Origin of the sequence: Shewanella phaeophyticola, from assembly GCF_025398315.1 — a bacterium.
Taxonomy (GTDB): domain Bacteria; phylum Pseudomonadota; class Gammaproteobacteria; order Enterobacterales; family Shewanellaceae; genus Shewanella; species Shewanella phaeophyticola.
Window position 1 is genome coordinate 3,402,612 of sequence record NZ_JAODOQ010000001.1, and the last position, 57,671, is coordinate 3,460,282.

Below are 57,671 nucleotides of genomic sequence, written 5' to 3' on the forward strand. Positions count from 1 at the left end.
AATGCCAATCTGCATCAGTGATTGCAGGCGATTTGTTCACTCAAACAGCAAATAGTTAAAAACCCTTGTTGTTGCCTTGCGCTTTTAAATTCAGCCCTATATAGTTCGCGAACTGACTAAGGGATCTGAGGCGACATTATGAGTAACAGTGCTGTTGAAATTACCCTTTTGGGACGCACCTACTCTATCGCATGTCCAAAAGGACGAGAAGATGCCCTACGGACTGTGGCCAGAGAAGTTGAAAGCCAACTGACCACTTTAAAGTCGCGTACTAACAATTTAAGCCGTGAAGAATTAGCCATTATGGCGGCACTGAACATTGGCAATGAATTGTTTGAAGAAAAACAAAAAAATAAGCAATATATGGCGCAAATGGACGAGCGTATTTCGTTATTACAAGCAACATTAGAAACATCGTTGGTTGAACGAAGCCGCAAGGATGACTAAACTAAGAATTCAGGATTAAGTTAAACATGACTTAATTCTACCCTGTTTTGCTCCCTGGGATATGCGCGAGTTGGCTATGTCCCTGTGCCGATACTTACAAACCCAGGGTGAATGCTTTTGTTGACATTGTGCATGCTCGGCTCGTACCGAGAAGCCTTAGGAAATGAACGTTTACCCGCCTTGAACCTACGGTTCAAGGGCTACGCCGGCAGCGGTATTTTGGGGAGCATCCTAATTTTATGACCATCACACGTTTTATGACTAACACAGACAACCGTCCGGTTACGTCAACCTCTTCGGCAAGTATTAGCTATTTTGCCAGCCCTTCTGAGTTACAAGAGCCGCTGTTTGATAGTACCAACATGAGCCGCGATAATATTCGCCGCCATGTTAGGCAAGAGCGCAACAGTTTATCCACTGAAGAACAAAGCCAATTATCATTAATCGCTAGTAGGCATATGCTGGCTGAAATCCAGACACAATCAGCACAACATGTGGCAGTGTATTTAACCCATGACGGCGAATTAGCCACGCAAAAATTGATTGATGCGCTGTGGGAATTAAACATCAATGTTTATTTGCCGCTTATCCATCCATTTTGTAAAGGCCATTTGTTGTTTGTGCGTTATACACGTGACTCGGTGATGGTTAAAAACCAATACGGTATTAGCGAACCTAAACTCAATGTGCAGCATGTGATCACCGTTGAGCAACTCGATATGATTATCACGCCTATGGTGGCATTTGATGCACATGGAAACCGGATGGGAATGGGCGGTGGCTACTACGACCGCACTTTGTCGCAAGTGGTAAACAACAAACCGTTAGCCGTTGGTTTTGCCCACGACTGTCAAGAAGTGAGTCAGGTGCCTACCGACTTTTGGGATGTGCCATTGCCAGTGATTATTACCCCAACGAGACGATTAGCTATTTAAAATAGCTACCTATTCGTAATAAAAAGCCCCATCAATAAACGCTATTGATGGGGCTTTTTAGTTAAAAATGGGCTTACACAATTGCCTTATCAAGTGCCTGGCTGACATCAGCAATAATATCGTCGATATGCTCAATACCTACAGAAATACGCACGAGATCTTCTGATACACCGGCTTTGGCAAGCTCTGCACCACTGAGTTGGCGATGAGTGGTACTGGCAGGGTGACAAGCTAGCGATTTAGCGTCACCAATGTTAACTAAACGCAGCACCATTTGCAGGGCATCAATAAACTTACCGCCGGCAATTTTGCCCGCTTCTGCATTAGCAGATTTAATCCCAAAGCTGATAATACCAGACGCTTTACCGCCGGTGATTTTTTGGCATGTGGCATTGTATGGGCTGTCTGGCAGAGCTGCGTAATTGACCCAGCTAACACTTGGGTGTTTTTGTAAAAACTCAGCAAGCGCAAGGGCATTACTGCAATGGCGTTCCATACGCAGGCTAAGCGTTTCGAGCCCTTGTAGTAGCAAAAATGCACTTTGTGGCGACAAGGCTGCACCGGTATTACGCAGTGGCACGACACGACAACGGCCAATGTAAGCTGCTGGACCAAAGGCGTCGGTGTACACCACGCCGTGATAAGATGGGTCGGGCTCATTGAGGATTGCAAAGCGTTCTTTATTAGCAACCCAATCAAACTTACCTGAGTCAATAATCACCCCACCAATGGTGGTGCCGTGACCGCCAATGTATTTGGTCAATGAATGGATAACAATATCGGCGCCGTGATCAAACGCGCGGCACAATACCGGTGTCGCCACAGTATTATCAACAATCAGTGGTACCCCATGTTTATGGGCAATATCAGCCAAACGCTGTAAATCGACGATGTTACCAGCAGGGTTACCAATCGATTCACAAAATAGCGCTTTAGTTTTATCGTCAATTAATGCATCTAAACCGTCAAAGTCATCAAACGCTGCCATACGCACTTCAACGCCCTGGCGCGGCAGCGTATGGGCAAATAAGTTATAGGTGCCGCCATACAATTGGCTAGTGCTAACAATGTTGTCGCCTACTTGGGTGAGAGCTTGAATCGCATAGGTGATCGCAGCCATACCCGATGCCACTGCAAGTGCCCCAATACCGCCTTCGATAGCCGCTAAGCGTTGCTCTAACACACTGGTGGTTGGGTTCATAATACGGGTATAAATATTACCAGCGACTTTGAGGTCGAATAGATCTGCGCCATGCTGGGTATCGTCAAAGGTGTACGAGGTGGTTTGGTAAATCGGCACTGCCGCAGCTTTAGTCGTAGCTTCTGACTCGTAGCCATAATGTAATGCCAGTGATTCCAGTTTCATGTTTTCTGCAGACATAGCGACTTTCCTTGGGGGTAATTAACTGTGGTGATATTGATTAATATCCACACTAGCAACTAGCCATCTAGAAGTCTATAACAAGTTGCAGCGAAATGATGATTTACATATCGCAGCAACTTGTTTCTTACTCTTTTTATGGATGAGTAAAACTTATTTTAACTGCCTGCCACCATCTACAGCATAACTGCGGCCAGTCACATAATGGCTGCTTTGTAGATAATCGATAAGGCTGATAATTTCATTGTTGCCAGCTTCTTTAGGCAAAATCGCTTTCGCTAATGCTTTGACTTTATAAGCATCATCGTCGTGCTCATTAAATAGAATCATCGCGGGTGCAATCGAGTTCACTTTAACGTGTGGCGCGAGTAAGCTGGCAAAAGACAAGGTCATATTATGCAATGCCGCTTTACTGGCCGCATAAGCAATGTGTTTTTTACTGCCCTTCTCGGCGACATAATCTGTCATATGAATAATATTGCTGGCACCTATGCTGTCGTCATTGGTTTTAGCGGCAGCAACCAACAATGGCGCTAATGCAAGGTTGATTTGATAAGGCGCAGACACATGAATTTGCATCATTCTTGCCATGGTGTCACTTGAGCTTAAACCGTTATTGTCTGGCAGCCAGTCTGAGGCGTTGTGGATAATGGTATCAAGACGGTCATGATGTTCATTGATCTGGGCAATTAATGCCTCAATTGCTGTAGGGTCAGTTAAGTCGCACGAATGTAAGCTTGCGCCTAGTTTACCTAACTGCTCAATGCTGTCGTAATGAGTACGATAAGTGCCAATAACATGATGACCCTGAGCCAAATAATACTTAGCCAGCGCATAACCAATGCGCTTACCTACACCGGTGATCAGTATTGTGCGTTCCATAATGCTCTCTTTATGTTTGGTTAATGACTTAGCCTAAAACTTATCATAAGCAAATTAAGTGCTTATGATAAGCATTTATCATAAGTGTTAAGGATTAAACTTTTAATACAGCGCTTGCAGCCTAAAAAAATGACCTCAACTCGGAAGCGTGTTGAGGCCACTAACTAAATTGAAGTAAACCGTATAACATTACGCTAAAAATTCAGCACGACTCGCTGGATTCGCTTTAAAACAACCGCCAAGCGCCGTGGTTTGGGTGCTTGATGAGGTGTCCATAATGCCGCGGGATTTAACGCAGTAATGGGTGGCATTAATGCTTACCGCAACATCGTCGGTTTCAAGTAAAGTTTGCAACGCCACTAATATTTGCTGGGTGAGACGTTCTTGCACCTGCGGACGTTGGGCAAAAAAGCGCACAATACGGTTAATTTTAGATAAGCCAATAATGTTGCCTTTAGGAATATAAGCCACCTTAGCCAAGCCATCGATGGTAATAAAGTGATGCTCGCATGTACTCACCACACTGATATTGCTAATTTTCACCATTTCTTCGACACCCATTTTATTGTCAATTTGGGTGATTTTAGGAAAGTTAGCATAATCAAGGCCGGAGAAAATCTCGTTGACGTACATTTTAGCAATACGATGTGGGGTTTCAGCTAAGCTATCGTTGCTTAAATCAAGCCCAAGCGTTGAGACGACTTCTGTCATTAAGCCTTTAATGCGTTGATATTTTTGCTCGCTGGTCATCTCACTTGGGATAAGAGGCGTTTCAAGACCATGGGCAAGCAACGCTTGTTGAACTTTTAGTGCCTCGGCAGACAATTCTGCGCGAGTTATGTCATTAATGGTGGTCATAATAACATCCTTAATAATAGATTAGGATTGATACTCTAAAGACAAAGAAACAGAGTCGGCAAAACGCAATGCATGGGGTTTATCGATAGTCACTCGGGCTAAGGTTACGCTTGGATGCTCACGACAAATGTCGAGCACATCAGCCACCAGTTTTTCGAGTAATAAGAAACGGCCTTCTTCGACATGCTGAATCACTTTTTTGGTGATCACTTTGTAGTTTAGCGCATCGGCGACATCGTCGGTTTGAAACGATCGATCTGCTGGGTAGTGGATCTCTATGTTGATCACCACATCTTGCTGCTTTTCGCGCTCTTCTTGATTAAACCCAATAAAGGTGCGTAAACGTAAGTTGGTGACGTTAATAATAGCTTGGCTTAATGGCATTATTTAGCCCTAGTGGATTGTTTTTAAGCTATACGCCTGGATGAAATAAAAAGATCATAAATCTAAAACGATCATGCTGATCGCTAAATCCCATTCACAAAAGGTAAACTAGTTTGCACTTTAATGCGTAGAATAGTCACAGCAACGCTATTGGCACGAGGTAAATAATGGAACTAACAATATTTTACGATGGCACTTGCCCGCTGTGCCTCAATGAAATGCAACAATTAAAGCGCTACGACCAGTTAAATCGTATCGCTCTTGAAGACATTAATGCCGCAGACATCAAGCAACGATTTCCTGATTTAGATGTAGAGCAAGCCAATACCATACTGCATGGCCTGCAAGCCGATGGCACCTGGCTTTATGGTTTAGATGTTACCGCCAAAGCGTGGGGGTTAACAGGCAAACATTGCTGGATAAAAATGCTGCGCCTGCCAGTGATTAAACCCGTTGCCGATAAAGCTTACCTAACATTTGCCCGCAATCGCTACCGGATATCGTATTTACTCACCGGGCAAAAGCGCTGCGACACAGGCAGTTGTAAGGTTAAATAAAGGGGGTTGTATGAGTGAACCCACTTCAGCCCAGACCTTTATTGTAATTGGCGCGTCATCCTTTATTGCCAAAGCATTTATAGAGCAAGCCTGTCATCAACACGCTGGGCAACAGCAGCAAAACTTAACTGTCGCAGAGCCGTTGCAAATCATTACGATTAGCCGTCAGGCCAGCATTAAATTGCCTGAACTAATGGGCATTGAACTAACTGACTGTGAACTAACAGGCAATATTAATCACCAGCATTTTAATTGTGATTATCAACAAGCCTCAATAGAACAATGTGTTACCGACATTGCGGCCATTGCAGGTAACGTGACACGCATAGTGATGTGTAATGGTATTTTGCACAGTAAAAACCAGCACATCAGCACAAATGAGCCTGGCTTAATGCCAGAAAAACGCATTGAAGATATTGATGCACATTCATTAGAGCAGCTGTTTTATACCAACAGTATTGTGCCGATGTTATGGCTCAGCGCCCTCACCCCATTGTTATCGCAACCGCGCCACAAAGTCAGCGGTGAGCAAAAATGTGTTATCAGCATATTGAGTGCCAGAGTCGGCAGTATTTCAGATAATCGCCTCGGCGGTTGGTATGGTTATCGCGCCTCAAAAGCAGCATTAAACATGCTCATTAAAACCACTGCAGTGGAATATGCTAGACGCCTTAAACGCGTCAAACTCATTGCGTTTCACCCAGGCACTACTGACACACCATTATCAAAACCGTTTCAAGCCAACGTACCTCAAGGCAAGCTTTTTACCCCAGCCTTTGTCGCCAACCAATTGCACCAGATTATGGATAGCATTGAGCCCGATGGCGAAGCCAGCTACCTCGACTGGCAAGGCGAGCCGATCAACTGGTAACCACTCATTGATAAAATGGCTCAATACATACTCATTGACTGATGTTATATGGTACTAAGGTGCCAATTAAATTGTGCCTAAATTACTTTACCCTGAAAGTACTAAATTGGATTGAGGAACCGATACTATGTCGACGTTAAACACGGGACTAAAAGGGAAAGTAGCACTGATCACCGGCTCAACAAGCGGTATAGGCTTGGCCACTGCACATGTACTGGCTGAACAAGGTTGCCATATCGTATTACATGGTTTGATGACCCAAGATGAAGGAACGACATTAGCCGCTGAATTTGCGACTAAATACCAAATAAATACCTGTTTTAGCAATGCCGATTTAAGAGACCCTGGCTGTATACATGAGTTTATGGATGTGGCCGTGGGTACAATTAGGCACTATTGATATTTTAGTCAATAACGCAGGCATTCAACACACTCAAGATGTGGCCAACTTTCCGATTGAAAAGTGGAACGACATCATTGCAATTAACCTATCTTCTGCATTTCATACCATCCAAAAAGTCGTGCCTGCAATGGCCAATAAACAGTGGGGACGAATTATTAATATTGCCTCTGTACATGGCTTAGTGGGTTCGGCAAATAAAGTGGCATATTGCGCGGCAAAACACGGCATTGTGGGTTTAACCAAAGTGGTGGCCATTGAGTGTGCAGAGCAAGGCATTACGGTTAATGCGATATGCCCAGGCTGGGTTGATACACCGCTTATCGGCAAACAAATTGACGGTATAGCAAGTGATAAAAATCTGAGTTATGACGAGGCTAAATATCAACTGGTTACCGCAAAACAACCCTTACCAGAAATGCTAGCACCAAGACAAATTGGCGAGTTTGTATTGTTTCTTTGTGGCGGTGCGGCAAAAGGCATTACCGGCGCAGCATTACCCATGGATGGCGCTTGGACTGCCCAATAAGCTTGGGGTTATTGATTTATAGCAGGTAATCTCATATTAAATGTTAGTCCTTATTTATACACATAAGGGCTTTTTAATGCCTAAACAAATAGACTGTGGGTAATGCGGTTAAACCTTAGCCATAAACTCAGCGATGTGTTGATAGGTTGCCATGCATTCATCTTTCACTACATCGTGCAGCAACATATAAGCGTGGATCATACCGTCGAACGAATGATGCTCTACCTCAACGCCGGCTGCAGTTAACGCATTAGCATAAGCGATACCCTCATCCCGAAGTGGATCGCAGCCTGCAGTAAAAATAAGGGTTTTAGGTAACTGCGCAGTGATGACCCCAAACAAAGGTGAAGCCTGTTTAATGATATCGGCATCAGTCGATTGAAAATACTGATCGAAATACCACTTTATGCGAGTTGTTTCGAGTAAGAACCCTGTGCCATTACTGTCTAATGATGGGCTAATTAATGTGTAATCTACGCTCGGATAAATGAGAATTTGTTGGTCGATGTTAATCCGTTTATCGGTCAAACTTTTCATGCTTAAACTAGTGCAAATTGCGCCACCAGCACTGTCACCAATAATCGTAATCTCGGGCAAATACTTAACATCATCGAGTAACTCTGCGTAATGAATTAATGCATATTCGCAATCATCGATGCCCGCTGGATAAGGATATTCTGGTGCCAATCTATACTCTACCGATATCACTACGCACTGAGCAATACTGGCAAGATGACGGCAAATAGGGTCATAAAGATCAACACTGCCACACATATGCCCACCACCATGAAAATGCAATAACACGGGCAAAGCGTTCTTTGGGGCTGGGCTATAGACTCTAACAGGAATACTTCGGTCGGCTAAGGTAAGGGTTTTATCTGTAATGTAGCTTAGAGCAGGCGCATCACTCATTAGTGCGCCCAGTTTATTTAGATTTTCGCGCAATATTGTTGGAGTAAATTGAATATTATTTTGCTTAGCCAAAGCAATGTTGCTGTTAGCTAAGGCGAGAAAATCAGTGAGTTTAGGGGAAACGGTGCCGCGCATTAGGTTAACTCCTTTGTTTTTCCTGTTTCAGGTAAAAAATAGCTGCCCACAAACACAGTAGCGGTGAGTCCCGTAATCATCAAAAATGAACTGGTGTAACTGCCGTTATTCATATCCACTAACTTGCCAAATATCCACAAAACAATGGTCGACACGAGATAACTAATCGACCAGAACAAACTAAACACCACAGTAATTTTTTGTCCTGTCATCTTTGGTAACTCATGAGGAATAGACACTAATGCAGTTATGGGGAAAAAGATAAAAAAGCCTAAGACTATCGCACACAAAATTTGTAATACCGGATGAGAACTAAAAGATAAACCCAGCACGGTGACAAAAATGATCAGCCCACTTAAGCGAATAATAGGTAGACGTAATGGATGTTTGCGGCTGTATAACATCCCTGCGATGGTGCCTATAATGCCAAAACCAATTACCCACTTACTTTGACTAATACCCGCTTGCGGGTAAAACGTAAATAAACAAATATAAAAAGACAACAAACCAGAATAAGTAAACGCATAGGCCCAATTAAATTTATCTTTTAGTCCATCAATGTAACCATATTCTGTGGGTTCAGATCCCGCGGCGTGATTAACCTCAGCCGGAGAGTCAAACTTTACTAGCATCCACAGGATGGCAAGCACCAAACTGGCAAGCGAAAACAACACTAGGCTGCTTTTCCAGCCGCCGGTGATGTCATTAATGCTGGTCATGCCCCAGAGTACAATCGCAGTGCCAACGTTAAAAGCCACCGCATTTAAGCCATTTATCAACGGGCGTTCGGTGGGGGCAAACCATTGCATCACAATCGGGTTAAAGTAAACAATCATAAAGGCGCCACCTAAACCCATTAAAAATCGACTCGCCAATAGCAGTTCGTAATGAGTTGCGTAAGGGGTGACAATGCCAACAACGATTAATAATGAGGCGAATAAAAAAGCATATTTAACCCCCACTTTCACCGCTAAATAAGCTGCGCCAAATGTACCAACAATTTTGGCTAACGTTACCGCGCCACTAATAAAACTGGCAGAGGCTAAGCTATCAATGTGCATTGAAGCCATGATGTTGCTCATGCTGGCTGTTCCGCCAACCCATGCCATAGCAAAGAGCACATAACTGGTAAAAACCAAACCTTCAACCAAATATCTATGGGTTATATTCATAGGCGTAAGATGTACCTTCAATGACAGTCTCGTATGCCAATCATGTTATCTGATGGGTATTGATAAATAAGTACTACCTTAGTTCACCGCATGACTAAAAATCTTTATCAAACAGGGCGTCTAGTGTAGTTTCGCAAGGATAAACAATAAAAATAATTGGGGAATAACTTGCAGGCTTGGTTATCTATTGACACATGGTTGATCAGTTCTATTTCGATTGCTTATCTGGCAATGCTGTTTGTGGTTGCCCAATGGGGGCAAAATCAGGCGGTAAAAAAAGTCAGCCAAAAACCGTGGGTCTATAGCTTATCGCTAGGCGTTTGCTGCACCTCTTGGGCGTTTTATGGCACCGTTGGACAAGCGGCGACAACTGGCGCATGGCTTGCCCCCATATACATCGGCTCGATTATTTGCTTAGTATTGGCCTGGCCGATGCTCATGCGCACATTGCACATCATTAAAAGCCAAAATCTCACCTCCATTGCCGACTTTATTGCGTGCCGCTTTGACCGCTCACCTAAACTGGCGGCGAGTATAGCCATAGTGTCATTGCTGGGAACAATCCCATACATTGCCTTGCAATTACGGGCCATTAGCACCAGTTTCGATTTACTCACGGGCACGTTTCAATCAGGCATTAGTACGGCATTTATCGTCACCATTGTGTTGATTATTTTCAGTGTGTTGTTTGGCGCGCGCCAACTCTCAGCCAGCAAACATAACCATGGTTTAGTGTTAGCGATTGCATTTAGCTCTATCGTTAAATTATTTGCGCTAACGGCGGTGGGTATATTTGCCACGTTTTATCTATTTGATGGCTTTGGCGACCTACTCACCCAAAGCCAAAGCCTTGAACAAACCACTCATTCAGATTCGATTTATCTTGTTGTGTCGCAGGTTATTTTGGGCGCGATTACCATCTATGCATTACCGCAACAATTTCACATGATGATGATTGAAAACAATCATGATGAAGAGCTTAAATCTGCACGTTGGATGGTACCGTTATACCTGTTATTAATTAATATTTTTGTATTACCGATTGCATTAGCCGGGCAGCTTAGCTTCCCTGGCGGCAGTGTCGGCGCAGATAGCTATGTACTGACATTACCTCTGTTTTATCAACAAGCATGGCTAGGCATATTGGTTTATGTTGGTGGACTCGCGGCGGCAACCGCTATGGTGATTGTGGCAGCAATTGTATTAAGCACCATGATTTCGACTGAAATTTTAACGCCATTACTATTACGACTACCAAAATTTAGCTCGCAACAAACCCCGCAATTATCAGGTATTTTATTAAATTTACGCCGTATTGCTATCGCGGTAATTTTACTGTTTGCCTTTGCATTTGAACGCTTTATTGATCAACAAAACCACTTAGCCAGCATCGGCTTATTGTCGTTTGTGCTGTTATCTCAATTTGCGCCCGCTGCAATTGGCGCCTTATATTGGCGAAATGCCACTACTCAAGGCGCCTTTGTAGGGCTAATAATGGGCAGTATTGTGTGGCTTTATACCTTACTGTTACCGGTGACATTTCCAGATGCGCATTGGGTTAAATTTGGTTTGTTTGATATTACATGGTTAACCCCAACAGCCTTATTTGGCTTAACCAGCCTAGACAATATCAGCCACGGAGTATTTTACAGTTTAGCGGCAAACATCGGCTGCTTTGTGATCATCTCACTGCTTAAAGAGCAAAGTGTTGGCGAGGTATTACAAGCCGATTTATTTGTAAACAGAAAGCCGGTACAACCAGAAAGGCACTTGTCGGTCGATGACTTAGCCAGTTTATTAAACCGTTTTATTAATAAAGACGAAGCTGATGCATTATTAGTTAAAGCGAAACAACTCAATAGAAAACACCAGCAACAACAACTGGTTGACTATACTCGCTTAAAATTATCTGGGGTACTTGGTTCAGCATCGACGCGTATGGTAATGAATGCCGCGTCTCGAGTGCAGCACGTGCCACTCGAAGATGTGGTGAGTATTGTTGACGAAGCGAACCAAATTTTTGAGTTTAACCGTGAGTTGCTGCAATCTGGGGTGGAGAATATTGAACAAGGCATCAGTGTTGTCGATGCCGACATGCGTTTAGTGGCCTGGAACCAACGTTATATTGAACTGCTCGATTACCCGAACGATTTTGTCAAAGCCGGATTGCATATTGAACAATTAATTCGCTTTAATATCGACAGAGGGATTATTGTCGGCGATGAAGCCCATGAGTTAGTGGAAAAACGTTTAGCGCATATGCGCGGTGGCAGCCCTCATCATTTTCAGCGCACCATGTTAGATGGAAAAGTGCTCGAAATTAGAGGTCAAGCCATGCCTGGTGGCGGCTTTGTCAGTACATTTGCTGATATTACCGCCCACATTGAAGCTGAAAAAGCATTGCAATTGGCCAATGAAACACTCGAAAAGCGTGTAGAAAGCCGCACCCAAGAGCTTGAAAAAGCCAAAGCCGAGGCCGAAGCAGCTAACAGCAGCAAAACCCGCTTTTTAGCCGCCGCCAGCCATGACTTAATGCAGCCCTTTAATGCCTTAACCCTATTTACCGATATGCTAAAGCAACGGGTAAAATCAACAGAGTTGCAAGATTTAGCCAGCCACATTGAAGAGTCATTAACCGTTGTTGAAAGCTTGTTATCAGACCTTGTGGAAATATCACGCTTAGACAGCAAATCGCTCACAACCGAGCAAAGCCAATTTGCGATTGATGACTTACTGTCAACGTTAGTGAATGAGTTTAACGCCTTGTCTATTCAGCAAGATATTGATTTTAAATACCAAGTGTCGTCGTGTTTTGTTCAAAGCGACCAAAGGTTGTTGAGGCGAATTATTCAGAATTTTTTATCTAATGCTTTTCATTATTCACCTTCGGGGAAGACAAATGAGCAAACAACACCTCAGGGTAAAACAACAGTGTTTATGCCGAAGGTGTTATTAGGCGTGAGACGGCTTGAGCATTCATTACTGATACAAGTTTGGGATAATGGCCCGGGATCCCGCTTAATAAACAACAAGCCATTTTTACTGAGTTTGAACGCTTAGAATTAACCCGTGAGATCCCTGGACTAGGTCTAGGATTAGCCATTTGCGATCGTATCGCTAAATTACTCAATGTAAAAATAGCACTGCATTCTGAGGTTGGAAAAGGCACCTGTTTTAGTGTCGAAATACCCCGAGTATTACAACAACGAAAACCACTTAGGGCTCCTGAGATAACATCGGAAGACGAGATTAACAGCGATAGTATCAACGTTACCGTGTTGGTTATCGATAATGACGATCTGATGCTTAAAGCCATCTCATCTTTGCTCAATGGTTGGGGATGCCAGGTGATTACGGCTAAAGATCACTCCAGCGCGATACAACAATTAATAGTACATCCACAACCCAAACTGATCATTGCTGATTATCATTTAGAGGATGATAAAAATGGTGTAGACCTGGTGCAATACTTACTGGAAAATCATTTTAATGACAACAACAAACCCACTTGTGTTATCTGCTCTGCAGACCCTTCTGAAGCCGTTAGACAACACACCAGCAGTGCCCAGTTTAGTTTTGTGCGTAAACCGCTTAAAGCGATAGCGTTAAAGCGGATTATAAGGGGCTGTTGATCTTTCAAGGTTATTTTTGCAGCGAATTGTTGGCCATTACTCACATTTACAACTACGCGGCAGAGACTTTTTGTGTAGCTATTCTACACAAAAAGTCGATAACGCAGTAAAAATGTCCAACAAACGCTGCCCGAGGGTTCGGCTAAAAACGTTTTACTCTTTGTTGAATGGATTTTGCTTAGATGACTAGGCATCAATCCATTCGCCTCGATTAAAACGTTTTTAACTCGAACAAAATTCAACCAACAAAGATCAACAGCCCCTAAACAATTACCCCCTGAATAATTCATACATCCAATAGATTAATGACCACAAAAAATGCCTCACAGGGAGGCATTTAGGCTTAGCATTGACTCGTACTTAACCGCATTCATTGCGTCTTATCAATTATGCTTGCGCCTCCACCTGCTGGTTTTCAGTTGAAGTAATCATTAATTGCTGGAACACCAGCCCTGCTTGAGTGCGATTGTTAATTTCGAGTTTGAGCAAAATCGCAGAGACATGTTTTTTTACTGTGGTTTCTTTAATGTTTAAGTCATACGCAATTTGTTTGTTTAATCGACCATTGGCAATGTTAGCCAGCACAGTATATTGCTGTGGTGTCAGTTGGGCTAATTGCTTTGCCAAACGCTGATGCTCAGCGGCAGTGTGTTGGTCGGCGCTAATATTGGTGTGCTCTGGTAGCCAAACATCTCCTTCGAGCACAGTATCTATCGCGGCAGAGATTTGGGTTAAGTTGGCCGATTTAGGGATAAATGCACTGGCGCCGAAATTGATTGCTTTACGAATAATTTCTGGCTGATCGTCAGATGACACCATGATAACCACAATGTCTGGGAAGTGATTTTGTAATAACGTGAGCCCAGTAAAACCATCGTTTCCAGGCATGTGTAAATCAATAAAGATAAGTTCAATATCGGGGTGCAGCTCCACTAAGGCAATTAACTCTTGAAAGTTTTCCGCCTCTAGCACGTGTGCATCGTTGACACTTTTTTGCACTGCTTGGGTGAGTGCTGCACGAAATAGTGGATGGTCATCTGCAATAGCAACTTTAATTTGAGACATCATGATTCCCTTACATTCGTTAATATTGTTGTTATTGTTTGGGTATATGAGCGATAAAAAGAATAACCGGTTCTGATGAGACCGGCTATTCTTATCTGACCTGATGTGATGGTCTCCTTAATAAGTGACCACAACGATTAGAACGTATAGCCAACCGTTAATGAAATAGTCTCTGGGTCGCCATAGTAACCAATTAAGGTATTATCGCCGCCTAAACCAGGGGTAAAATCACCATCGCCTGTTGGTGTGACAAAGGCGTAGTTACCGACCAAGTACTCTTCATCTGTGACGTTTTTCCAATGTAATCCAGCATTCCAATGACCATCATTGCTATACCAATTTAGGCCAAAGTTAAGCAAACCATAGCCGTCCTGACTCAATAGGTTATCCACTACCGCTAAATCGTAATCGCTGCGGTAATAGTAATTACCGTTAAAGATAAAGCTGCCAATATCTGATTCCATATTATAGCTAAAGCCTAGATTGGCTGTGGTATCTGGGGTGTTAGTAATAGTGTAGGTATCACTAATATCAATTTTAGTACCCTCGTCGTCGTAAGAGATCACTTCATCAAATGACGCATCAATTAAGCCAACATTAGCAAACAAATTCAGTGACTCAGTAGCCGCAAATTCAACTTCAAGCTCTAAGCCTGTTGCGGTTGATTTACCGATATTGCCTAAACGTTGATTAAGATCAGAATTATCATCGCCCGGTAACACTGTCACAAACTGTCTGTCTTTATGGTCGAGGTAAAATGCGGTGGCATTTACACGAAGATTATCGTTCCACTCACTTTTAAAACCAATTTCGTATGAGTTGACCGTTTCAGGATCAACCGCAGGCTCGGCTCCCGTTGCCCTTGGGTTAAACGTGCCCGATTTAAAGCCTTGTGAGTAGCTGGTAAAGACCATCAAGTCATCATTCACTTGATACTCTAGACCCACTCGTGGATTGAATTTAGACCATGTTTCTTCATCGTCGAGCACTTTAGGGATCTGTGATTCAATTAAGGCGTCATCGCGTACAAAACCAGGATACCAGCCGGTTTCAGGATATATGCTATCGAATATCACTCCGTTATATACCGTGGCTTCTTTAGACTCGCGAGTATAGCGACCGCCTAATGTCATCGACAATTTCTCGGTAAAGCTGTATGACCCTTGCACATATGCCGCGTAGCTTTCGCTATTATTACAACCGCTAACCTCGCGAGTTAACCCACCAAATGCTTTAAAGGCTTCTTCTAAAATCGCATCAAAAACGCCACAGGAGTCACCATCAAAATAGTAAATGCCAGAGACTAAATTGAGATTGTCACCAACATAGTTAACTTGAAACTCTTGGCTAAATTGCTCATCTTCATAAATGGCGGGCACATCAAAAATACGTAAGCTGGTATTATCAAAGTCGATATTGGTGAGTGACTCGCCTTCACGCTTAGCTGTCACCGATTTAGCGCTCCAATTCTCATTGAAATTATATTCAACCGTCGCACTCCAGCCTTCGGTTTCGACCTTATTCCATGTCGGCATACTGGTGTAAGAGTCGTATTTACTGTTTGGCACTGGGGCATCGGTTAACAAACTAGGAAGCAGTCGATAACCCCCTTTTGAATTAGAATCATCTTGGGTTTTATCATACGTAAAACGCATAAACAGATCGTCGTTAGGTGTGTATTCAACACTTAACCGACCCGCCATAACATCTTTATTATAGTTTTCGGTATCTTGGCCATCTAATGCCGAGGTTTTAAATTCCCCAAAACCGTCACGGTTTAAACTCGCAAAGGCAAAACCGACATAGAGTTTGTCGTCAACAATGGGTAATTGGCCTGCAATTTTGGCATCCTTTTGGCCATAACTGCCAACGGTACCTTTAAGGCTTAACTCCCCATCGCCAGACATTTTTTTGGTCACATACTTAACTGCGCCACCAATAGTATTTTTGCCATATAACGTGCCCTGTGAGTGCACGAAGAACCTCAATACGTTGCACATCAAGAATATCTAACACCGCACCTTGCGGACGGGCAATATAGACATCATCAATATAAATTCCGACACCTGGCTCGTATCCCCATAATGGATCTTCTTGGCCAACACCGCGGATAAAGGCTGTTAGTGTAGAGTTAGTGCCTCGGCTTGATTGCAATGTGGTGTTGGGGGAAAACTGCTGAATTTCTGTCATCACGCTGATGCCATTTTCGGCTAACTCTGTGGCACTAACCGATGTCACCGCCACTGGCACATTTTGCAAACTTTCCACGGTTTTACGTGCGGTCACTTCAATGCGTTCTAGTACAGGTTGTTTAGCGCCGCTGTTATTTTCTTCTTCTGCGGCAACAACATATTGCGCACTCAACACCGATGAAATGGCTAAGGCGATACAGCTCATTTTAATAGTATTCTGTTTCATACAGATCCCCGTTGTAATATTTATTATTAATGGTTTTACTTACTACTAATTCTGGTTTACGACTTATTTTGATTTACTATTATCTGTTCACATATGGACTCTATAGCATTTTTAACAACATTGAATCGGTACTATAGTAGTATGTGTTTTGGTCTAGGCATTAAAAAGACAAACAGTTAATTAATAACAAAAACAAAATGTTATATTTTTTACTTTGATTAAAGCCCCCAAAGCTTAATCACTTCTATCACACTGCTTATTGGTGCCCTAAGCAGATAGTCACTTTCTTCTCCTCCATGTTTTATGTCTGGATTAACGGCAATGCCGTGGCCAAAATCTTTAATAGTAACGAGTTCGATTGACTGCTTATTCTGAGGATCTTTCCAGCGCGAAATACTGTATCCAGATTCATTTGTCACCGTTGGCTTAGCGTTAGATTGAGTTAACACTTTCCATTGAGATGCGAGCATTTTCGCATTGTTAGCATTGACCACATTGTCGCTGTCACCTGTCCAAATACTTAATGAAGGCCAGTGTGTTTGCTGAGGGTGTATTGCTTTAGCAAATTGGATCAATTCTTCAATTGACTGCGCAGGCTCTTGTTTCATACAAGAGATGGCTTTGATCAAATTGTCGGCACAGGGATAGGGTAAGCCAGCGATGACAGCACCGCTTTGAAATAGATTGGGGTAATTGACAATAGCAGCGCTGGCCATAGCGCCACCCGCAGATAACCCGATGACATAAACATGCTTTGCGCCTAGTTTTTCTTGAGTGGTGATTATCATGTTTTTTATCGATAACATTTCACCACTGTCTATTTGCGTATCTTGACTTGCAAACCAGTTGAAACAACCCTTTACGTTATTGTCATAACTCTGCTGTGGTACTAAGACCGCAAATTGATTCGCTATCGCTAATGACGTTAGGCCGCTTTTGTTCGCCAACTCAACACTATCTTGAATACAACCATGCAGTAACACCACCAAAGAGGTCTCCTCTGGATGAGAAACATTTGAGCCATCAGTCGCTGGAAGATAAAAGCCTGTCAGCGCACCGGGATTATCACCAAAATCGGTGAGCGGGATATAAGGCGTGTCGGTTGCTTGAGCAAGCTTGATTGAAAAAAACAACCCAGTAAAAGCAGCGGCAGGGTTAAGCTGTATTTTTTATTCATCATTTCAGCGGTTTCCAAATTTAACATATTAGTAACTTGCAGAATTTTGCGCCAAACAGCAATGGCACTTTAGATCCACATGAAAAATAATGTCGGTATGTTGATGAAAGGTTGAGCAATAAACTTTAGGAGTTGAAGCTTTGAAAGATTGTGGCTATAGATAGAGTGAATGATGAAATGGGAATAAATTGATAGACGAGCTATTCGGTGCTAGTTGCTAGTTGCTAGTTGCTAGGCATTTTAAGCAAAAAAAACGCGAAACCATTAGCTTCGCGTTTTTTAGACCATCGATTTGTTAATTACTTAACAAATTCAACGCCTAATTTGATGTCGCCTTTAAGGGTGTCTAGCATTGCATCGCGAGCGTTAGCTTCAAATGCGCTGATGTCACCGTAAGGTAATACTTTTTCTACGCCGTTTTTGCCAAGTACAACTGGCTGTGCGAAGAATTCAGCGTGCTCACTGCCGCCGTCAACGTAGGCACATTCAACCACGTTGGCTTCGCCTTGTAGACCACGAACCAATGATAAACCAAAGCGACATGCTGCTTGACCCATTGATAATGTTGCGCTGCCGCCACCGGCTTTAGCTTCAACAACTTCAGTACCTGCGTTTTGAATGCGAGTGGTCATTGCGGCAACTTCTTCATCAGTGAAAGTCACGCCTTCAACTTGAGAAAGTAGTGGCAGAATGGTCACACCGCTGTGGCCGCCGATGACGTTCACTTTAACGTCAGCAACGTTTAAGCCTTTAAGTTCAGCAATAAAGGTTTCGCTGCGAATAACGTCAAGTGTTGTGATACCGAATAAACGGTTTTTGTCGTAAACACCGGCATTTTTCAATACTTCAGCAGCAATCGCTACAGTGGTGTTAACTGGGTTAGTAATAATACCCACTAATGCTTTAGGGCAAGTGGCAGCTACTTTTTCCATTAGGTTACGCACAATACCAGCGTTGATGTTGAATAGATCAGAGCGATCCATACCAGGCTTACGCGCTACACCAGCAGACATTAATACGACGTCAGCATCAACTAATGCAGCCGTTGGATCTTCACCAGCAAAACCTTTTACTTCTACGTCTGTTGGGATGTGACTTAAGTCAACCGCAACACCCGGAGTAACAGGAGCGATGTCATATAGAGACAACTTTGAGCCCGCAGGCAGTTGAGTTTTTAACAGTAAAGCTAGAGCCTGGCCGATACCACCAGCAGCACCTAATACAGCAACTTTCATAATTATCTCCATCAATTTATGCAGTTTGTGACATTGATCTAAATTGTCGTGGCGTCACATTACTGCATAGTCACAATAATTTCAATTATACGTTAGTGGACAGTGGTAAATAAGTGAGCACTAATAAGGTTTACGCTAAAGCGTGTGCATGAATAATACTCAAGATTATCCTCACGCCAGAGTGAAATCGCTTATCGACATAACCTATTTTTATTTGCTACAACCAGTCAGTTTACGTGTATAAATATGCACCAGCTGTTCGATTTAGCCTTTAAACAAAGGCACTGCAAGCCATTGTTGCCCGTGCAGTGTTTACTTACTCAAGCCATCACCCCCAATAACGCCGATTTTATCCATGTGTTTGCTCATATGCTCTTATACCATTTCCATTAATTATGTGACCAATCAGAGTCGCTCAGACTGTTCAGTTTGAGGCGCATTGTTGAAATAATGGTTATCCCTTCTAAGGCAATGTAACAAAGAAATGGACTGTCTGAGCGTCTCCTGCAAGGCGGGTTTCTGTACCTTCTATGCTGCTTAATAGTATTTTGACGTACGACTGCATGGATGCAGGAGGTAGAGCAACGCAGGAGCAGTTGCCGAGAGCAACTATGCCTACAATCCTATTACTTGCCTAGAAGGTACAGAATTCCCGCTGAATGACCAGATAATTAGTGGAATTGGTATTACTAAGCGGTGTGATATTGGCGTACACTAAAACTGCCGCAAACGAATAAATAAAAATTCATTAACAATCGCGGCATTCCTCAATATCCAATTATTTGCGAGAGTTTCATGATAATAAGAGCTGGCCAACACGCCGATTTACACGCCCTAGTTAATTTTAATCAAGCCATGGCAATGGAAACCGAAAACCTCACCCTAGACGCAGACAAGCTCACTCAAGGCGTTGAAGGTTTACTAACTCATCCTGAACGGGGCGTTTATTTAGTCGCTGAAGTGAATGACGAAATTGTCGGTTCGCTGATGGTCACTTATGAGTGGAGTGACTGGCGCGCCAGTAATTATTACTGGATTCAAAGTGTGTATGTTCGTCCGCAAAATCGTCGTCAGGGTATTTATGGCAAGCTTTACCAGGCAGTGAAAGACTTTGCCGCGGCCAATGGTGGTACAGCAAGCTTTAGATTATATGTTGAACATGACAACGCCGTTGCTCAAAAAACCTATGAGTCTCTTGGCATGCAGCAAAGTCATTATTTGATGTACGAAGAAAACATCAAATAGGCGTGATTAAGCCAAGAACCCACAATATCGCACCTGCAAAAATAACATCAGTAAAGCCAATGCTTTGCTGATGTTTATTAAGGCTAAAATTATCTAGACTTAGGTTCTGACGCTAAAGCGCATCATCACTGGTGCGTGGTCAGTACTGTCACTGTCGCGTTCATAATCGGGTCGAACAAGGTGCCTGTCGAAGGTTTGATAACCAATAACATGCGCCAAATTTTGCTGTTGAGTGGGATTAAACTCACTCGACACTAAAATATAATCAAGTACAGATCCTGTGTTGCCATAATAGTGTGTAGCTTGTCGTGCAGCATGTGGTTCATCATCTATTATCGACGCCGATTCAAACTCATCTTGTGCCAATGTTGCGTTACATTTTGTTGCGGCTATAAACAATTCATAACTGTCGTACAAACTGCTTTGATGCAACTCTGCCATTAACGCGGTCTCGCTAAGCTTGGCTAATTGCGGGTCTTCAATATCACTGCGAAACACCCGCAGTTGATTATTAAAGGCCGCTAGCAACTCGCTGCCTAAAGTGTCATTAAAGTCGCCCATGAGCATAAACGGTTGCTGGCTTTGTTGGCGGCGCATTAACATTTGATGGCACAGCAATGCAGATTCACTGCCGCGTTGTAAACTCGATGCCCAACGTCCAAGTACCTGCCGTGCCACAAAATCTGGCTCGCCTTGCAAACCACTTTCGCTAATATCTTCACGGCTTACGCCGCTGCGCTTTGATTTAAGATGAATAACATAACAATCGCATGGATCAAATACCGGTAATTGAATCGTGGCCGTAAAGGTTTACGGCTAAAGGCAAAGGAGTCAGCTAAGCCTAATTGAGCAATCCATTGCGGATCGGGACTGACATTAACTGATTCCACAATCGGATATTTTGACGCAATAGCCACCACAGGGCTGCGGTATACGTAATCGCTCACCACTTCAGGCTCATCTAAGGCAATAAAATAGTCATACCCCAATGATTGGGTCAATTTAGCTAAGGCATCTGGGCTAAACACTTCTTGAAAACCGATAATGTCTGGCTGACTTTGTTCAATAAAATCACTTAACCAAGCACACTTTTTTTGCCATTGTTTGTCGCTGTAAATGTTTTCAAAATCATAAAACGCATAAGGCGGTTCAATAAAGTTAAATAAGTTAATGCTCACCACATTAAAGCTAAGATCTTGGGTTGCAGGTGATGCTCCATCGTTTACGTTTAACATATGTTAATCCTAATAAAACCTCATACTAGGATACTGATTTGTGTGATAGAACGCCATGAATAACAAGACTCAGTTTTAGCTCATTAAGCGCTTATATTGAGGTCTGTTGAGTAAATCTAAAATAAATTGAACCGAATCCCAATGACTCACGTAAAACTTACTAATGAATGAATTAGCGTTATTGATGATCCACCAGTGGTTAACCACCAGAACATCCATTGCCATTAAACCAGACCCGATTTAACCTTATGCATGAAAGTGTAACCAACCTCCGTAAGACCCTTTGGCTTATCCCTCACCCTGATAAGCCATTTTTTTACGGCGAAATTTACCGAACCAAAACGAAACGATACTGATAGGGGATCAATGATGTTAGCCTTTAACACTGATAAACTGATTAAAAACACCTTGACCAATAGCGCTGTTGTCGCGGTATTGTTAATCAATTCGGCTTACGCAGCGAGTGAGGATAATATGTTATTTCGTTTTGCAGATGAGGATCATTTTGAACGCTGGCAGATCAATAATGACACCGTGATGGGCGGTGTATCACAAAGCCAAATCAAACAGAATCAACAGCAAGAACTGTTGTTTACCGGTAATGTGTCGTTAGACAATAACGGTGGATTCGCATCGACAGAGTCTCGGTTTAAGCATCAAATATCTGCTGCATCAGCACTCACTATTGCAGTTAAAAGTGATGGTAAGGTTTATCAACTGCGTTTAAAAACACGCCAATTATCTTATGGTGAAGCGTACGTTGCTAACTTTACAACCCAAGCGGATACCGTTACTGAGCACACTTTTACCGCAACAGATTTCACTGTCAGCTTTAGAGGGCGAGTGATAAAAAATGCACCGACATTAAACCTGCTGGAAATTGAGCGTATTGGTTTTCTTGTTGCGCAAAAACAGCAAGTGCCGTTTGCAATTGAGTTAACATCTATTGCGTTTGAGTAATAACTACACATAGTCATTTATCAAATAAAAATGATCAAAATAAATCAACTTTAAGGCTAAACATTGAAATTACCTGTGCAAATTAAAGGCATTATTTTCGACTTAGACGGTACTCTAGTTGAGTCGAGTTTAGACTTTGATTTAATTCGCCAACAAATCGGCTGCCCAGAAGGTATCGACCTACTTAAATACGTTGATGAATTGAACTGTCAAACCAGCCAAAGTCGTGCCAATGACATTATTATTGAGCATGAATACCAAGACGCAATAGCCGCTAAGCCCATCAAAGGCATGGCCGAATTAATTAGTGCCATTGAAGCGGCAAAAATGCCTACAGCCATTGTCACCCGCAACAGTCTTGCGGCCAGCACCATGAAGGTGAAGCAAAATGCCATCGCGATTGATCATGTGATAACTCGTGAAGACTACCCAGCCAAACCGGCTCCAGATGCATTATTAGCCATCGCTAATCAATGGCAAGTAGCACCTGGGCAGATTATGTATGTTGGTGATTATTTATATGACATTCAAGCCGCCAATAATGCTGGGATGGTAGCCTGTTTAATTACTCACGGTGTTGAAAAGCGTTATCAAGACCTTGCAGACATTGTTATCGATGAGCTCAACCAATTACTGCCATTTATCCAGCCATCTGGCGCTAACTAACGTCGTAGGCAAATAGAGAACCACATGAATCGAATTCACCCTAAGAAATTACTTCACAGCAAATGGACCAAAGTCGAGGTGGCTAATAAGCTTAAGCACTTTAGCGTAATAAAAGTGGAATATGACGAACAACAAAATGTCATTGAATGCATTATTCGCGCAGAAATGAACGCCGCAGAATTTGCTATCGAATGGCGCGATTTAAAAGATCCGCAGCAGTGGAAAATAGGCTGGCAATAAAAAAGTGACTCACATTGAGTCACTTTTTGGGTTAAGCCTAAAGGTTACTTGGCTTTTTTAACATTCTTTTATCTAATATTGAATACCGAACCTTCAATTCTAAATTGAAGAGTCTCTAAGCCCCAGTCAGAAAGCATAACATCACCTATGCGCAAGCTATCACCTTCACTGCTACAGCCCCACATTTTAGCGCATGTTTGCCCTGGGATATTTGAGCCAGTGCCTTTTGATGTGTCTGGGATCATATGATTTAATTGAGCAATGTGAGAGTCAAACATATCCTCAAACGTATCCATTGTCACATCCAGCGTTTCCATTTCGCCTTCAGGGAAAACAACCGCCGCCGTTTGGTCTTCTGAAGTGTTTTGCTCTTGCTTTAAAGTCACAACATCTTGCGCAACCAAGCCATACAATGCCGTCAGTGGTAAGTCTTTTGTGCTCTCGTGTAAATAGAGTGTCTGACCATAATGTCTTGCGGCATAATTGTTTTGCTCGTAGGCAAGAGTTAGGTATTTGTCAGCTTTTGCCAAGTCTTCATCTACCATACCGCCGCCTAAATACAACTTACCAAGTAGATATGATGATTGAGAATGACCCATTCTTGAGGCGAACCCCAAATAGTCAAGGCCTTCTTCAACATCTTTTAAATGGGTATCTTGTAAATACAATACCCCTGCTTTGTATTTAGCATCTAATACGTATTTACCTGCACGGCGATACCACTTTAACGCCTTGTCTATGTTTTTATCTGTGCCATATCCAGCATAATAAAACTCACCTAACATTGCCATTGCAGATGAGTGACCTCGTTTGGTCAAAATGCGGTAGGCTTTAAAGTATTCAACACATTGTGCCGTTTGACATTCAGGCAACTGGCTGGCCTCAGTTTTGTATGGCGTAAAAATGAGCAGGCTAGCGATTAAGCTAAAAATAATTTTTTTATAGTGCATCATTGCTAATTCCATTTAGTGAACAATTTTATACTATTAGCGCCAAAGCTTATGTTGTCCATAGTATAAAAGGGTTACAAAACAACCTGAGCAGAGTAAAATGCAACAATAAATTAACACGACCCTAGTGTTTATCTGGGTTTGCTTATATTGCGTTAAATTTAAAAAATGTTAAAAATTTACACATTGAATCACTTCAAACTGGTTTACCCATCAAACGCGCAGTCAATTTGACACCACAGTGTCATAGAGACAATCATCAAAATTGTCTATATGACACTAACTATCAACCACTTATTACAACACTTGCAAATAAATCAATACCTTAATAAGAAAAAGCAAGTTGGCACGGCTTGTGTAATGTCAGGTCATCTGTATCTAAATGACTTTGCGCTAAGAGGACTTATGAGCAAAAACAAACTCACCGGCATTGCACTGCTAATCGTGCTAGTGGCTTCTTTTACTGTGTTACTCAGTTTAGGAAGTGGTATCTATCGAGAGAAACCGCCTATTCCAACGGCGTTTACTGACACCAGTGGTCAGCCTGTATTTACCCAAAATGATATTGAGCAAGGTCAACTTGTTTGGCGATCAATGGGTGGGCATCAGTTAGGCTCAATTTGGGGTCATGGCTCTTATGTGGCACCCGACTGGACGGCAGACTGGTTACATCGTGAAGCACAAGCCTGGCTGTCTATTACGGCAAAACAACGATTTAACCGCGATTTTGCTGATCTTGATACTGAGCAACAAGCGGGGTTAGAAAAAGCCCTTAGAAATGATATTCGTCATAATACTGTGATTGAAGGGGCTGAAGACAAGACCTATGTTGCACTGTCAAATACGCGTATTGCAGCTATTAACCAAGTGATGCAACATTATTTGTCATTATTTGGTGACGACCCAGAATTAAGCTCACTGCGTGAACAATACGCCATGAAAGAAGGCACAATAACCGATGCTGAACATCGTGAGTTATTAAATGCTTTCCTCTTTTGGGGGGCATGAGCCGCAGTCACTGAGCGCCCAGGTTATGATTACACCTACACCAATAACTGGCCGTACGACCCACAAATCGGCAACTTACCCACCTCAGACAATATCGTGTGGTCAATATTAAGTGTTATCACCCTGATTTTAGGTGTCGGGATGTTGATTTGGCATCACGCCAGCTGTAAAGAAGAGTCGTTACCTGAACCGGCGAAAGAAGATCCGTTATTTCACACTAAACCGACTGCATCGCAAAAAGCAGTAGGCAAATACTTTATTACCGCTATTGGTCTGTTTTTACTGCAAATATTATTGGGAGGCGTGACCGCGCATTACGCAGTAGAAGGCCAGGAGTTTTACGGCATCACCATCTCTGAAATCTTACCTTATTCGGTTACGCGTACCTGGCATACGCAACTGGCCGTATTTTGGATTGCCACTGCATGGCTAGGTACTGGTCTTTATATCGCACCAGCATTATCTGGTTATGAGCCGAAATATCAACGCCTTGGCGTTAATGTATTGTGGGTTGCTTTAGTGGTCGTGGTATTAGGCTCAATGGCGGGTGAATGGTTAGGTGTACAACAATATTTTGATCTCGACATGAACTTCTTATTTGGTCATCAAGGCTATGAATACATTGATTTAGGCCGTGTATGGCAAATCCTATTACTGGGTGGTTTATTGATTTGGTTGGCACTGGTTACGGCATCTATGCGCCCTGCATTAAAAGTGAGTAACGACATGCAACCGGTTATTTGGGTGCTGTATGCCTCATGTGTTGCTATTGGTTTGTTTTATGGTGCAGGCCTATTTATGGGCAAACACTCAAACCTTGCAATTGCAGAGTATTGGCGCTGGTGGGTTGTGCATTTGTGGGTAGAAGGCTTCTTTGAAACCTTTGCCACCTCGGTTATTGCATTAATGCTAGTTCGCTTAGGCTTAATCCGTGCACGCAGTGCCAACGGTGCAGTATTGTTTTCTACGGTTATCTTTTTAACCGGTGGCTTAATCGGCACCTTGCACCACTTGTACTTTACTGGCACTCAAACCTCAGTCATTGCATGGGGCGCGATATTCTCGGCTCTTGAAGTGGTGCCTTTAGCTCTCATAGGCTTTGAAGCAATGGAGACTTATCGATTACGTAAAGCCAGCCCTTGGATGGAGCGTTATCACTGGAGCCATTATGTTTTTTGTTGCCACCTCATTTTGGAATTTAGTGGGTGCTGGGGTATTGGGGTTCTTAATCAACCCGCCTATTTCGCTGTACTTTATTCAAGGCTTAAACACGACGGCTACTCATGCTCACGCAGCATTTATGGGTGTATACGGCATGTTAGGAATGGGGTTAATGCTGTTCTGCTTACGTGGATTAACAGGCAATATGCAATGGAACCATAAATACCTTAAAGGCGCATTTTGGACATTGAACATCGGCTTGGCTGCGATGGTCTTTATGTCGCTATTGCCTGTAGGTATTGTACAATTCTTTGCCGCTATCGACCACGGTTACTGGTATGCCCGCTCACCTGCGGTTATTCACAGTGAGTTAGTTGAAAACCTCGTATGGATGAGAATGTTCGGCGACATTATCTTTAGTGTTGGTGGATTATTGATGGCAGCGTTTCTATTTGACCTGATCAAAAAAGCCATTAGTAGTAAGAGTGCTAAAGCGAAGCAAACCGTCGCATTGGCATAACACTAGAACCGAGTAATTAACTCACAAAAGCGCCCTTTTATGAACATAGCGGCTCTTTTGTAATCCTAGTGACGCCTAACACTTGCTGTTATATTCACATTTGTCATAATGACAGTACAGCAACATCATCGGAGTTTGCCATGGCATTGAGTCAAACCGACTTAACCCGTATTGCACTTGATATCACCGCAAATTTATCAACTCGCGATCGTTTTTCACGTTTACTCACCACGCTCAGAGACACCCTAGACTGTGATGCCGCAGCGTTATTGTCGTTTCAGGGCCATCAATTTACCCCATTAGCCATTGATGGTTTAAGCGCTGATGTATTGGGCAGGCGCTTTATTGTTAATGAGCACCCAAGGCTTGAGGCCATCGCGCGAGCCGGTGATGTAGTGCGCTTTCCTGCCGACAGTATATTGCCTGATCCCTATGATGGTTTAATTCCTAATGTAGACGGTGATTTAAAAGTGCATGCCTGTGTTGGATTACCCTTGTTTGCCAACGATCAACTGATTGGGGCATTAACCATCGACGCACTCGACCCCAATAAATTTGACCAGTTCAGTAATAATGAATTACGCAGCATTAGCGCCATTACTGCCGCTTCGCTCAATAATGCCTTGCTGATTGATAAACTCGAAAAACAAGCGAGTAACTTTACCATTAGTAGCAGTAAACCCACTGGGCAGCTCGATACTGCAACTGAGATCATTGGCCAAGACGACAGCTTTATGGCCTTGCTCAATGAAGTGAATGTGGTTGCCGCGACCGAGTTAAACGTGCTGATTTTAGGCGAAACCGGAACAGGTAAAGAACTCATCGCCAAAACCGTACATCAGCACTCTCCCCGCGCCGATAAACCGCTAGTGTATTTAAACTGTGCCGCATTAGCTGAGTCGGTTGCTGAAAGTGAACTATTTGGCCATGTAAAAGGGGCTTTTACCGGCGCTATTAGCCACCGTAGTGGTAAATTTGAAGTGGCAGATAAAGGCACATTATTTTTAGATGAAATTGGTGAGTTACCGCTTAATTTACAAGCAAAATTACTGCGGGTGTTGCAGTACGGTGATTTGCAAAAAGTGGGCGATGACCGCAGTTTAAAAGTGGATGTGCGGATTATTGCTGCCACCAATAAAGACTTAAAAAGTGAAGTGCTGGCGGGGCGTTTTAGAGCCGATTTATATCATCGTTTAAGTGTGTTCCCCATTGTGGTGCCAGCGCTTAGAGAGCGACCAAGAGACATCCATTTATTGGCCGGTTTTTTTATTGAGCGTTATCGCCAACAATTGCTGTTGCCTCATTTAGGGTTAAGTCACGATGCGCTAGCGTTACTCAACCATTACGATTGGCCAGGTAACATTCGCGAACTTGAACATGCCATTCATCGCGCGGCAGTATTAGCCAAATCCGCTGGGGTTCACGATGGCATGTGCACCATACAACCGCATCATTTTGAGTTTGCTACCTCTACAGAGCATGTCGCAACAGCCCCAAAAAAAGTAGCCGTTAAACAATCAGTAACATCTTTTGCGCAAATGAGCTTGCGAGATGCAACCGACCAGTTCCAAGGTCAGTTTATTCAACAAGTGTTGGGGCAACACGAAGGAAACTGGGCTGCCACCGCACGTAGTTTACAGCTTGATTCTGGCAACTTACATCGCCTAGCCAAACGCTTAAAATTAAAATGAGTCAACAGCAAAAAATCAGTTGAAATATTAGACGTAATAAGTGAGGATGCGCGCTATTCAATAGTCAAGCTTTGAAAGATATTGTAGTCTGACTTTTATAACGTCTATTTTTAGGAATGATATAACCCTTATGATGAATTCGTTACGCTCCGCATTCGTTGCCGCGTCTACCATAATCTTAAGTTTTTCAAGTGCTGCTGTTGAATACCGTTTACCCACTAACGGCGGCAAATTAGTCGGTCAAAACCAATATTATGTGGTACCTCAAGAAGGTAAATTAACACTAGAGCAAATTGCGGCAGAATTTCAACTAGGGCTAACTAACCTTATTGAAGCAAACCCAGGTGTTGACCCATTCTTACCTAAGCCTGGTAGTACCTTAATTATTCCGCACCAGTTAATTCTGCCAGACACTAAGCAAGAAGGCATTGTGATTAACTCTGCTGAAATGCGCCTATATTATTATCCAAAGGGTAAAAATATCGTTGAAGTGTTACCGATTGGTATTGGCCAAATAGGCCGTGACACCCCAGAGAACTGGGTGACTAAAGTACATCGCAAACGTGAGAGACCAACCTGGACACCGACAGCCAATACCCGTCGCATTTATGCGGCCAATGGCATTACTTTACCCGCGGTATGGCCAGCATACCCAGATAACCCAATGGGATTATATGCGCTGTATGTTGGTAACTTGTTTGCGGTTCATGGCACTAACGCCACATTCGGTATTGGTTTACGCGTGAGCTCAGGTTGTATTCGTTTACGCGATGATGATATTAAGCATTTATTTGAAACCGTGCCAGTTGGTACTCGCGTTGAGTTTTTAAATAAACCGATTAAAGCCACAGCAGAGCCTGATGGTAGCCGTTATATTGAAGTGCACGAACCTTTATCGAAAACTCAAGAAGAGTTTGACTCTAAAGAGCCTGTGTCATTAACCTTGGACAAAGAGTTAACCCGTTTTCTTGCTCATCCAGAAACCGACTCAACGGTGTTAAAACGATTATTAGAAAATCGTAGCGGTATGCCTACCCGCATTAACCCGTAAGCACCTCTAAGACTAAAAAAATAGCCTGGTTAACTGAGTTGACCAGGCCATTTTTTATCACGGCTTATTGGGTGTTGTAGGCAATGATAACTCGGCCTCACTGTCTTCAAAGTGTTGCTCATCACCGTGTAAGGTGTCGCCAAGCTCTTGACTGGTTTGTTCTAATGCGTGCAAGTCTTCCATTGCGGTGTTGATATCAGATTGGCCTGCGCCGATTAACTCTTCTTGTTGTTCTATAAACTCACTTTGCAGCTCAACGTCTTGCAATAATAATGCTGCATTTTGCGCAATGTCGTTCTCTGATGCATCAGTATTCACACTTGCTTGTAAAGGCTGCTCCTGATCTTTATTCAGTAATGAACTGATTGTAGGTTGCAATAGTATGCCGCCAATAATCACCGCCGCAGCGACGGCAGCATAAGCCAACTTACGAGATGATGTTTTAGTGTGGTTGTCCTGGATTGTTGGCATTTTTATTGTTGATGATGTGGCTGGTGGCAAAACGGATTCGTCAGTGGCCTTTACTCCGCATACCCACAAATTGGCCACCGTCGTAAATCTCCATTTGGTGACTAGACACCTCACCGTCGACCACGCCCGAGCTGACAATAATCAGTTTGTTGCAATGTAATTTACCTTTAAAGACGCCCGATACGCGCATCTCTTGGCAATAGACCTCACCTTCAACCTCACCACCGACTGTGATATTGATTTGGCTGCTTGAACTGATTGTTCCCATTGTCTTGCCAGCAATCATCGCTGGAGTCTTGAATGGTCATGTCACCTTCGAGTGACATGTCAGCGCCAATGTAGGTTATCCCCTTATTGTTATTATTCACTTGCTGTCCTTATTAAGGTTAAATACCTATCACATTAATTATCTAACCTGCTCAGATAGTTAATATAATTTGTATAAATTGTTACAGGTAGTGACAAATCTTAAAGTAAATGGACGGCACAATAAAGCTTACTATTCATGCTATAGTACCTAGATCAATAAATAGCCCGAACTGTTATGCCAACGACTGATCCCAAGCATAAGCCTACATACGCAGCAAAAGACAACCTTAAAAAAGTGCAAAATCATTTGCAAAAACAATCATTAAAGCCATCACTAAAACCATCAATCAAACAAAGTTTAGCCATGTATTCATCGGGAGATGCTCTCGCGCCATTAGCATGTCCTAACTCCTCTATCGTTCAGGCAATGTCGCCATTGCAGGCTTACCAACAAGCGATAGGTGCAGACTCACAACACATTGAAAAAACGGCAATAACAGCAGACCCAGCACAACAAGAGGCCTTGTTAGCATTAGATACGCTATACCAACAATTTATTCACTCCCCCTCCATAGATAAAGGTTTATACCTATGGGGAGATGTAGGTAGGGGTAAAACATTTTTAATGGATTTGTTTTGTCAGTGCCTGAGTCAGCACCCTAAGCAGGCGCAAAACACTGTGATGCGACTGCATTTTCATCGTTTTATGGCCATGCTCCACCAGCAGCTTAACCAAACCTCTGGGATCCGAGATCCACTCACCCATATTGCTAAGCAAATAGCTGAGCAGTATCAAATCATCTGTTTTGATGAGTTTTTTGTGTCAGACATTGGTGATGCCATTTTGCTGGCGAGATTATTTGAAACCTTGTTCCAATCAGGAGTCACCTTAGTCGCCACCTCTAATATTCCGGTTATCGACTTATACAAAAATGGTTTACAACGAGACAGGTTTGTACCCACCATTGGCTTGTTGAAACAATACACTCAAGAGATCCACCTGAACGGTAATAAAGATCATCGGCTCAGTCATCAAGCTAGATCACACAGCAGCCCTAAACCGGCATGGCTGAAACTACCATCAACCCAGACTCCCGAAAACATGTTTGTTCAAATATGCAAGCAAGCTGTTGATGAGTACAGCTCAATTGAACAACATCATCTTGCACAAAAAACCACACACACATTGCGCATTTGTCAGCGTGACATCACCATACAAGCTCAGTACGGAGACTATGCCTGGTTTGAATTTACCGCATTATGCCAAGGCTCAAGGTCGACGTTAGATTACATTGAGATTGCAGGCCAGTTTAGCCATATTTTACTCAGTGATGTGCCGCTGCTAGGTGGAGAAGTACGTACTTGGATTAGGGCGAGAGGCACTGAAGATGGGGCACTGGCGACGACAACGGGAGAGCGACAATTGGCTTATGCCAGCGAAGACGATCCTGTTCGACGTTTTATTAGTTTAGTTGACGAAATGTATGATCAAAAAGTCATTTTGATCATACACAGTCAACGGGCATTGGAAGACCTTTACCCCTCAGGTGCGCTGACATTTGAATTTAGGCGTACCTACAGCCGCCTCATAGAAATGCAACAATGGGCTTTAAGCCCAACAATCAAATAGCGTTGGCAACCTGGTAACTTTCAACGTCTGTAAAACGGCGTAAAAAATTGTCTAAAGCATCGTTTGTTGGGTAGTCAAATTGGTATTTATTGTGAAAAAACACCGTTAAACTCACTTGAGCATCAGACAATACAATAGTGTAACCATCGTGATCGGTTTGAGCATTGATGCCACACAAATGGTAACCATCACCATAGATACTGTTACTACCCTCATGGCTGGTTACGCGTTTTTCACCGTATTGGGTGACTTTGTTAAACACCTTGAGCGCACGTTGAATATCAATTTCATTTTTCATAATAATCATCCGCTGGACAACACATTCTCTACAATACGCCTGCAATATTAATACTGTCCAATATTGTTATAAATAAAGTTAAAACATTTCCCTTTCGCCTTACAACAAGGCAGAATCGCCCTACTCTATTAACCAGCAGAATAACAGACAGAAGCCAAGACGATACCTGATATTGTGATAGCTTTTTTTGCCCTCGGCTTAATTGCTGGGCTGATAAAGTCAGATTTAAAAGTCCCCAAAGCCACCTCCGAAACCTTGTCTATTTTACTGATGCTGACCCTTGGTCTTAAAGGCGGCATGGCATTACACGGTGAAACCGCCAGTCTAGCGATATCTGAATTACTGGCAGTCATTGCTTTAGGCTTTATAACCCCACTGAGCTTGTACCCGCTTTTACGAAAACTCATTAAATTACCGCAAAAAGAAGCCATTAGCATTGCCGCTCATTATGGTTCAGTGAGTGCAGGAACCTTTGCGGTTGTGATGGCGATGGTTGATCAATCACAATGGCCTTTACGTCCTGAAACTACGTTATATTTAGTGTTACTCGAACTGCCTGCCATTGTTATCATGTTATGGCTACACCGTTACCTGCAAGTCAAAACAGCGGGCAATGAAGTGCATTCCTCTGCGGTTAGTATTTTGCATGAAGCACTAACAAGCCGTGGCGTGGTATTACTGTGCGGTGGCGTGGTTATCGGTTGGACATATGGTGCAACGGGTATGGATCATTAACCCCTATGCTGCTCGCTGGTTTTAAAACATTATTAGCTTTGTTTTTATTAGAAATGGGCATCAGCACGGCTAAAGTGTGTTTTCCTATTCCATATAAGCAATGGCACTTATTGATTTTTGCTGCGGTAGTACCGTTTGTGTTGGCGTGGGTGGGGATTGGTTTAGGAATGGCTCTAGATTTACCTTCAGGCAGTATTATAGTATTAGCGGCCTTCAGTGCCAGCGCGTCATACATTGCTGCACCTGCGGCGATTAAAGCTACCATTCCAGATGCTAATATTGGGCTGGCAATGCTGGCATCTCTTGGCATTACCTTCCCAATTAACGTACTCATTGGTTTGCCTATTTATCAAATGTGGATTGAGCAACTCTGGATGTAACAGCCTCAACCATTAAGGCCTACTGAGTATAAGCAGTAGGCCTATTTATACTATTGAGTGCTAAACTAACATGAGCATTTTTCGCAGTTTGGCATCCTGTTATGGCTGTAAAATCTCATTATATATTTCAATCACAGCGTTAGTTTTTTGCTCAACTATAGAGTAAGGCAATTTACCGGGTAGCTGTTGTAACGTCAGTTCATGGTTTTCATCACGCAGCCAGCAATAGGTTTGCGTCAGGTGTTGCGCATGCATCACGGGCAACAACTCTAGGTCTGCAAGTACTTCAAAAATCCGTACGTTATCAGACCAAATGGTCAAATCATGGTGTTGATGGGCGTGAGCGAGAACTAAGTATTGGGCAATAAATTCAATATCTGCAATGCCGCCAGCGCTTTGCTTAAGATCAAACTGCCCAGGCTCAACGTGCAACAAATGATCACGCATTTTTATCCGCATATCGCGCACCGCTTTGGCAAGGTCGGCTTGATTGCGCGCTTGTTGCAATATTTGTCCACGCAAGTCACTAAAGCGCCCAGCTAAGGTGTAATCACCAAAAACAAAACGCGCCCTAACTAATGCTTGATGCTCCCAGATCCAGGCTTCAGTTAACTGATATTGACCAAACTGTTCAATTTCGCTCACTAACAAACCAGAAGACCCCGACGGACGCAAACGCATATCAACTTCATATAGCTCACCCGAGGTCGTACGAGTTGCAAATAAATGCACAATCCGCTGAGCTAATTTTAAATAAAAGTGGCTGTTATCAATTGATCTTGGCTCATTAGTGCTACCCGCACCACTATGACCGTGTAAAAAGACCAAATCTAAATCGGAACCATAACCTAACTCTAGACCGCCCAATTTGCCATAGCCAATCACCGCAAATCCCATTTCACTAGGGCTCGTCCCTTCTGGAACCCCATGACGCTCAGACACTTGATGCCATGCTTGCAACACCACTTGTTCAATAATGGCTTCAGCTAAAAAGGTTAAATGATCGCTTACCTGCATAACTGGCAATACACCGGTGACATCTGCTGCAGCAATTTTTAGCTGCTGCGACAACTTAAATTGTCGCAGCGCTTCCATTTGCTGCTCCATGTCATCTTCTGGCACGCGCAGTAAATATTGACGTAACTCGCTTGGGTAATCATCAATAGAGGTAATGTCATATAACTGCGATGGGTCTATTAACTCATCAAGCAGCATCGGGAAGTTAGCCAGTTCTCGCGCAATCCAAGGGCTAGCACAACATAAACTCACGAGCTGTTGCCTTGCGCCTGGATTTTCACATAACAACTCAAGGTAAGTCGTGCGGGTTAAAATTTTATCCAACACGTTAGACACAGGCTTAAATGCGGCACTCGGTATAGATTGATTAAACAATTCTTCAAGCAACTTGGGCATGAGTTTGTCTAAGGTTCTCGCGGCCACGAGGCCAATAGAGCGTTTAGACACGGTTTGACGCCAGTCGCTTAACATCGGCCACAGCGCTTCATCTTCAATCTGCTGCTCTTGCAGCAGGGCTAATGCGTCTTCATCTTGCTGAATATTCCAAACTAGCGATGACCAATGATCGTTATATTCATGGTTATCACTGCCACCCACGGTGGCATTAAAGTGCTCATGAATGGTGGCCATTGCATTATCGATTTGCTCGCGCAGCTGTGTTTCGTCTTCTAGCTCTAGTGGTACGCACAGTCGTTGCCAGTCAAGGTTGTTATTAGGCAGTGTTTGCGTTTGTTTATCGTCAATGGCTTGAAGTAAGTTTTCCACGCGGCGCAGTAAAATGTAACTGTGCTTTAACTCATCAACGGCCAAATATTCTAACTGCCCCAAACTGTATAAGGTATCAATGGCGCCAAATAAGCTTTGTTGACGCAATGCAGGTTCACGTCCACCTCGAATTAACTGAAAGCTTTGCACTACGAACTCCACTTCGCGGATCCCACCTGCGCCCAATTTAATATTGTCAGTTAATTGCCTACGTCTGACTTCTTGGGCAATTAATTGCTTCATTTTTCGTAATGACTCAATGGCCGAGAAGTCGATATAGCGGCGATACACAAATGGGCGTAATAAGTCATGCAGTTCGTCGCAATAACCGCTCCAAGGCACTAATACGCGGGCTTTCACCATGGCATAGCGTTCCCAGTCGCGCCCTTGTTCTTGATAGTAATCCTCTAGGCCACTAAAACTAACCACTAATGGGCCACTTTCACCGTAAGGGCGCAGGCGCATATCAACGCGAAACACAAACCCATCCACGGTAACTTGATCCAAAATATTAACCAGGCGCTGACCCATGCGAATAAAAAATTGTTGGTTTGCTTGCGCGCGGCGACCACCGACCGTTTCGCCATGTTCAGGAAAAGTGAAAATTAAATCGATATCAGATGAGAAATTTAACTCACGGCCACCCAACTTGCCCATACCTAAAATTAATAATGGCTGCGGTTTACCTTCTGCATTCGTTGGCGTGCCAAATTGCTTGCACATGTCTTGGTAAACCCAATCGCGAGCAGCAATAACAAGGGCTTCTGCCAACGATGATAAGTCCAGTAGTGACTCTTCTACTGGGGTGTAATTTAAAAAGTCGCGCCATGCTAAGCGCACCATTTGTAAATTACGATAACGACGTAACACTGATTTAGCCTGTTCTTCTTGAGTTACATCTTCTAATTGAACATGTAACTCGCTGTCAAATTGACTTCGGTCAATGTCATCTAATAGGCCATCAAACAGTTGTACTATCCATTCAGGACGGCGACATAATTGCTCAGCAATATAATCACTTAAAGCAAACACCGACATTAACTCTTGCTGTTGATCTTTGGACAACTCGGTTGTCGCTTCAGGCCAAACTTCGCAGAGTCTTAACCAGTAACGATCTGCGGTTTCGACTAGCGCTGCAGATAACACCTTGTTACTTTGGTTTTGCATGGCAATAAATATCCCTAAAGAAAATGAATGTTGGACATATTATGTCGTGAATGCTATATCTAATGACAGTCTATTGATGCAGATTAATATCATTGACATCAAGATTACTATAACCTGTGTCATATTGAATTAGCACATGAAAAATCTACATTTTGGAGAAAACATGGTAGGTCACCTCCCCCGTGTACTCACATTGATAACCGTGATGGTCGTCGCGCTAACGCTCAGTGCTTGTGGCGATGAAAGGCCTGAGCAAATTGCCAAGTACCAGCAATTAACGCAACAACGTCTGGAATTATTATCAACATCGCTAGATGGCGATCAATTACGTAATGCCAATTTATTGAAGCAGTACACCAGTATTTTAGCTAAGCGTCAGCCTGATTTAGCCCCCTTGTTAAATGAATTAGCCAAAGATGCTGGTACCGAAGGCCTATGTTTCAGTCGCTAACTCGTCGATATAAGGATTTGAGCAATAGCGCTAACTTTGTTGATTTAGACCAACAACTCGCTGAGGCGCAAAACGTATATCAAGCCGCAGACACCAGCTTATACAATGACATGTTATCGGACCCGGTAAACGTGGTTGCCGACATGTCTAAAGGTCAATTAGCCCGTGTGAACGCCATTAGCCGTGAAGCTGAGGCATTGGCAAACGGCACGGATGGCACAGAACCGGGGAGTCAATTAGTGGGTAACCCAGCTTATGGTAGCTGGCAAACTGGCTCAAATGGCATGTCTTTTTGGGCTTGGTATGGCATGTACGCCATGTTTTCTAATTTTACGCGCCCCATTTATTACGATAACTGGTCAAGCCGTCGTGGGTACAGCTACTACAACGATGTAGGACGTTATCGCTATACCTCGCCAAAACAGGCCACTTCACAAGCCAAAACGTTTGAACAAACTAAAAAGCGTTTTGACAGCCAGGGTAAACGATTTGATAGCCCATATGCTAAAACTCGTACCGGCTCTACTACCTTGTCGCGTCAAAGTACCAGTGCACCAAAACCCAGTAGCACGACTCGCACGGCTAGTTCTAGCAGCAAGTTTCGTTCAAATTATTCTAAAGACAGCAGTTTCCGCAACTCAAGCAGCCGCACTAGTCGCGGTGTTAGCCGTGGTAAATAGGTAAGGACTCCCCATGACATTTTTTCAAGAATATGGCTTAACTCAACCTCTGGCGATCATCCTAGCCATCGACTTAAGCATCGCGATTGTGTTGCTGGCATTGATGCGTTACCTGCAAGGTTGGAGCATTAAAGTGAACAGCAGTGCCGAACTGGCTGAGCGTGATAATTTTGCCTTTGGCATTAGTACCGCAGGTGCCGTTGCTGCATTAGGTATTGTGCTAACGGGTGCGATTACTGGCGAAGCGGCACCATCGTATTTAACCGAAGCCATTGGCATGTCGGCTTACGGTTTATTTGGTTTAGTACTCATTAAATTTGGGCGCTTTTTGCATGACAAAATCGCGTTAAACGAGTTTGCTAAAAATGCCGAAATTTTGAAAGGCAACGTGTCTGTTGCCGTTGTTGATGCTGCTGCAGCTATTGCGACTGCCATTATTATTCGTGCAGTGTTGATGTGGGCAGAAGACATCACTGTAAACACCTTTATCGCGATTTTTAGTGCGTTTTTAATCTCGCAGTTAATGCTAGTACTACTGACTCGCCTACGCGAACAGCGTTACGCAAAACGCAACCAAGAAGCCTCAATGCAACAAGCATTAGCTCAAGGCCAAACCGCTTTAGCACTGCGTCATAGTGGCTATATGATTGCCATGGCATTAAGCTTTAACGCTGCCAGTCACTTTATTATTTATCAACCGACGGGCTATGTCAGCAACATCATTGGCTGGTTTGTGTTCTCGTTAATTATGTTAGTGGCCTTATCATTACTCATTGCTTTAGTGAAAAAGCTGGTTTTAGCTGGCATTAACTTGGCAGAAGAAGTGGAAAAGCAGCACAACATTGGCATAGCCGCAGTCGAAATGGCAATCAGTATTGCAGTTGCACTGATTTTAACGGGGTTAATGGCGTAATTTATGACAACCCCTTTGCTTGAGTCTAGCCCCCACTCGTCTGCTCATGGGGGCGCAGAGCAAAGCGCCCCAGTATCTCGTAATGTGTCGTGGTTTGACGATGCCCTGCTATTGGGCATTATGGCGGCACTTGCGGGATGCGGCCTGATTTATGAATACTTATTGTCACACTATGCAGGGCGTATTTTAGGCGCGTTAGAAGCCGCCATTTACACCATGATTGGCTTAATGATTGTGTCTATGGGTGTGGGGGCCTTTGCTGCTCGTAAAATAAAATGCGCCTTTACCGGCTTTGCGATGCTTGAACTCACAGTGGCATTGTGTGGCTCGTTTGCGATTATCATTACCGCCGCAGTGATTGGCTTTGGCCAACAACTACCACTGGCCATTGCAAACACTCTTGGCTTACCCCCAGACCATATCCCTAATGGCGGTTTTATTGCCAGCTTGCAAACTTTAAGCGAATATCTGCCTTATGTTTGGGGGGTATTGCTGGGGTTAATGATTGGCATGGAAATCCCACTCATTGCTCGGGTACGACAATCGTTATCTGACGCCCATTTACTGCACAATGCTGGCACCATTTATGGTGCCGATTACATTGGCGCAGGTATTGGAGCTGCCATTTGGGTGGGATTTATGTTGGCGATTGATATTCAACTAGCCGCCGCATTAACCGCCAGCGTAAACCTATTAGCGGGACTGGTTTTTATTTGGCGTTTTTGGACGCAAATTCGTCATGTAAAATTGTTATTGGTTGGCCATATCATTGCCAGCGTTGTTATTGGTTTACTGGCAGTAAAAGGCTACGAGTTGGGAACAGCACTTTAATAATTTGTTGTACAAAGACAAAGTGGTTTATGCCAAGGCTACTCGTTTTCAGCAACTTAACTTTACTGAGCGCCTTCGTGGTGGTGGCCTTGCGCCCGTGTACAACTTGTACATCAATGGCCGTTTACAGTTTTCTAGCAGCGATGAACACATATACCATAGCTTTTTAGTGCACCCAACGTTGGCAGCCAGCGCCCGCCACGACAAAGTATTAATTATTGGTGGTGGCGATGGCCTTGGGCTCAAACAAGTGCTCAAATGGCAGCCTAAAGCAGTCACCTTAATGGACTCTAGATCAGGATTTATTAACGCTATTTAAAACACCGCCCGCAGACATGCCGGCTCATTTAAGTGAGGCATTATTAACCCTCAATGGCGATGCATTAAACGACCCGCGTTTAACCTTAGTCGTCGATGACGCCTTTAACGGTGTCGATAAATTACTCAGTCAGGGTGAAATGTTTGATGCCATTATTGTGGATTTACCCGATCCAAGCCATCCCGATTTAAATAAACTGTACTCTGATTTGTTTTATCGAAAACTCAACGAGTTGCTCAACTCTGACGGTGTCATCACGGTGCAATCAACCTCACCGTATCATGCGCCTAACGCGTTTATTTCGGTGGGTAAAACCCTCGGCGCAGCCGGTTTTAACGTAAAACAGTACCATCACAATGTGCCAAGTTTTGGCGAGTGGGGTTGGAGTATTGCCACTAAAATGGGTAAAAATCCGCAACAACGATTAGCGGCCATTGAGGAGATCCCGGTGCCTGAAGACTGGCTAACACCAGGACTTATTCAAGCATCATTTGAGTTTCCGAAACATTTTTACCGTGATATCGATAATATTAAAGTCAACGAAATTGGCTCATTACAGTTGTACCATTACCATTTATCAGCCTGGTCAGAAAATGAAGTAATTAATCTTTTTTAATTGGAACAGATAGCACTTGACATATTATGTCTTGGTGTTATCTTTACTCACAGACATAATATGTCAATTAAGGACGAATATGAACATCCATACTATTGCGAGTCACCTAAACGGACTATGCGACCAAAGCCAAACCGGCTTTCAGTTTGACTGCTACCCCATTGATGGTGATGTTGAAGTGTTACAAGTTAATGTTGTAGGCCGTGAAGAAATTCCGGTGTTTGTATCAGTAACTGACAACCAAATATTGTGTATCAGTTATCTGTGGGGCGAAAGCGAAGTTAACCAAGCCCGCCGCGCTGAAATGTTTGAGACCATGTTAGAGCTCAACATTCCAATGCCATTATCTTCATTTGCCAAAATTGATGATAAGTACGTGGTATATGGTGCGTTATCTGTGCAATCAAGCATGATTGAGATTGAACAAGAATTAGCAGTACTGTCAGACAATTGTCTGGAAGTCATCGACGAACTCGTCGAATTTTTAAACTAAGGAGCCAACTATGGGCATTCTAAACAAGATTCTTACAGCGTTTCGTGGTGGTGCAACTGAAGTTGGCCAGACTATCGTTGACGCTAACTCAACCCGAATTTTTGAACAAGAAATACGTGATGCAGAAAAGCACTTAACTAAAGCTAAACGTGAGCTAACCGACGTGATGGCCAAAGAGATGCAAGCTAGCCGTGAAATTGATCGTCTAAAGCGTAGCGTTGCTGAACACGAAGGTTATGTTACTCAGGCATTAGACAAAGGCAATGAAGCATTAGCCATCGAAGTGGCAGAAAAAATTGCTCAACTAGACCAAGAGCTTGCCGAGCAACAAACCGCTAACGACAGCTTTAGCTCGCACGCAGTGCGTTTAAAAGATTTAGTGAAAAAGACCGAGCGTCAATTGTCTGATTACCAACGTCAATTAACCATGGTTAAAACCACTGAAAGCGTACAAAAAGCCACAGCGACCATTACTGACTCGTTTGCATCTAGCAACTCTAAGTTACTTAATGCTAAAGATTCTTTAGAGCGTATCAAGGCGCGTCAGCAGCAGTTTGATGATCGCTTAAAAGCATCTGAAACCTTAGCTGAAGAAAACAGCGACAAGTCTTTACACGCTAAGTTGGCTGAAGCCGGTATTGGCGAGCAAAAGTCTAACGCTAATGCAGTGTTAGATCGCATTAAAGCACGTAAAGGTTAAGGGTTATGGGATTTCTTAGCGGCCTTTTTGGCAAAAAAGAAGCCCCGAAGCGCCAGCTTGACCACCCAAATAAACTGCTCAAGGGTGATATGTTAACCCTTGATGACAGTTTTGCTTTGCCCGCGCAACTTCGCGGGCAACAGCTAAAGGTTGAAGCCATTCATACCTATGAATACCAGCGCTCGCAGGTTTGTGAATTCTTATTACGTGGCCATAGCGGCACCGCAATCTTTATGTCTTACATTCAAGAAGACGAGTCTTACCTGAGTATTTCAATCAAAATCAATCGCGCCGATGTGGAACAGATGTTTGACCTTGATGCCTTTGCTGAAATCTTTGAAGAACCCGGCAAAGCCACTTTGGTGACAAACGCCTTATCTGCAGAGCTTGAAGCTGAGTTTGGCCAATGGTTAAGTGATGAATACCATCAAGTAGAATTTGCAGGATTTGGTTATTTCCATCGCCAAGATTATCGTGGTTTAACTCCGCCGCAAGACGACAATGGCAACCGAGGTGAAGGGTTTGAAGGCTATAGTTTGGTCAACAACCAAGACTCCCATGCAGTTGATATTGAAGTATATGAAGGCGGCGATACCGAAGTCATGTTGACCTTATATCGTCCACTATCCGATATTAGAGACTACTGGCCGGCAAGCTGATACAAGTAGGAGATAACGTTGTTATGAGTTCAGGTAAACCGTTACCGGATAAATGGCTTAAAAACCAACAAGCCGCAAAAGCCACGCAAGTGGCTTTTGATCTAGATGAAAAGTTTCAATACTCCATCCGTAAAGCCGCTTTAGATAAAGGTGTAAGCCCGTCTGATCAAATACGCACCATCCTCGGATTATCTGTATCAAAACGGCCCAAACGCCCTAGGCTCACCGTATCGTTAAGTGGTGAAGACTACGTACTATTAGCACAAAAGTACGGTTTAGACAGCGACGCTCAATTAGAGATCAAAAAACGTGTGCTTGATGATTTAGTTCACTTTGTCGATAAAACTTCATCAACTTAATCTTTTATTCGTTTTGTCGGTTAACACAACGCACTAGGGTCGCGCCTTGTGCGTTTTTTGTTATGATAACGTTTATAAATTAATAACAAAGAATCAAAGCAGGCATTCATGTTTGAATCTAAACGTTGGACATTGAAAAACATCGATGATCCCAGTCCATTTGAATTAGCCATGATGGTGTTGTCATTGGTGTCAGTGGTCATTGTATTGACCATTACCTTTGGCCGTTTAGATACCGAAACCAATAAAGTGCTGCTGTATATCGACAGCAGTATTTGCGTGATTTTTTTGAGTAAGTTTTTTTATGGCTTATTCAAAGCCCGCAATAAAACCTACTACCTGCGCCACCATTGGATAGATTTTGTTGCCAGTATTCCTGCCATTGAAGCACTGCGGTTTGCACGTATATTCCAAATTTTACGGGTAATCCGTTTAATCCGTATGAGCCGTTCACTGCTTATTCCGTTACTGCGCCAACGCAAACAAACCACATTAGCCAGTTTATTAGTGGCCATGGTGTTAATTTTAGCGACCGCATCAGTGCTGATTTTACTGGTGGAGAGCGCTGAGCCAAATGCCAATATTCAAACTGCAGAACAAGCCATTTGGTGGGCATTAGTGACTATATCTACTGTGGGTTATGGCGACTTTTATCCGGTGAGTACCATAGGCCATGTGATTGGTGGATTAGTGATTGTCAGTGGCGTGAGCTTTTTCGGGGTCATCTCAGGTTATATGGCATCGGTGTTTGTCGCCCCGGATGAAACCGAGCGTCAAGAAGAGCAAGAGGCAAAAGAAGCCCACAAAGAACAAATCAATAACAAGCTTGAATCAGCACTTGAACAAATGCAGCAAAATCAATTGCAGATGGAACAAAATCAGCAAGAGATGCTGGCAGAGATTACCAAGCTAAGGCAACAGCTTGATAAGCATTAATACCATCATTAACGCGTAGCACATAAACAAAAAAGCCCAACGTCGACAAGACCTTGGGCTTTTGATTAATGGCAGAGTAACTCGTTAGCCACCCACCAGTTTTTGCCACCAAGATAAAGGCTCACCGCAATTGTCTGCTGGGCGGTAGCTGGCCTCTAATGCAGGCAAACCCACAATATTGTCGCAATTACCTTGTTTAGCCATGCCGGTGGTACGGTCAAAGTAACCATTAATCACCCCGTTAACCGGGGTCATACGTAAGCTCATCGGTGGACGTTGTTGTAAGAACGCCTGGTAGACCGCCATTGCGCCGCTACTGCCATATAAGCCTGTTTTGCTGTTGTCGTCTTGACCAACCCAAATGGCCGCTACATTTCGCTCGTCAAAGCCTGCAAACCAGGAGTCACGACTGTCATTACTGGTACCGGTTTTACCCGCTAAACGCACACCAGGGAAAGCCGCACCTAATCGCTTAGCTGTTCCTGAGCGCACTACATGATTCATTGCATATTGCACGAGATAATCCGTTGCTGGGTCAATGGCTTGTGAGCTCGGGGTTCGGCTAACACCTAACGCCTGGTTTTGACTGTCTAATACCGCAGTGATTGAAGTCAATTTACGATAACGCCCCTCATCAGCCAAGGTTTGATACACCTGCGCCACCATCAAGGGTGAGCCATTCACTGCGCCTAATAACATCGATGGGTAAGGCGATACTGACTCACTCCACCCAGCTTTTTGTAAGGTGTTAACCACACTATCAACGCCAACGGCCAAGCCGACATTCACTGTGGGCACATTCATTGAGTCTTTAATCGCTGTGAGTAACGGCACTTGACCACTGAACTTTTTATCAACGTTTTTAGGCGACCAGGTGTTACCTTGCTCGTTTTTCAAGGTAATCGGTTTATCATCAATCGGGGTAGCCAATGAAAACTTGTCGCTTTGATTTAATGCTGTGGCATACACAAAGGGTTTTATGAGTGAACCAATAGGACGTCGAATTTCAACGGCGCGGTTAAAACCCTGATAACCCGGTACTTTATCGCCGACCATTGCCGCAATACCGCCACTGTACTTGTCGGTAACGACCATGCCCACTTGGATATTTTTAGCACGCTTATCCAGTGACTTCATGGTTGTTGATATGGCTTTTTCAGCCGCTTCTTGAGCCATAGGGTCAAGAGTGGTATACACTTTTATCCCTGACTGTTGCAGCAGTGAGTCACCATAACGGTCACGTAACTCTTGTTTTACCACAGCAAAAAATGCCGGTAATTTTTGATGGACTGACTTTTTAGCACTGCGTAAACCCAGTGGCGACTCTGCAGCAGCTTTGTATTGGGCGACGGTCAGTTTGTCATTTTCCATCAATAAGCGCAGTACTAGGTCGCGGCGATCCTGAGCCCGCTCAGGGTAACGCCAAGGGTTGTAATATGACGGCCTTTAATGACCGCAACTAAAAAGGCTTGTTGCGACAAGGTCAACTCACCGACAGGACGCCCAAAATAAAACTGCGAGGCTAAGCCCATACCGTGAACACCACGCGCCTTGTCTTGCCCCATGTACACTTCGTTGAGATATGCTTCTAAAATTTCATCTTTGCTGTAGCGAAAATCAATAATCAGCGCCATTAAGGCTTCACGCACTTTACGCACAATAGAGCGCTCGCTGCTTAAAAAGAAGTTTTTCGCTAACTGTTGGGTTAACGTCGAGCCTCCTTGCACGGTACGACCTGCTGATATATTTACTAGCGCAGCACGGACAATGGCTAACGGGTTAACACCGTAATGATCATAAAAGCTGCGGTCTTCAACCAAAATAAGGGCATCAACAATACTCGAAGGCATTTCGGCTGTTGGCACAAATAATCTGTCTTCGCCGTCACCAGCAATAATCCGGTCAAGCAATACCGGCTCTAAATGAAACACGGCCAATTCGCGTTTGTCAGACATCCGCTTTACCGAGCTCACACCGTTTGAATCAAAGCTTATCATCACACGTTGTTCAGCTTGATTACCCTCAGGGTGTAAAAATGGGCGACGCCATAATTCAATTTTGGTACTTGAGGCAGAAAATTCACCCACTTGACGCGGATTAGCCACTTTGCGATAGCCTAATAATTTAAGCTCAGCCATTAGTTGTGGGTGGTTAACCGCAGCACCAGGATATAACGCCATTGGGCGACTAAAGACTTGCGCAGGTAAATGCCATTTTTGCCCTTCAAATTTTTGAGCAATAATTTGGTCTAAATAGATGGCATAAAACGTGACGACAGCAAAGCCGACAAGCGACAGTTTCCAGGTAAATGACCACAGTGGACGCCACCATGATGTGGTCGACTGTTTAGTTTTTGACTTTTTAGTGTTAGTTTTTTTGTCATAAATCTTCATTCGTTTAATGTTGCACAGTAATCGATTCGCCTTAACTCAGATGCGGCTTGTTTATAAACCGGGCGTTTTCTTTTTAGTAAATTTAGTCGCTACGGTATTCACTGGGTCGTCGGCCATAAATGCCGAGGATAACGACCACGCATTTCTTTTTTAACCTCTACATACGGCCCTTGCCAAAAACTGGCTAAATCTGCAGTCACCGCTAGCGGACGTTGCGCCGGAGACAATAACTCCATGGTCACGATCATTTTGCCGTGCAAAATACTCGGGCTTTGCGCTAAACCTAATGCTTCTTGTAAACGCACACTTAATAAAGCTCGGCCTTGCTCTGCATCGCGATGGTCAACGTCACCATTGGCATCGAGCGGCATTTGGTATCTTATTGGTGCTCTGGTACCTGTAGCCATAGGCCAATGTGTTGGCACTAATTGATCAAGTAAGCTTTGTTGCTGCCAGCTTAAGCGGTTTTTCACTAGCCCGTACGCATCAATTTTAGCCAACGCTGCCAGCGAGTTAACCTGCTCAATATATGCACCTAACCAGTCCGCTAAGGTGGCGATTAAATGGGTGTCAGTCAAACACGGCCAATCATGTTCTGGGGCATAATATCGCGCTAATTCTACCCGGTATTGTAACTGGATTAATGCTGCATCACGATTAAGGATTGTTAACCCTTTTACACGAACTTGCTCTAATAATGCAGCTGTAATGTCAGCACGTTGCGGCGCAATGCCAGTATCGACTTTAATGATAATCTGGCTGATTTTAGTGTGTTTTTCGGCAAAAAATCGCCCCTTAGCTTCATCCCAGCCGCCTTGCACTTCGCGGGTGACTAGATCGCTCAACTCATCGTCAAATAAACGCACATCAAGTCGGGCGGCCAAATACACTTGCCCAGCATTACGGCCTTGAGTTTCTTGAAAGTCAGCAACCACTAACCAAGGCTCGTGCGCTAGGCTGTCATCTGCGGCAATGACCACGCCTGTCCCGTTGCTGAGTAAAAAGCCATCTTGCCCGCGTGCTTTGGCGATACGGTCGGGGAAAGCGAGTGCTAACAAATAACTGATGTCTCGAGTTGATGCTTGGCTTATAACATCTTGTAACTGTACTCGATATGGCCAACAATTGCTGCCATTGACGCACTTGCTGTTTAATTTGCCCGTGCAAAGCTTCAGTTAAGTAATGATGAATGTCGGCGCCTTTTTTGGGTAAGCCGCGAGCTTCAATAATTCCCGCCAATATACAGGCTAATACGCACAGTTGCGGCTGAGATTGCTCACTGGAAACCTGTTTAGCCTTGAGCAGCATATGCGCCAAACGCGGATGACAACCTAAAGCATACGCTTGGCGTCCTAGTGCAGTTAACTTTCGCTGTGGGTCTGTTAACGCTAACTGCTGTAATAACTGCCATGCTACTTGTTCATGAATGGCTGGCGGTGTTGTCAGTAATGACAACTCGGTGAATGTTTTTGCGCCCCAGCTAGCACAATCTAATGCCATTGAGGTGAGCTCGCTGAGGCTAATTTCTGGCTCGTCAACTTTGCGTAAACGCCCATGCTCTTCCTTGCTCCATAAACGCACGCAATAACCTGGTGCCAAACGCCCTGCCCGGCCACTTCGCTGCACAGCAGATGCATGACTAATGCGCTTAAGCCCTAAACGCGTCACACCGGTTTTAGGATTAAAACTGGCTTCACGGCGATAACCACTGTCGATAACAATCGTTATCCCCTCAATGGTTAGACTGGACTCTGCTACGTTGGTCGCCAGTACAATTTTACGCTTGCCTGGTTCGGTTAACCCAATAGCACGATCTTGCTCTGCTGGACTTAAGTCACCATACAAAGGGCAAATAAGCCATGTTAGATCTAGGCGCTCGCGAAGCAATCTGGCCAGCTTATTAATTTCACCTTTGCCAGGTAAGAATGCTAATACGCTGCCGAGTTGATATTCACTTAAACTGGCATCATTAACAGTATCGTTAATCACCTTTGCCATATGCATTAACCAAGGTTGTTGGCTTGGGCAAGGCTGATAGTGATGCAGCACATCAAAGCTACGCCCTTGACTGCTAATTTGCCGCGCATCGGGCATTAAGTTGCTCAGCGGTAAACCCGATAACGTGGCCGACATGGCAATAATGGTTAAATCATCACGTAATGATTGCTGCACCTCAAGTGCGAGAGCAAGGCCGAGATCGGTAGGTAAATGGCGTTCATGAATTTCATCAAAAATGATCACTGCAACTCCAGTAAGCTCAGGATCGTGTTGGATCATCCGGGTTAAAATACCTTCTGTGACAATTTCGAGTCGGGTATTTTTGCTCACTTTCGTGTCACCCCTAACCCGATAACCCACATCCTGACCGACAGCTTGGCCTAATTGTTTTGCAATGAATTGCGCCACATTACGCGCCGCAACGCGTCTTGGTTCAAGCATGATGATTTTGCCGTTAATTTCAGGCCAGGCTAACATGGCTAACGGCAATGCTGTCGATTTGCCCGCGCCTGTTGGCGCTTCAAGAATGAGTTGTGATTGCTCATTAAATGCTGTGCGAATGTCGGCTAACACGGCATGGATTGGCAATGTGGCAGATGAAGGGTGTGATGAGGTCAACGGCATTTACTTTTTTATCGCGATTTGCAACGTATTTTATACTAATACGTCGCAAGGATACATGCACTAATCGGCAACGCTTAAGCCTAATGCCAGTCTTTCTTCTGTGGTGACAATACTGATCGAGTCGGTTAACCATGGGGTGCGAATACCATTGGTAAGTTCGGCTAGTCGGGTCGGTTTATTAATGGCGTAGCCTTGGGCGTAATCAACACCGATATTTCTTAAATACTCGCCAATATCGGTATTTTCAACAAATTCGGCAATCACTTCAAAGTTCATGTCTTTGCCCAATTGGCATATGGCTGCCACAATGGCTTTATCGCTGCGATTACTGCATAAGTTCACCACAAATTGGCCGTCAATTTTAACGTAATCGACATTGAGACATTTTAAATAAGCAAAACTTGAAAAGCCGGAGCCAAAATCATCCAGAGCCAATTTACAGCCAAAGGGTTTAAGCAAATCAATTAAGCCTGTGGCTTGATCTAACTGACTAACCGCTGCAGTTTCAGTAATTTCAAAACACAGTTTATCGACTAACTCGGGCTCAACCATCAAACGCATTTCGAGCCAACTCATGAATTTTTGGTCGGCTAATGACATTGCAGATAAGTTAACGGACACCATAGATAATTGTCGCCAAGTGTCGAGATTGTCACTGCCCCATTTGAGTAAATTATCGATAACCCAACTATCGACTCGCGAGGCTAAGTTATAACGCTCTGCGGCGGGTAAAAATATCCCAGGAGATACATAGGTACCATCGCTTTGCACCATACGCAGCAGTATTTCCATGTGAATACCGCTTTCTTTTTTATCAAGCGGTTCAATCAGCTGATAAAACAATTCAAATTGATTTAAGGCTAGCGCCCCCGTAATGTCTACCGAGGCTAGCATCTGGTTATACATGGTGTGCATTTGTGGATCGTCTGGATTATAAAAATGCCAACGGTTTCGACCTTCCTCTTTTGCTAAGCGGCAGGCAGCATCAGCTTTACTCATCACGCCATAAATATCTGGATCGTCATAATCTACCTGAGCAAGACCAATACTGGCACTGACATTGTGCTTAATGCCTTTCCAAGTAAACTCATGACCAAACAGCTGCTGGCAAATACGTTTTGCCACCAATTGCGCCGAGGTCGCATCTGAATAGTGCATTAACAAACCAAACTCATCGCCGCCTAAACGCGCAACGACATCACCTTTGCGTAGCAATTGTTTGAGTCGAGTAGCCACTTGCTGTAATAACAGATCACCAGCCTGATGGCCGCTAAGATCGTTAACCACTTGAAATTGATCAAGATCGAGAAACGCAATACAAGCAGGCGTATGATCATCGTCTTTTTGCAGTTCATCAAGCATGTTTTCAAACTGCAATCGGTTAGGTAATCCGGTTAGCACATCATGATTAGAATGAAACGACAGTTCATCAGCTAATCGGTACCGTTCACTCACATCTTCAACAATTAACAGTAATTGTTGCTGGCGATTTAATGCATGACAAAAGCTGAATTTGTACCAATGATTTTTAATGCCATTTTTAAGCGGGATCTCACACCAAGCCTGACGCAAAATACCTTCCCTCACGATATGCAATGTATCGTTAAGTAGCGGATGATCCTCAGGGCGTAAAAGGTCAAATAAATTATCATTAACCTTAATTGATAGTGTGCTCTGCCATACATCATTTAGCAGCACGACATTGTTATGTAAATCAACTAACGAAGATGCCATTGGCAATAATTGAAATAACTCTTGGTATTGCTTATCTTTGCTATCAAGCACCACCGCTAAACGGCGTAATTCCAGCGATGACGCTAACTGATAAGCTGTGTCATCAAGGAGCTTATTGATAAACGCAGCTGAGCCAGGTTGTTGCTCAGCAATCGTTGTTTGACCTACTACACATAAGGTGGCTAATACAACCTTAACATTACCTACACTGGTCACAGGGCTTATCGCAAGCTGCTGACAATCAATTTTCAATGAAGAAAACGTTTGCAGCAAATGCTCAAGAATTATTGGCTCTGGGGTAGCGGCGGGCTTATTATCGGCTGCGGAATAAATGATTGGATGTACATTAGTAAACAAGGCTTCACACAAGCGAAGATTGTTATTGACACTTTGATTAAATAACACCTGCACATCTGGCGACTGACCAAAATAGCTTACACATTGCTGTTCTGTCGTATCAATAATATCACTGTCTACGGCAAATACTTTATCAAACTGGCTTGTTATCACAAAGGCAGCACTGCAATCTAGTCGACTACAGACTAGTTTTAGTGCCCGATTGAGCAGTTCTAATACCGAGGTATTATTCCCTTCAATAGGTCCATTGGTGAACACTCTTTTCAATAGTTGCTGGGTGCTATCTGCCATTCATCAACTCAGTCAAGGTTTGCAATTCAATTTGCTCAGGGATAAAAACGTGCGTCATTTTATCGTGAAGTTTCAACTAAGTGTAGTTTAGACGTTCAACAATAACGATGTTAGTTTTGTATTTAACTGTATTAGTAATCTATTCACGTTTGAGTTTCAACTCATTACTAATAAAGGCAACGCTTATACATATTGCTTCACCACAATGATTATTTGTCAGTTTTAGTTTAGCGAAACCGCAAATAAAACAAATATCCTTGATACAGCTTGAGCTTGCGCCATTTTTAAATACTACTGCTAGGCCGGTTAACCTACACAATTTACATATGACACTCGGCTTTTGGGGGCAAGTAGATCCGACCAGTTACCTCCAATTACTCGATGAAATTGAAGCCATGCCTAAAATCCAGTTTAGCCAAAATTTAACTTCCTACACATTTTGGCCGCAGGCTAAGTCGCAGAACCTTTAACCACAATGGCACGCACAATAATTGAAATAGCCGAACGCAACAACTTTTATATTAGCCCAAAAAAATATACACCCATATGAGTGTATTTTGTTATTTTAACACGCTGCTATTAGCCAAATTGCGATGCATAACAAAATTACCACTCGAACCAACACATTTACATTTGTATCAATCGAGCAATCATTCGCACTAAGTGAATTATTCAATTTTAGCCTCTTGGCCTTTAACGCAATAAAAAACCACTGATAATAGAGGTTCATTATCAGTGGCCATATTTAACAGCACGATTTTAGCTGTTTTTGGTTGTAAGGCTTCTGTTGCTAGTCTTTTAAAATTTCAGCAATGGTCAATACGCCGTGAGTGGTCGCACCTGCGCCCCACAATGCCGAAGCTGAAGACTCAAATGCGCCAGCTAAGTCAACGTGTAACCAGTTTGCCTCTGGTGACACAAAACGCCATAAGAAACCTGCGGCATTTGATGCTCCACCAGCGCCACCACCTTTTGCAGGACGGCTGTTTGCCGTGTCAGCATAGGCCGATGGGCACATATCTTTGTGCCAAGGGTCTAACGGTAAAGGCCATACGTTTTCAGACACAGCAGCAGCACTTTTTTGCGCAAGTTGTAGTGTGGCTGTTTGCGGTGAGAAAATAACATTGTAGTTAGAACCCACAGCCATAACCGCGGCTCCAGTTAGGGTTGCGGCATCAATAATTAATGGTGCGCCAGTATCTGATGCGGCTTGTAGTCCATCGGCTAACACTAAACGGCCTTCGGCGTCAGTATTAACGATTTCAACGGTGGTGCCATTTTTATAGGTCAAAACATCACCTAACTTAAATGCTCGACCACTCACTAAGTTTTCTGCGCAACATAAAAACAGTTTTACTCGCTTATTTAAACCCGCTTTCATCGCCAAGCCTAATGCTGCCGTGACAGTAGCAGCGCCGCCCATATCACACTTCATTGCGAGCATACCTTCAGATGATTTTAAGCTATAACCGCCTGAGTCAAAAGTAATCCCTTTACCAACCAATGCCACTGAAACAGGTGCATCTGCAGCTAGTGGATTGAAATCAAGCTCAAGTAAAGCTGGTGGACGTTCACTGCCACGACCCACAGCGTGAATGCCGACCCATTTTTTTCTAATAATTCCTGGCCTTCAATAATGTTAAAGCTGATGTTGTCGCCACCAATGTCTTTAAGCCATGCAGCGGCCTGTGTTGCCAAGCTTACAGGTGATAAATCTTCTGGGGTGTCGTTAATTAATTTACGAGCAAATTGTGCCGCTTCAGCGCGCTGAGTTAAGGTCGCTTGATCAGCATCACTGCCACACCACAGCACTTGATAACCCACTTTTGCAGTGGCAAAACCTTGCGCAAATGCCCACTGAGTGTGAACACTCCACAAATCTCCGGCTAACTGCACAACATTGACGCCTTGATTACGTATTTTTCTTGCAGCCATCTGAACCTGGCGCAATTCTTCCGAACCAGATAAGTGAATCAAAGCTTGAGCACCTTGATACGTCACATCAGCTTTGCCCCAATGGGCAGCAGGAGCTTCAGTGGTGAGCGTTACCGTCATAATATCCATAATAATTCCTTGTTATACGCCAAACGGCGCAAATATCTTTAGCTAACATTAATACGAGCTAATGGCAGTAGTGTAGACAAAACATAATCGATAAACCAAGCTAAAATTTGTTAGCATTGTTGTAAATGAACCTATGGCATATTGATACACATGCAATTTGAACCCAAATTAGAAACGGGTGTTTTACTCAAACGTTATAAACGCTTTTTGGCCGACGTCGCTTTACCCGATGGTCAAGTCATCACGATTCATTGTCCTAACACGGGGTCAATGAAAAATTGTTTATTTCCGGGCGAGCCGGTTTGGTTTTCAACCTCTGATAACCCCAAACGTAAATATCCTCACACATGGGAGTTGATGCAGACGGATCAACAGCATTTAATTGGTATCAATACTGGACGCGCTAACGCCCTCGCAGAAGAAGCCATCAAGCAAAATGTCATCACTGAACTTCAAGGCTATGACACCTTAAAGCGTGAAGTAAAATATGGCAGTGAAAATAGCAGAATCGATATCTTGCTCACTAGCCAAACCTTACCAGAGTGCTATATTGAAGTGAAAAGTTGTACTTTGCTAGAAGACCAAGTGGGCTATTTTCCTGATGCCGTCACTACGCGGGGACAAAAGCATCTACGCGAACTTATCCATATGGTCACAATGGCGTCACCGAGCAGTATTATTGTTTGTGGTACAGCACAGTGGCATATCGACCGTAAAACCCGCGCGTCATATAGACCCACAATACGCAGACTTACTTGAACAAGCCGTTGCTAAGGGTGTTGAAGTGTTAGCTTATAAAACAGAACTTTCACCACAAGGGAGTCAAATAATTGGACCTTGTAATGTGGTGTTGTGATCAAAAAACACTGAAATACTGAGTAAAAAATTTGCCTAGCTATAGAGTTTCTGCTATAGATAGCGGCCGTAAAAATAAGACATAGCGGCCGATAAATTAAGACGCCCTTAAAACGCAAATGATTACAGGAGATGCGTTATGCCTGAAGGCACTAAAACACTTGGCGTACTCGCTATTGCTGGTGTAGATCCTTACCAGGAGTCAGCTGGTGAAGAGTATATGAATACCAAGCAACGTGGTCACTTTAAACTGATCCTCGAAGCATGGCGTAACCAATTGCGTGAAGAAGTCGACCGTACGTTAACTCACATGCAAGATGAAGCAGCAAACTTTCCTGATCCTGTTGACCGTGCAGCGCAAGAAGAAGAATTCAGCTTAGAACTACGCGCTCGTGACAGAGAACGTAAGCTGATCAAGAAGATTGAAAAGACATTACAGAAAATTGAAGAAGACGATTTCGGTTTCTGTGATTCTTGTGGTATCGAAATTGGTATCCGTCGTCTTGAAGCACGCCCTACTGCCGATCAGTGTATCGATTGTAAGACGCTAGCTGAGATTAAAGAAAAACAAATGGCGGGTTAGTCCGTTATTTATTAGGGCGAGATTATCTCGCCCTTTTGATTGCTTTAATCTAAAAATAAACCGCGTAGTAGCGTAGTCACACAATGGATTACGCCTATGCGAATTTATCGACCAAAAAATTCATGCTCATGAGCACACCTCAGTACACTGGACGTTTTGCGCCATCCCCCTCAGAGCCGTTACACTTTGGCTCGCTGATTGCTGCTTTAGGCAGTTACCTTCGTGCACACAGTCAACAAGGCCAATGGCTTGTTCGAATTGAAGATATAGATCCCCCACGTGAAATAATAGGTGCCAGTGACGACATTCTGCGTACACTCGAGGCCTACGGATTACATTGGCATGGTTCAGTGTTGTATCAACACCAACGTTATGATGCTTATCAACAGCAAGTAAATGAGTTAATTAGTCATGACCAAGCCTACTTTTGTCAGTGTACTCGTAAAATCATTCAAGCACATGGTGGCATATATGATGGTCGCTGCGGTTTACGCCAGCCACGCTTAACTCAAGGCGCTATTCGCATACGCAACCAGGCTAACGTTGATCATTTCAATGACTTAGTTCAAGGTGATGTGACGGTAAACCAGCGCTTTGCCGCAGAAGACTTTATCATTAAACGCAGTGATGGTTTATACGCCTACCAATTAGCCGTCGTGCTAGATGACGCTTACCAAGGTATTACTGAGGTCGTTAGAGGTTGTGATTTACTCGAAGCCAGCTGCCGGCAAATTAGTTTATTTTCATTATTAGGCTTAGGTGCGCCACAATGGCTACATTTACCATTAGCGTGCGCCCAAAAAGGCTTTAAATTATCTAAACAAAACCATGCCCCCGCAATAAACACCAAGAGACCACAAGCCAGTATCAATGCAGCGTTGAGCTTCTTAGGCCAGTCAGAGGTCGATGTAGATGCGGTCGAGGTGATGCTACAACAGGCGGTTGCACAATTTAGCCTAGAACGGATCCCAAAACACAAAGAAATCGTATTAGCAGCAACAAACCTGGCAACTTAGTTAATAAATGCAATCGTGGTTTGTATATAAGCGATTTTAGCCACGTTGCACATATACTCATTGCATCACATTTAATGTATTATACCCGCCAGATTTTTAATCAATTTATTCGAGTATCACGAGGTGTATTATTTTTCGCCGTATTAGCCAATTCTGTAAACAGCTATTTGAAGACAACAAAGTAGCTCCAGCACTTGAAGAACCAGTTCAAGAAGATGGCTTACGTCTGGATATTATCTCCAGAGATGGTCACTCTATTTCACGTCGCCAAATTAGTGAAAATGCACTAAAGGTACTTTATCGCCTGAACAAATCTGGCTACAAAGCCTATTTGGTCGGCGGAGGTGTGCGCGATATTTTACTCGGTCTGCAACCAAAAGACTTTGACGTAGTGACCAATGCCACCCCTGAAGACATTAAAAAGCTGTTCAGAAATTGCCGATTAGTCGGACGTAGATTCAGACTGGCTCACATTGTATTTGGTCGCGATGTCATCGAGGTAGCAACGTTTCGTGGCCACCATGGTGAAACTGACGACAAAATATCGAAGTCAAACGCTGAAGGTCGTTTACTGCGTGACAATGTTTACGGCGAAATAGACGAAGATGCAGAACGTCGTGACTTTACCATCAACGCACTTTATTACGATATCAGTGACTATTCTATTCGCAGTTATGGTGGCGGTATTAGCGATCTTCACTCGCGTACTATCAAACTCATCGGCGATCCGGAAACCCGTTATAGGGAAGACCCTGTGCGTATGCTACGTGCTGTTCGTTTTGCAACCAAACTGGATATGCAAATCGATGCCACCACGGCTGAGCCAATCAATGCATTAGCGCCATTATTAAGCGATATACCAGCGGCGCGTATGTACGAAGAAGTGCTCAAACTTTTCTTTGCCGGTAAAGCACAAGCCAACTATCAAATGATGCAAGACTTTGGATTATTTGCACCGTTGTTCCCACAAGTGAGCGCGTTAATTAGCGAATCACCAAAAGGCCATACCGCCAAAATGCTTGACGCCGTGATGCGTAATACTGACTTGCGCGTAAGCCAAGACAAGCCTGTCACGCCAGCATTCTTTTATGCGGCCATTTTATGGTATCCATTGAAACAGCGTGCAGATGATATCGCCATTGAAAGCGGGTTAACCCATTACGATGCGCACGTAGCCGCTATGGGCGATGTCATGGAGCAGCAATGCCGCACCATTAGTATTCCACGCCGTTTTAGCACACCAGCCAAAGATATTTGGCAATTACAATTACGCCTAGAACGCAGTCAAGGTACACGTGCTTTTAAACTACTGGAAAACCCTAAGTTTAGAGCCGCGTACGACCTACTGCTATTAAGAGGCGAAGCGGAAGCAGGCAACACAGCTAAAATTGCAGCCTGGTGGAAGTCCTTTGTCGAAGCAGATGAAGCTGAACGGGGTGATATTGCCAAAAGTGTGAATAAAAGTAGTAACAGCCGCAACCGTAATGCGCCGCAACGCAAACGTCGTCGTAAACCTGCGGCAAAACCTAAGCCAACAGCTGAGTAGCCATGGCAATACAAGTTTATGTAGCGTTGGGGGCAAATTTAGCCAAGCCAACACAACAATTAGATGATGCCGTTGATGCGCTAAAAGCATTAGCAGAAAACGGCTCATTGGAGGTGTCGAGTTATTATGTCTCAGCGCCGATGGGAGATGTTGTACAACCTGACTACGTTAATGCTGTCGCAGGTTTTATGACATCATTACCCCCCATCGACTTACTCGAGGCACTACAACACATAGAACACCAACAAGGGCGTGAAAGACTGCAACATTGGGAGCCACGCACTCTCGATTTGGACTTACTCCTTTACGGGCAACAGCAAATATCATTGCCACGACTCACTGTGCCACATTACGGCATGAAACAACGCAGCTTTGTATTAATACCCTTAGCAGACATTGCGCCTACCCTCACACTACCCTGTAATACCAGCCTTGAAAGCCTAATTAGTGTGACAATGCGCGATGAATTGCAAAAGCTTATCGAGTAGAGTTGATCTTAACCGGCAGCACATTAAGCTCAGCTTTTTAGTATTTCAATTTTTAAGAGTCTACTATGTCAAAAGTCACCAGTTCGACCCTAATCAAGTTCAAACAAGAAGGCAAAAAGTTCACCGCACTCACAGCCTATGACGCCAGTTTTGCCGGCGCATTTGACAGCGAAGGTGTTGATGTATTACTGGTGGGCGACTCACTGGGCATGGTGCTACAAGGACATAACGATACCCTTCCGGTGACGATTGCAGACATCGCATATCATACTGCTT

General features: G+C 43.6%; 42 protein-coding genes, 1 other RNA gene and 10 pseudogenes (1 of these 53 only partly in view). 32 read left to right on the plus strand and 21 right to left on the minus strand.

Features of this window, described 5'->3' with window-relative positions; genetic code table 11:
- Positions 1–138: 138 nt before the first annotated feature.
- The 3 genes from N4T56_RS15745 (at position 139) to N4T56_RS15755 (ending at position 1,382) form a co-directional block, all read left to right on the plus strand.
- On the plus strand, positions 139–447 hold the full coding sequence (locus tag N4T56_RS15745; RefSeq protein ID WP_188922472.1) for a cell division protein ZapA: 309 nt from the start codon (positions 139–141) through the stop codon (positions 445–447).
- A 48-nt stretch (positions 448–495) separates the two neighbouring features.
- Positions 496–677: non-coding RNA, 6S RNA (gene ssrS, locus N4T56_RS15750), on the plus strand.
- Between the two features lie 9 nt (positions 678–686).
- Positions 687–1,382: a 5-formyltetrahydrofolate cyclo-ligase gene (locus tag N4T56_RS15755; RefSeq protein WP_261733901.1), complete on the plus strand. Its 696-nt coding sequence runs from the start codon at positions 687–689 to the stop codon at positions 1,380–1,382.
- Positions 1,383–1,455: 73 nt separating this feature from the next.
- On the opposite strand, the gene N4T56_RS15760 is transcribed toward N4T56_RS15755, so the two are convergent.
- The 4 genes from N4T56_RS15760 to folX all read right to left on the minus strand — a co-directional run bounded on the left by N4T56_RS15760 (position 1,456) and on the right by folX (position 4,887).
- Positions 1,456–2,748, minus strand: a complete 1,293-nt coding sequence (locus tag N4T56_RS15760; RefSeq protein WP_261734849.1) for an O-acetylhomoserine aminocarboxypropyltransferase/cysteine synthase family protein — start codon at positions 2,746–2,748, stop codon at positions 1,456–1,458.
- Between the two features lie 168 nt (positions 2,749–2,916).
- Positions 2,917–3,645, minus strand: coding sequence for a dihydromonapterin reductase (gene folM / locus N4T56_RS15765; RefSeq protein ID WP_261733902.1), 729 nt, complete (start codon positions 3,643–3,645; stop codon positions 2,917–2,919).
- Between the two features lie 189 nt (positions 3,646–3,834).
- Positions 3,835–4,503, minus strand: coding sequence for a GTP cyclohydrolase I FolE (gene folE, locus N4T56_RS15770; RefSeq protein WP_261733903.1), 669 nt, complete (start codon positions 4,501–4,503; stop codon positions 3,835–3,837).
- A 21-nt stretch (positions 4,504–4,524) separates the two neighbouring features.
- Positions 4,525–4,887 carry a dihydroneopterin triphosphate 2'-epimerase gene (folX, locus tag N4T56_RS15775; protein WP_261733904.1) on the minus strand — a complete coding sequence of 121 codons (363 nt, stop codon included), beginning with the start codon at positions 4,885–4,887 and terminating at the stop codon, positions 4,525–4,527.
- Positions 4,888–5,054: 167 nt separating this feature from the next.
- On the opposite strand from folX, the gene N4T56_RS15780 reads away from it, so the two are divergent.
- From N4T56_RS15780 to N4T56_RS15790, 4 genes are all read left to right on the plus strand, one after another.
- Entirely contained in the window at positions 5,055–5,444 is a 390-nt protein-coding gene (locus tag N4T56_RS15780) for a thiol-disulfide oxidoreductase DCC family protein (RefSeq protein WP_261733905.1), read from the plus strand.
- 10 nt (positions 5,445–5,454) lie between these two features.
- Positions 5,455–6,315, plus strand: a complete 861-nt coding sequence (locus tag N4T56_RS15785; protein ID WP_261733906.1) for an SDR family NAD(P)-dependent oxidoreductase — start codon at positions 5,455–5,457, stop codon at positions 6,313–6,315.
- A 127-nt stretch (positions 6,316–6,442) separates the two neighbouring features.
- On the plus strand, positions 6,443–6,715 hold the full coding sequence (locus N4T56_RS22550) for an SDR family NAD(P)-dependent oxidoreductase (protein WP_315903062.1): 273 nt from the start codon (positions 6,443–6,445) through the stop codon (positions 6,713–6,715).
- The gene (locus N4T56_RS15790; protein ID WP_315903063.1) at positions 6,684–7,244 is read left to right on the plus strand and encodes an SDR family oxidoreductase; all 561 of its coding nucleotides are present in this window, start codon (positions 6,684–6,686) and stop codon (positions 7,242–7,244) included. The genes N4T56_RS22550 and N4T56_RS15790 overlap by 32 nt, the downstream gene beginning before the upstream one ends.
- Before the next feature lie 108 nt (positions 7,245–7,352).
- On the opposite strand, the gene N4T56_RS15795 is transcribed toward N4T56_RS15790, so the two are convergent.
- Both N4T56_RS15795 and N4T56_RS15800 read right to left on the minus strand, forming a co-directional pair.
- Positions 7,353–8,291: an alpha/beta hydrolase gene (locus N4T56_RS15795; protein ID WP_261733907.1), complete on the minus strand. Its 939-nt coding sequence runs from the start codon at positions 8,289–8,291 to the stop codon at positions 7,353–7,355.
- Entirely contained in the window at positions 8,291–9,463 is a 1,173-nt protein-coding gene (locus N4T56_RS15800) for an MFS transporter (RefSeq protein WP_261733908.1), read from the minus strand. The genes N4T56_RS15795 and N4T56_RS15800 overlap by 1 nt, the downstream gene beginning before the upstream one ends.
- A gap of 168 nt (positions 9,464–9,631) precedes the next feature.
- Between N4T56_RS15800 and N4T56_RS15805 the strand changes: the two are divergent.
- Positions 9,632–13,095: pseudogene (locus N4T56_RS15805) on the plus strand (hybrid sensor histidine kinase/response regulator).
- Positions 13,096–13,482: 387 nt separating this feature from the next.
- Here N4T56_RS15805 and N4T56_RS15810 read toward each other — a convergent pair.
- From N4T56_RS15810 to mdh, 4 genes and pseudogenes are all read right to left on the minus strand, one after another.
- Positions 13,483–14,160 carry a response regulator transcription factor gene (locus N4T56_RS15810; protein ID WP_261734850.1) on the minus strand — a complete coding sequence of 226 codons (678 nt, stop codon included), beginning with the start codon at positions 14,158–14,160 and terminating at the stop codon, positions 13,483–13,485.
- Positions 14,161–14,297: 137 nt separating this feature from the next.
- Positions 14,298–16,578: pseudogene (locus N4T56_RS15815) on the minus strand (TonB-dependent receptor).
- Positions 16,579–16,796: 218 nt separating this feature from the next.
- The gene (locus N4T56_RS15820; RefSeq protein ID WP_261733909.1) at positions 16,797–17,711 is read right to left on the minus strand and encodes an extracellular catalytic domain type 1 short-chain-length polyhydroxyalkanoate depolymerase; all 915 of its coding nucleotides are present in this window, start codon (positions 17,709–17,711) and stop codon (positions 16,797–16,799) included.
- 343 nt (positions 17,712–18,054) lie between these two features.
- On the minus strand, positions 18,055–18,990 hold the full coding sequence (mdh, locus tag N4T56_RS15825) for a malate dehydrogenase (RefSeq protein WP_261733910.1): 936 nt from the start codon (positions 18,988–18,990) through the stop codon (positions 18,055–18,057).
- 795 nt (positions 18,991–19,785) lie between these two features.
- Here mdh and N4T56_RS15830 point away from each other — a divergent pair.
- Positions 19,786–20,235 carry a GNAT family N-acetyltransferase gene (locus tag N4T56_RS15830; RefSeq protein WP_188953753.1) on the plus strand — a complete coding sequence of 150 codons (450 nt, stop codon included), beginning with the start codon at positions 19,786–19,788 and terminating at the stop codon, positions 20,233–20,235.
- Positions 20,236–20,334: 99 nt separating this feature from the next.
- Here the strand turns inward: N4T56_RS15830 and N4T56_RS22555 are convergent, their stop codons facing one another.
- Positions 20,335–20,913 carry an endonuclease/exonuclease/phosphatase family protein gene (locus N4T56_RS22555; RefSeq protein ID WP_315903064.1) on the minus strand — a complete coding sequence of 193 codons (579 nt, stop codon included), beginning with the start codon at positions 20,911–20,913 and terminating at the stop codon, positions 20,335–20,337.
- Between the two features lie 47 nt (positions 20,914–20,960).
- Complete coding sequence (locus N4T56_RS22560; protein WP_315903065.1) at positions 20,961–21,470, minus strand: endonuclease/exonuclease/phosphatase family protein; 510 nt, start codon at positions 21,468–21,470, stop codon at positions 20,961–20,963.
- 366 nt (positions 21,471–21,836) lie between these two features.
- On the opposite strand from N4T56_RS22560, the gene N4T56_RS15840 reads away from it, so the two are divergent.
- The 3 genes from N4T56_RS15840 (at position 21,837) to N4T56_RS15850 (ending at position 23,336) form a co-directional block, all read left to right on the plus strand.
- A complete protein-coding gene (locus N4T56_RS15840; protein WP_261733911.1) occupies positions 21,837–22,430 on the plus strand; it encodes a CIA30 family protein in 594 nt (197 codons plus the stop codon).
- Between the two features lie 63 nt (positions 22,431–22,493).
- Positions 22,494–23,096: an HAD family hydrolase gene (locus N4T56_RS15845; RefSeq protein WP_261733912.1), complete on the plus strand. Its 603-nt coding sequence runs from the start codon at positions 22,494–22,496 to the stop codon at positions 23,094–23,096.
- A gap of 24 nt (positions 23,097–23,120) precedes the next feature.
- Complete coding sequence (locus N4T56_RS15850; RefSeq protein ID WP_261733913.1) at positions 23,121–23,336, plus strand: TIGR02450 family Trp-rich protein; 216 nt, start codon at positions 23,121–23,123, stop codon at positions 23,334–23,336.
- Positions 23,337–23,404: 68 nt separating this feature from the next.
- Here N4T56_RS15850 and N4T56_RS15855 read toward each other — a convergent pair whose 3' ends face one another.
- Entirely contained in the window at positions 23,405–24,289 is an 885-nt protein-coding gene (locus N4T56_RS15855) for a tetratricopeptide repeat protein (RefSeq protein ID WP_261733914.1), read from the minus strand.
- 402 nt (positions 24,290–24,691) lie between these two features.
- Between N4T56_RS15855 and N4T56_RS15865 the strand changes: the two are divergent.
- The 3 genes and pseudogenes from N4T56_RS15865 to N4T56_RS15875 all read left to right on the plus strand — a co-directional run bounded on the left by N4T56_RS15865 (position 24,692) and on the right by N4T56_RS15875 (position 29,717).
- A pseudogene (locus N4T56_RS15865) lies at positions 24,692–26,975 on the plus strand (nitric-oxide reductase large subunit).
- A 140-nt stretch (positions 26,976–27,115) separates the two neighbouring features.
- A complete protein-coding gene (gene norR, locus N4T56_RS15870; protein WP_261733916.1) occupies positions 27,116–28,666 on the plus strand; it encodes a nitric oxide reductase transcriptional regulator NorR in 1,551 nt (516 codons plus the stop codon).
- A gap of 133 nt (positions 28,667–28,799) precedes the next feature.
- On the plus strand, positions 28,800–29,717 hold the full coding sequence (locus N4T56_RS15875) for a L,D-transpeptidase family protein (RefSeq protein ID WP_261734851.1): 918 nt from the start codon (positions 28,800–28,802) through the stop codon (positions 29,715–29,717).
- Between the two features lie 57 nt (positions 29,718–29,774).
- Here N4T56_RS15875 and N4T56_RS15880 read toward each other — a convergent pair whose 3' ends face one another.
- Together N4T56_RS15880 and N4T56_RS15885 are read right to left on the minus strand one after the other, a co-directional pair.
- Positions 29,775–30,188 carry a hypothetical protein gene (locus N4T56_RS15880; RefSeq protein ID WP_261733917.1) on the minus strand — a complete coding sequence of 138 codons (414 nt, stop codon included), beginning with the start codon at positions 30,186–30,188 and terminating at the stop codon, positions 29,775–29,777.
- 40 nt (positions 30,189–30,228) lie between these two features.
- Complete coding sequence (locus N4T56_RS15885; protein ID WP_261733918.1) at positions 30,229–30,456, minus strand: polymer-forming cytoskeletal protein; 228 nt, start codon at positions 30,454–30,456, stop codon at positions 30,229–30,231.
- A gap of 468 nt (positions 30,457–30,924) precedes the next feature.
- Here N4T56_RS15885 and zapE point away from each other — a divergent pair, with 468 nt between their 5' ends.
- Positions 30,925–32,127, plus strand: a complete 1,203-nt coding sequence (gene zapE, locus N4T56_RS15890) for a cell division protein ZapE (RefSeq protein WP_390904127.1) — start codon at positions 30,925–30,927, stop codon at positions 32,125–32,127.
- Here the strand turns inward: zapE and N4T56_RS15895 are convergent.
- On the minus strand, positions 32,120–32,425 hold the full coding sequence (locus N4T56_RS15895) for a DUF3081 domain-containing protein (RefSeq protein ID WP_261733920.1): 306 nt from the start codon (positions 32,423–32,425) through the stop codon (positions 32,120–32,122). The genes zapE and N4T56_RS15895 overlap by 8 nt on opposite strands.
- 162 nt (positions 32,426–32,587) lie before the next feature.
- Here N4T56_RS15895 and N4T56_RS15900 point away from each other — a divergent pair.
- A pseudogene (locus N4T56_RS15900) lies at positions 32,588–33,540 on the plus strand (sodium-dependent bicarbonate transport family permease).
- Between the two features lie 99 nt (positions 33,541–33,639).
- Here N4T56_RS15900 and glnE read toward each other — a convergent pair.
- The gene (glnE, locus tag N4T56_RS15905; RefSeq protein WP_261734852.1) at positions 33,640–36,495 is read right to left on the minus strand and encodes a bifunctional [glutamate--ammonia ligase]-adenylyl-L-tyrosine phosphorylase/[glutamate--ammonia-ligase] adenylyltransferase; all 2,856 of its coding nucleotides are present in this window, start codon (positions 36,493–36,495) and stop codon (positions 33,640–33,642) included.
- Between the two features lie 157 nt (positions 36,496–36,652).
- Here glnE and N4T56_RS15910 point away from each other — a divergent pair.
- From N4T56_RS15910 to N4T56_RS15945, 8 genes and pseudogenes are all read left to right on the plus strand, one after another.
- A pseudogene (locus N4T56_RS15910) lies at positions 36,653–37,620 on the plus strand (hypothetical protein).
- Between the two features lie 13 nt (positions 37,621–37,633).
- Positions 37,634–38,533 carry a DUF350 domain-containing protein gene (locus tag N4T56_RS15915; protein ID WP_261733921.1) on the plus strand — a complete coding sequence of 300 codons (900 nt, stop codon included), beginning with the start codon at positions 37,634–37,636 and terminating at the stop codon, positions 38,531–38,533.
- Positions 38,534–38,536: 3 nt separating this feature from the next.
- Positions 38,537–40,299 (plus strand): annotated as a pseudogene (locus N4T56_RS15920) (polyamine aminopropyltransferase).
- A 79-nt stretch (positions 40,300–40,378) separates the two neighbouring features.
- Complete coding sequence (locus N4T56_RS15925; RefSeq protein WP_261733922.1) at positions 40,379–40,792, plus strand: YjfI family protein; 414 nt, start codon at positions 40,379–40,381, stop codon at positions 40,790–40,792.
- A 10-nt stretch (positions 40,793–40,802) separates the two neighbouring features.
- A complete protein-coding gene (locus tag N4T56_RS15930) occupies positions 40,803–41,492 on the plus strand; it encodes a PspA/IM30 family protein (protein ID WP_261733923.1) in 690 nt (229 codons plus the stop codon).
- Between the two features lie 5 nt (positions 41,493–41,497).
- Positions 41,498–42,151, plus strand: coding sequence for a hypothetical protein (locus tag N4T56_RS15935; protein ID WP_261733924.1), 654 nt, complete (start codon positions 41,498–41,500; stop codon positions 42,149–42,151).
- Between the two features lie 23 nt (positions 42,152–42,174).
- Positions 42,175–42,510, plus strand: a complete 336-nt coding sequence (locus N4T56_RS15940; protein WP_188920229.1) for a hypothetical protein — start codon at positions 42,175–42,177, stop codon at positions 42,508–42,510.
- 108 nt (positions 42,511–42,618) lie between these two features.
- Complete coding sequence (locus N4T56_RS15945) at positions 42,619–43,446, plus strand: potassium channel family protein (RefSeq protein ID WP_261733925.1); 828 nt, start codon at positions 42,619–42,621, stop codon at positions 43,444–43,446.
- 84 nt (positions 43,447–43,530) lie between these two features.
- Here N4T56_RS15945 and mrcB read toward each other — a convergent pair.
- From mrcB to N4T56_RS15960, 3 genes and pseudogenes are all read right to left on the minus strand, one after another.
- A pseudogene (mrcB, locus tag N4T56_RS15950) lies at positions 43,531–45,839 on the minus strand (penicillin-binding protein 1B).
- 51 nt (positions 45,840–45,890) lie between these two features.
- Positions 45,891–48,461 (minus strand): annotated as a pseudogene (gene hrpB, locus N4T56_RS15955) (ATP-dependent helicase HrpB).
- A gap of 60 nt (positions 48,462–48,521) precedes the next feature.
- Positions 48,522–50,843 (minus strand): putative bifunctional diguanylate cyclase/phosphodiesterase, encoded by a 2,322-nt coding sequence (locus tag N4T56_RS15960; protein WP_261733926.1) that lies wholly within the window; start codon positions 50,841–50,843, stop codon positions 48,522–48,524.
- Between the two features lie 242 nt (positions 50,844–51,085).
- Here N4T56_RS15960 and N4T56_RS22865 point away from each other — a divergent pair, with 242 nt between their 5' ends.
- Positions 51,086–51,313: a 2'-5' RNA ligase family protein gene (locus N4T56_RS22865; protein WP_390904128.1), complete on the plus strand. Its 228-nt coding sequence runs from the start codon at positions 51,086–51,088 to the stop codon at positions 51,311–51,313.
- A gap of 320 nt (positions 51,314–51,633) precedes the next feature.
- Here the strand turns inward: N4T56_RS22865 and pepB are convergent.
- Positions 51,634–52,907: pseudogene (pepB, locus tag N4T56_RS15965) on the minus strand (aminopeptidase PepB).
- A gap of 150 nt (positions 52,908–53,057) precedes the next feature.
- Between pepB and sfsA the strand changes: the two are divergent.
- The 6 genes and pseudogenes from sfsA to panB form a co-directional block, all read left to right on the plus strand.
- A pseudogene (gene sfsA / locus N4T56_RS15970) lies at positions 53,058–53,763 on the plus strand (DNA/RNA nuclease SfsA).
- A 138-nt stretch (positions 53,764–53,901) separates the two neighbouring features.
- Positions 53,902–54,345: an RNA polymerase-binding protein DksA gene (gene dksA / locus N4T56_RS15975; protein WP_261733927.1), complete on the plus strand. Its 444-nt coding sequence runs from the start codon at positions 53,902–53,904 to the stop codon at positions 54,343–54,345.
- 128 nt (positions 54,346–54,473) lie between these two features.
- Complete coding sequence (gene gluQRS, locus N4T56_RS15980; protein WP_261733928.1) at positions 54,474–55,361, plus strand: tRNA glutamyl-Q(34) synthetase GluQRS; 888 nt, start codon at positions 54,474–54,476, stop codon at positions 55,359–55,361.
- A gap of 235 nt (positions 55,362–55,596) precedes the next feature.
- On the plus strand, positions 55,597–56,907 hold the full coding sequence (locus N4T56_RS15985) for a polynucleotide adenylyltransferase PcnB (RefSeq protein WP_261734853.1): 1,311 nt from the start codon (positions 55,597–55,599) through the stop codon (positions 56,905–56,907).
- A gap of 2 nt (positions 56,908–56,909) precedes the next feature.
- Positions 56,910–57,395: a 2-amino-4-hydroxy-6-hydroxymethyldihydropteridine diphosphokinase gene (folK, locus tag N4T56_RS15990; protein ID WP_261733929.1), complete on the plus strand. Its 486-nt coding sequence runs from the start codon at positions 56,910–56,912 to the stop codon at positions 57,393–57,395.
- Between the two features lie 65 nt (positions 57,396–57,460).
- Positions 57,461–57,671 carry the 5' end (the start) of a 3-methyl-2-oxobutanoate hydroxymethyltransferase gene (panB, locus tag N4T56_RS15995; RefSeq protein ID WP_261733930.1) on the plus strand. 584 nt of this gene lie beyond the right edge of the window, so 211 of the gene's 795 nt are visible here — the first part of the coding sequence; the start codon lies at positions 57,461–57,463; the stop codon falls past the right edge of the window.

What these genes read in the sequence shown, in the direction of transcription:
- zapE (WP_390904127.1), top strand. Translation starts at nt 30,925, where the DNA reads ATGTCGCCATTGCAGGCTTACCAACAAGCGATAGGTGCAGACTCACAA.
- N4T56_RS15810 (WP_261734850.1), bottom strand. Translation starts at nt 14,160, where the DNA reads ATGTCTCAAATTAAAGTTGCTATTGCAGATGACCATCCACTATTTCGT.
- N4T56_RS15795 (WP_261733907.1), bottom strand. Translation starts at nt 8,291, where the DNA reads ATGCGCGGCACCGTTTCCCCTAAACTCACTGATTTTCTCGCCTTAGCT.
- N4T56_RS22550 (WP_315903062.1), top strand. Translation starts at nt 6,443, where the DNA reads ATGTCGACGTTAAACACGGGACTAAAAGGGAAAGTAGCACTGATCACC.
- N4T56_RS15915 (WP_261733921.1), top strand. Translation starts at nt 37,634, where the DNA reads ATGACATTTTTTCAAGAATATGGCTTAACTCAACCTCTGGCGATCATC.
- dksA (WP_261733927.1), top strand. Translation starts at nt 53,902, where the DNA reads ATGCCTGAAGGCACTAAAACACTTGGCGTACTCGCTATTGCTGGTGTA.
- N4T56_RS15875 (WP_261734851.1), top strand. Translation starts at nt 28,800, where the DNA reads ATGAATTCGTTACGCTCCGCATTCGTTGCCGCGTCTACCATAATCTTA.
- N4T56_RS15935 (WP_261733924.1), top strand. Translation starts at nt 41,498, where the DNA reads ATGGGATTTCTTAGCGGCCTTTTTGGCAAAAAAGAAGCCCCGAAGCGC.
- N4T56_RS22560 (WP_315903065.1), bottom strand. Translation starts at nt 21,470, where the DNA reads ATGTTAAACGTAAACGATGGAGCATCACCTGCAACCCAAGATCTTAGC.
- folX (WP_261733904.1), bottom strand. Translation starts at nt 4,887, where the DNA reads ATGCCATTAAGCCAAGCTATTATTAACGTCACCAACTTACGTTTACGC.
- N4T56_RS15830 (WP_188953753.1), top strand. Translation starts at nt 19,786, where the DNA reads ATGATAATAAGAGCTGGCCAACACGCCGATTTACACGCCCTAGTTAAT.
- N4T56_RS15895 (WP_261733920.1), bottom strand. Translation starts at nt 32,425, where the DNA reads ATGAAAAATGAAATTGATATTCAACGTGCGCTCAAGGTGTTTAACAAA.
- N4T56_RS15785 (WP_261733906.1), top strand. Translation starts at nt 5,455, where the DNA reads ATGAGTGAACCCACTTCAGCCCAGACCTTTATTGTAATTGGCGCGTCA.
- N4T56_RS15790 (WP_315903063.1), top strand. Translation starts at nt 6,684, where the DNA reads ATGTGGCCGTGGGTACAATTAGGCACTATTGATATTTTAGTCAATAAC.
- N4T56_RS15840 (WP_261733911.1), top strand. Translation starts at nt 21,837, where the DNA reads ATGATGTTAGCCTTTAACACTGATAAACTGATTAAAAACACCTTGACC.
- N4T56_RS15885 (WP_261733918.1), bottom strand. Translation starts at nt 30,456, where the DNA reads ATGGGAACAATCAGTTCAAGCAGCCAAATCAATATCACAGTCGGTGGT.
- N4T56_RS15745 (WP_188922472.1), top strand. Translation starts at nt 139, where the DNA reads ATGAGTAACAGTGCTGTTGAAATTACCCTTTTGGGACGCACCTACTCT.
- N4T56_RS15940 (WP_188920229.1), top strand. Translation starts at nt 42,175, where the DNA reads ATGAGTTCAGGTAAACCGTTACCGGATAAATGGCTTAAAAACCAACAA.
- N4T56_RS15855 (WP_261733914.1), bottom strand. Translation starts at nt 24,289, where the DNA reads ATGATGCACTATAAAAAAATTATTTTTAGCTTAATCGCTAGCCTGCTC.
- norR (WP_261733916.1), top strand. Translation starts at nt 27,116, where the DNA reads ATGGCATTGAGTCAAACCGACTTAACCCGTATTGCACTTGATATCACC.
- gluQRS (WP_261733928.1), top strand. Translation starts at nt 54,474, where the DNA reads ATGAGCACACCTCAGTACACTGGACGTTTTGCGCCATCCCCCTCAGAG.
- N4T56_RS15945 (WP_261733925.1), top strand. Translation starts at nt 42,619, where the DNA reads ATGTTTGAATCTAAACGTTGGACATTGAAAAACATCGATGATCCCAGT.
- N4T56_RS15760 (WP_261734849.1), bottom strand. Translation starts at nt 2,748, where the DNA reads ATGAAACTGGAATCACTGGCATTACATTATGGCTACGAGTCAGAAGCT.
- folE (WP_261733903.1), bottom strand. Translation starts at nt 4,503, where the DNA reads ATGACCACCATTAATGACATAACTCGCGCAGAATTGTCTGCCGAGGCA.
- N4T56_RS15960 (WP_261733926.1), bottom strand. Translation starts at nt 50,843, where the DNA reads ATGGCAGATAGCACCCAGCAACTATTGAAAAGAGTGTTCACCAATGGA.
- mdh (WP_261733910.1), bottom strand. Translation starts at nt 18,990, where the DNA reads ATGAAAGTTGCTGTATTAGGTGCTGCTGGTGGTATCGGCCAGGCTCTA.
- folK (WP_261733929.1), top strand. Translation starts at nt 56,910, where the DNA reads ATGGCAATACAAGTTTATGTAGCGTTGGGGGCAAATTTAGCCAAGCCA.
- N4T56_RS15755 (WP_261733901.1), top strand. Translation starts at nt 687, where the DNA reads ATGACCATCACACGTTTTATGACTAACACAGACAACCGTCCGGTTACG.
- N4T56_RS15780 (WP_261733905.1), top strand. Translation starts at nt 5,055, where the DNA reads ATGGAACTAACAATATTTTACGATGGCACTTGCCCGCTGTGCCTCAAT.
- N4T56_RS15850 (WP_261733913.1), top strand. Translation starts at nt 23,121, where the DNA reads ATGAATCGAATTCACCCTAAGAAATTACTTCACAGCAAATGGACCAAA.
- folM (WP_261733902.1), bottom strand. Translation starts at nt 3,645, where the DNA reads ATGGAACGCACAATACTGATCACCGGTGTAGGTAAGCGCATTGGTTAT.
- N4T56_RS15800 (WP_261733908.1), bottom strand. Translation starts at nt 9,463, where the DNA reads ATGAATATAACCCATAGATATTTGGTTGAAGGTTTGGTTTTTACCAGT.
- N4T56_RS15925 (WP_261733922.1), top strand. Translation starts at nt 40,379, where the DNA reads ATGAACATCCATACTATTGCGAGTCACCTAAACGGACTATGCGACCAA.
- N4T56_RS15880 (WP_261733917.1), bottom strand. Translation starts at nt 30,188, where the DNA reads ATGCCAACAATCCAGGACAACCACACTAAAACATCATCTCGTAAGTTG.
- N4T56_RS15930 (WP_261733923.1), top strand. Translation starts at nt 40,803, where the DNA reads ATGGGCATTCTAAACAAGATTCTTACAGCGTTTCGTGGTGGTGCAACT.